The sequence below is a fragment of the Salegentibacter maritimus genome (assembly GCF_016236915.1).
In the GTDB taxonomy this organism is placed as follows: Bacteria; Bacteroidota; Bacteroidia; order Flavobacteriales; family Flavobacteriaceae; genus Salegentibacter; species Salegentibacter maritimus.
In genome coordinates, this window is record NZ_JAEHOK010000016.1 from 57,672 (window position 1) to 98,977 (window position 41,306).

The window sequence follows — 41,306 nt, forward strand, 5'->3', positions numbered from 1 at the left end:
AAACGACTATTATTCTGTGATCACCCCTATTTCAGCAATTCCAAGAACTTCTGAATCATCGGCACTTCTTTTTCCTATAAACTTAAAATAACGAGCCTTTGTAGTTTTAAATTCAATAAGCTGCTCTATAGGATTGTTCTTAATATTAGAAAACTCTCCTTCACTAACTTTTGTCCACTGCTTGCCGTTTTGGCTAACCAAAAATTCATAGTCGGCAATCACACCTTGTGGCCATCTACTTTGATGTGGTAAATAAGTGAATCCTTTTAAGTTATAAGAGGCACCAAGGTCTACTATAATTTCCTGCGGAAGTTTGCCTTCTTTTGTCCAAACCGAATTGATATTGGCGTCTATAATTTTATCTGCTTCATCTTTCTCATCTATTACTTTCCAATTCTTTTTAGGTACATCCAGTCTTTTAGTTGAAATTTCACTATAGGAATTGGTTGTGGGGTTATACGCAACCGCCATTACCTGGGTAGGATCTTGCAAAACAAAAGCTTCAGAATAGTGTTCAGAATCTTTGTTGGGTTTCTCTCCGTTTAAGGTATAGTATATTTCCAGACCATTATCGTAGCTCTCCAGGTTAATTTCGCCACTTTTGTTTTGAACAATTTGTGGAGCTTCCATTACTAATGGTGCCCTGTAGACTTCAATATTTGAAATTAGTGGTCTTGCTTTAGCATCCAAAATGCTTAAACGCAGGGCATCAACCTTTACTACATCAAATCTTAATATTCGTTTATAACCTATAGTAGTACCCGAACTTATATTTTTCCATTCACCATCAATCAAGCCTTCCAATTCAAAAGATTTCACTCTTTGTCCCAGAGCTATATATTCCTGCGCCACAAAACGATTAACTTCCTGAGGTTCATCAAATTGAATTGACATGTAGGATTTTATGCTTTCTTTTTCGGGCATCCAATATGCTTCAGTATCACCATTAGTCGTATTTTGAGCAGTATAATCTGATCCTGCTTCTGAAGAAGCCGTGACATTGGCATTGGTCGCCAAATTCTCGGCAAAATCTTTATCAAGCTGTTTGCGCAACTTCATTAATTGCTCAATATCTTTTTCGTGCACAAGACCGCGGGTATCAACCGGTAAATTCAATAAAAGCGTAGCGTTTCTACCCACCGATTTATAATAGATATCCAACAAATGTGGTAAAGTTTTTACCTGGTGGTCTTCCCTGGCATGGTAGTACCATCCCGGTCTTATAGAAACATCAGCTTCAGCAGGGACCCAGTGTGTTCCATCTATGTGCCCATAAGGTAATTCACCATGATTTCCAGAACCTGCATAAACTTCATCTTTTCTAATAGGAGACCAATTGGTTTCTCCGGCTATACCATCTTCATTTCCTACCCAACGCACATCGGGGCCGTTATCACCAAAAATAACCGCATCGGGTTGATGTTCGCGAATAATTGAGATTACCTTATCCCATCCATAATAATCTCTATGATCAATCTTTCTATGCTCGTTAGCACCACCATAGTATCCGGTGCCTCCGTTTGCACCATCAAACCAAACTTCAAAAATAGGCCCATAGTTGGTCATTAACTCCTCCAGTTGTTTATGGAACACATCTACGTAGGCTTCTCTACCATATTCGGGATGATTACGATCCCATGGAGATAAATAAACTCCAAATTTCAATCCGAATTCTTCACAGGCTTCTGCGAGTTCTTTTACCACATCTCCCTCGCCATTTTTCCATGGTGAATTTTTAACCGAATGCTCTGTAGTTTCTGTAGGCCAGAGACAAAACCCGTCGTGATGCTTAGCCGTTATGATAATTCCTTTCATTCCGGCTTCTTTGGCTGTTTTTGCCCACTGCCGGGTATCGAGGTTTGTAGGGTTAAAATTCTTTGGAGATTCGCCACCTTCACCCCATTCCATATCGGTGAACGTATTCATATTAAAATGAATAAAAGCATAATATTCCAGGTCTTGCCAGGCCAATTGCCTTTGTGATGGAATAGGCCCCACAGGTTCAGGTTTGGTCACTTTCTCTTTACAGGAAACTAAACTGATAACCAGTACCAGTAGAATGATTAAGGTTTTTTTATTCATTTTCTAAAATTTTTATAGGTAATTCTACTTTTTTATTGGTTCGTTTGTCCAAAGGCATTTGCGCATTCACCTCTTCTAAATGAGCGCTTAAAATTTTGGCAAGCTCCTTTGTTTTTTTAGCATTTGATTTGGCAACATTTGCGGTTTCCCCAATATCCTTCTTGATATTAAAAAGCTCAAAACCACGATCTTTATGGTAATAAATAAGTTTATAATCTCCTTTTCTAACTGAACTAAAAGGAGCTATTCCTGGACCACTGCCTCCCCATTTATTAGGATAATGCCAAAATAAGGGACGTTGATTACGAGACTGTTTATTTTCTTCCAATAAAGGCACAAAACTTTGGCCGTCTACTTTTTGCTTTAATTCAGGAATTGAGCTTTTGGTCATAGCCAAAATAGAAGGAAAGAAATCTTCAATTATAATATAGTCTTCAACCTTGGAACCAGGAATAGTTTTTTTGGGCCAATAAACCAACATAGGAACCCTAATTCCTCCTTCGTAAGCAGATCCCTTACCGCTATTCAAAGGTGCATTGTGCGTATGTGGTTCTCCACCACGGGCGTGGGCACTTAATCCTCCATTGTCTGACATAAAAAGGATAATAGTATTTTCTTCTAAGTCATTTTCTTCCAGGTAATCCATAATGTCGCCCAAACTTTTATCCATTCCTTCTAGCATAGAAGCATATTTAGCTTCGGTTATATCTAAACCGGCATCAATATATTTTTGGTAAAAACGTTTATCGGCCATAATTGGAGCATGTACTGCATAATGAGCCATATGTAAAAAGAAAGGTTTCTTCCCAGCCAACTTATCAAGGCTTTGTAATGCTTCACGGGTAATAGCTTCGGTTAAAAAAATATCTTCGCCGTGGTATTTTTCTAATCCGGGGACAGCCCATTCCTCTTTACCGGGTTTTCCATTCCCAAAATTTTCTGTCCCTAAAAAGCTCTCCGGTGCTCCGGCAGCGTGACCGGCAATATTCTCGTCAAAACCTAAATTTAAAGGATCTTCACCCGGTGTATTTTTAGCTCCTAAATGTGCTTTTCCGGCATGAATGGTATGATACCCATTTTGTTGTAATATTTGAGGCAAAGTATTTGCCACAAAGGAGTTGGGTACTGTACTACTACTGGAGATCCCATTCATATTCCATTGTGGGAACTCAAGTTTATCATCGGAAGCATCTTGAGATACATTTCTCTTTAAGGTCCAATTAGTAACCTTATGTCGCGCGGCATTTGCTCCTGTTAAAATACTAACTCTTGAGGGGGAACAAATAGGAGTGGCATAGGCCTGTGTGAATTTAGTTCCTTTATTGGCCAAACGCTCCATATTTGGTGTATGGTAACGTTTATTAAAAGGCGTTTCTTTTGTCCAAAATGGGACCGAAGTATCCTGCCACCCCATATCATCGACAAAAAACAAAACCACATTTGGTTTTTTTTCCTGAGCATTTAAACTAAAGCAAATTAGAAAAACGAGGTAGAATAATTTCACTTGATTTTTTTTCATAAGGTTTAGGTTCTATTTAATTCAGCATCTAATATCACTTCCTGATTATCTCCGGGAAGTTCAATTAGTATTTCTTTCTTTTCATACTTTAGTTTAACTTGCTGTTTCTTATTGGCTTTTAAAGTAAGTTGCTTTAATCTTCCCAATTCCCAACTTATATCCACGCTTATATTCCCTCTTGCCTTTAGTCCTTTTATACCACCTTTTTTCCAGGTATCGGGTAATGCCGGTAAAATACGTAAAAAGCCTTCGTGAGACTGCAACAGCATTTCGGCAATACCTGCTGTATAGCCAAAATTTCCGTCAATTTGAAATGGTGGGTGCAAATCGAAAAGATTATCGGCCAGGGAAATTTCAAAAAACTTATGTATATTTTCTTTTGCTGCTTTAGCATCCAGTAAACGAGCATTAAAATTTATCATCCAGGCCCTACTCCAACCGGTTCCCGCACCTCCGTGTTCCAAACGATAATTTATAGATTTTTGTGCTCCTTCGAACAAGCTGGAATCAGCTTCTGTAATCTCTGAACCCGGATGAAGGGCATACAAATGGGAAAGGTGCCTATGCCCCTTTTCAGGTTCCTCATAGGCTTTGGTCCATTCTAAAATACGGCCATCAGCCCCTAACTTCACACCCGGGGTTAAGTTATTTCGTTTATTTTCAATTTCTTTTAAAATACCATCTTCTATATTCAGGATCTCTGCTGCTTTTAAGGTATTGTCAAAAACTTCAGCTATTATTTGATGGCCCATAGCACTACCGTGAGAAAGAGCTACCCTTTCCCCCTCTTCATTTATATAAGAATTCTCGGGGGACGTTTCAGGGAAAGAAACATATTTCCCGGTATTTTCATCTTTCACCAACCACCCGGAATAAAATGTTGCAAACTCCTTTAGCACAGGATAAGCGGTAGTTTTAAGAAACTCTTTATCCTGAGTGAACAGGTAATGTTGCCAAAAGTGATGGGCAAGCCAACCACCACCGTGCACCCAACTGCCCCAATAAGCCTTACGTGCCTGCATAGAAGGAGAAGCCCATAAATCGGAAGCATTATGTAGCACCGCTCCTTCCAAACCATATTGTTCTCTGGCAGTATTTTTCCCTCTTTTCACCAAACGCTTTGTATAATCAAATAAAGGCTTATGAAGTTCACTTAGGTTGGTAACTTCTGTAGGCCAGTAATTCATTTGTAAGTTTACGTTTAAATGATAATCGGCATTCCAGGGTGCGGCAATATGTTGATTCCATAAACCCTGTAAATTGGCAGGATTGGTACCTGGTCTTGAAGAAGAAATTAATAAATACCTACCATATTGAAACAAATCGGTGATTAACCCCCGGTCTTCCTTTCCTTTCTTGAAAGCCGCCAGTCTTTTATCGGTTGGGATACTGTCTTTAACAGCTTCGCCAAGCGAAAAATCTACTCTTGCAAACAATTCCTGATAATCCTTTTTGTGTGCTTCTAATAATTCTTCAAAAGTTTTTTGACCAAGGTTTTCTAAGGTCAGCCTATTCTTTTCTTGAAAATCTTCAGAATAAAAAGAAGTATTAGCTACGAGGTATAAAGTTACTTCTTTAGAACCTTCTATTTTTAAGCCGGAAGCATCTGAATAAATTTTCCCGGAATCTGTTTCAGCCTGGAGTAAAGTTTCAAATTTCACCCCATAATCCAATGGTTTAGGTTTTGAATTTTTTACGGCACCCATCTGGGTAATTTCACCTAACATAGAAATTTGGTTCTCGCCAGGGTTGCTTACTTCTACTGTTTTATGCCCTTCATCTTCCGGACGGTCTAAGTTTACATTAAAATTTAGTCCAGCTTGCGCCGTGGTACTTAATTGAATTATGATGGCATCATCTGCAGCAGTAGCAAAAATTTTACGATGATATTCCTCGTCATCTATGGTATAGCTCACTTCTGCCAAAGCATCGTTCAGGCTAAGGCTTCGCCTATAATCTTTAACTTTTCCAGTATGGTCAAAATCCAGGTAAAGATCTCCCATAGTTTGATGGGATTTCACGATATCTTTATTTGAAAAGCGTTCAATAATTTCGTTATCGGCCTTGCTTGTTTTTCCATTCAGAATTAATTGTCTGATATAATCTAAATCTTCTGGACTTCCTTTTGAATCGCCCCAATCAGGGCCGCCGGGCCAAAGCGAATCTTCATTTAATTGAATTCGCTCATTAATTGTGTCTCCAAAAATCATGGCTCCCAACCTTCCGTTTCCGATGGGCAAAGCTTCCATCCATTTTGAAGCAGGTTGTGCATACCAAAGCACGTGCTTGTTTAAGTCTTTTTCGGTTTCTTTTTTCCTATCGGAGGGAGCCGAACATCCAAGTCCTATTAAGAAAACTAAAAACAGTAATTTTTTAATCATAATTGGTAGAAATTTATTGCGTTAAGTCCCATAATTTTTTCGATAACGATTTCGTTTTTAGTCCTTAAAGAAGATTCAATTATTGCTACAGTATCAGCATAATTACCAGCTGCCAAAGAAACCGGCCAATCAGATCCAAACATTAATCTATCGGGTCCAAAAACTTCCAAGGCAAAATCGATAAAAACTCGAAAATCTTCGGTCTTCCAGTTAAAATTCTCAGTTTCGGTTAATAGACCGGAAAGCTTACAGCACACATTCTTTTTATCTGCCAGTTTTGTAATTAATTCTTTCCAGTTTTTAGAAATTCCTTTTGAAACATTGGGTTTGGCGAGGTGATTTAAAACAAACTTTTGGTTTGGAAAATTAGAAACCAATTCAATGGTATTGGCCAATTGATTTTCTAACACCAAAAGATCGTAGGTTAGGTTGAAGTTTCCAAAAGCTTCCATTCCCTTTAAAAATTCGGGTTGAAGCATATAACTAGCCGGTTTAGCCTGTAATAAATGCCGAACTCCTTTAAATTTAGGGTCTTTTGAAAAATGTGTGAGGCGTTCCTCAAGATTATCGCCGGTAAAATCAACCCAACCTACAACTCCTTTTATAAACTCATATTCTTTAGCCAGATTCAGCAAAAATTTGGTCTCATTTTCAGTGGGAGCGGCTTGCACTGCCACACAACCATCCACCTTATTCTTTTCCAGAACAGGCTTTAGGTTTTCAGGAAAAAAATCTTTCCTAATTACCGACATCTCATCGGGAATCCAGGCGTCTTTCTCCTTCTCAAACTTCCAAAAATGCTGATGGCTATCTATTCTCATTGCCTATTCTTTATAAGCTTTTGCCACTTGTTTAGAAGTCCCAAGGCCTTCTATACCCAATTCAACTACATCCCCTGGTTTAAGGTAGCGCTGCGGATTTAAGCCCATACCTACCCCAAATGGAGTTCCGGTAGAAATAATATCTCCGGGCAATAAACTCATAAACTGACTTACATAGCTTATTACCTGAGGTATGTTAAAAACAAAATCTGAAGTGTTGCTTTGCTGCTTAATCTCACCATTTAGTTTTAACCATAAATCAAGGTTATGCGGATTTGGAATTTCATCTTTAGTAGCCAAAAATGGTCCTAAGGGTGCAAACGTATCACAGCTTTTTCCCTTAACCCATTGCCCTAAACGCTCTAATTGAAATTCACGCTCGCTATAATCATTATGCAACACATAGCCGGCCACATAATCCATGGCTTCCTCTTCAGAAACATAACTGGCCTTTTTACCAATCACAACTCCCAATTCTACTTCCCAGTCGGTCTTTTGGCTGCCTTTAGGAATAATTACATCGTCGTTAGGCCCTACAATGGCGCTACTTGCTTTAAAAAATATAACGGGTTCTGATGGCACCTCCATACCGCTTTCTTCTGCGTGTTTTGCATAGTTTAAACCAATACAAACCAATTTGGAAGGACGATTAACCGGTGCTCCCAAACGTTCTTCTGAATCTATTTCGGGGCAATTATCTTTATTTTCTGAAAGCCAGTTTTTAAGATCTTCCAGACCGTTTTCGGCAAAAAAATCTTCGGTATAATCTTTTCCAAATGCCGAAACATCTATTCTTTTTCCTGTTTCTAATTCAATTCCCGGTTTTTCCTGTCCGGGAGCTCCAAATCGTATTAATTTCATAATCTATTTTTTACTGAATTTTAAAAGTCCAGGCATCGTGACCGGGTAACTCCCCATATTTAATACCTGATGTATCTATAATTAATGTATTGTTACTGTATGTCCAGGGTAATTCCCTATCCAAGCCCAACAAATGAACTTTTGTATCCTTAGCAGGTTTGTCTATTTCCAATGCTAACTCATCATCTGGCCATTCATAACTTATAGCGTATAAAGCATCGTTATTCTTTGTATAACTTAAATAGGTTTTTAAAGAAGTGAATTGCGCTTGTAAACCTTTCTCCTCCCCATTTTTATCAATAAAAAATGCCTGTGAAGGAACTAGTTCCTTTTCAGAGTTAGCCGTGCTCCAAAACAATTTAATCTTGGCGTTTTGCTTTTTCTCGCGGTAATTAATTTTAATTGGAGTGCGCTCGTTGGCCTTTAAACGAATTGTGCCTTTATCTGAAGTCCCGGTATTGGCTCCCATAACCTCAGCTTCATTATCGGGTGCTGTATAATTACTATTAATAATGGTTTTGCCATCAATTTGCACCATAGCTTCGTCATCTACCTCAATTTCAAAAGTATATTTCCCTGTTTTTGGCGCTACAATAAAGCCTTCCCAGGTTGCCTGGAAATCGTCTTCGCGTATTCCTTTTATAGGTGAATTTCTTACCCAGTTAAAGTTAATTACACTATCTACCCTTTGTAAACTAACTTCTTTTTCTTCTCCCGTTTTTGAATAGGCTTCAGCACCATAAATAGCTTCTCCATTAATATCCAACCAGGTTCCCAACTGTTTTAAACGTTCCTGTTGAATCATAGGAATTTGCCCATCGGCCCTTGGGCCAACATTCAAGATCATTCCGCCACCATTGGCAACGGTTTGTACAAACCTTTCAATGAGTTCCTTTCCGGTTCCGTAGGCCTCTAAATTTTCATTTCGGTTTAAGCCAAAACTACGGCCAATTCCTCTTACCTCTGCCCAGGGTCTTTCGGTTTCTACAATTCCTGAACTATATTCCGGGGTTAAAAAACCAACATCAAGGCCATGGCCCCAACGATTATTCACTATAGCATCTTTTCCTACTGTTTCGTAATACCAATTTATTAGCTGTGGAGCTTGCCATTGTTCGGCTGTATTATACCATTCGCCATCAGAAAAAATCAAAGTAGGTTTATATTCCTTTACCAATTCTTTAAACTGCGGCACCATATATTCTTCAACATATCGTCCAATACTATCGTGCGGATCTGTATACCAGCGGTGTAAAGGATGGTTCCATTCGGCTAGAGAATAATATAATCCCATTTTAAGGTCCTCGTCCCTAACGGCTTCTGTTAATTCTCCTACAATATCACGTTTTGGGCCGGTATCTACACTATTCCAGTTTCGGTTAAATTTACTTGGCCATAAGGTATAGCCATCGTGATGTTTAGAAACCAATACCACATATTTAGCACCGGCCTCTTTAAAAATTTCAGCCCATTCTTCGGGATCAAAGAGTTCTGCTTTAAATTCTCCGGCAAAATCTTTATAAGTGAAATTAGTTCCGTAATGCTCATCTACAAAAGCGTTACGTAAACTATCGTTGGTTTGCATTCCTCTTAAAAACCATTCGGCATAAGATTCTTTACCTCCATAAGCCGGTACTGAATACAAGCCCCAATGAATAAAAATACCCAGTTTTGCTTCCTTAAACCATTCTGGATAGCCATGCTCTTTTATAGCTTTTTCTTCGGGAGATTGTGCATATCCCTGCAAGCCTATTAAAATACTAAGAGCTATTATTACTTTTTTCATATCTATTATTTATTATCCTTGTAATTTTATAAAACCTCCGTCTATTGGAAAATTGGTTCCTGTTGTAAATGCTGCATCGTCTGAAGCCAGGTAAAGGGCAAGCTTTGCCACCTCTTTAGTACTTCCCATACGGCCTATAGGTTGTGTTTTGGAGAGTTTTTCAAACATCTCTTCCTCTTGCCCGGGGTAGTTTTTGGCAATAAAACCATCTACAAACGGGGTATGTACCCTGGCTGGTGCAATACTATTACAGCGTATACCATAGTCTATATAATCTTTGGCAATAGAATAGGTCATGGTAAGTACCGCGCCTTTAGACATGGAATAGGCAAAACGGTCCTGAATACCAACTACAGAAGCAATACTCGCCATATTAATTATACATCCATTTTTTGCCGACTTCATATAGGGGATAACCGACTTTAAACAGTTAAAAACACCCTTGATATTAACTTCGTAAATTCTATCTAAATCCTCTTCATTTGTATTCTCTACATTACCCACGTGGGCAATCCCCGCATTGTTTACCAAAATATCAATTGAAGATTCACCGGTAATCTCAGTAATTATTTTATCAACTTGTTCTTTTTTGGTTACATCACAAGCAAAAAACCTTGCCTTACCTCCGGCTGAAGTAATTTCTTCTACCGTATTTTTTGCCGTCTCTTCATTATAATCCAGGATAAACACATTAGCACCGGCATTCGCAAATTCCATTGAAATTGCCTTGCCTATACCGCTTCCTCCACCTGTAATTATACTCGACTTTCCTTTTAAACTATGACCCATATTATTTTACTTATTCATTTTGTATTTTATAACTCACCAATGTTGCTATGTTATTTTTCTTAGCCTCCGGGATCTCTATAAAAGTTCCGAATTTTGTCTTTTCAAAATTTATTGTAGATCCGTCCTTCCAATGAACCATTTTTTTTGTTTTTGGAAAAAAGCCTTCAATAAAATAGGTATCCTTATCGCCCAAAAGCCATAAAAACACTTCATTATCTTTAAGGGTAGATACCACATTCTCCCGGGGGGCTAACGGCCCCTGCCTGGTTCCATAAATTGCTTCGCCGTAAGTTTGGAGCCAATCTCCAATTTCTAAAAACGACTCCTGATGTTCTTTTTGAATCTCGCCATTAGGCATAGGCCCAACATTGAGTAAAAGGTTACTACCAAAACCTGCCGATTTGATTAAATAACGAACCAGTTCTTTTTTAGACTTATGCTTAGAATCCTGCAGGTTAAATCCCCAGGAACCATTAATTGTTTCACAAATTTCCTTAGGTAGTTCCCCTATATTTTCTTTAGCTGTTCCAAAACCCGTGGTATTATAACCAGGCAAATCCCTTTCAAACATTTGAAAATCCTCACCTTTTAAAGGTGCTATATGATGATTGTTTCCTATTAAAGCTTGAGGTTGTAGTTTATGGATTAATTCATAAATTTCCTGATAATGCCAGTTGGCATCTTTCTTGTCCCAATGCCCATCAAACCAAATCCCTCCAATTTCACCATAATTTGTAAGCAACTCGGTTAATTGCTGTTTCATAAACGCTATATACTGGTCCCAATTACCGCTGGTATTTTTATCTGCAATTCCATTGCCTGTTCTTCCTAATGGGTAATAATCTTTATGATGCCAGTCTAACAGGGAATAATAGAAAAAAAGTTTTATATCGTTGGCCCTACAAGCTTCTGCAAGCTCTTTTATTACATCCCGGCCAAATGGCGTAGCCTCTACAATATTATAAGGTGAGGCCCCGGTGTTAAACATAGAAAAGCCATCGTGATGGCGCGTGGTTACTGTAATGTATTTCACACCTGAATTCTTAGCCATCTCCACCCATTTTTTGGCATCAAAATCTATAGGGTTGAAAAAACCAGGCAACTTCTCATAATTTTCTTTCGAAATATTCTGATTGTTCATTACCCATTCTCCATCTCCTAGAACACTATATACCCCCCAGTGAATAAACATCCCAAATTTGGCATCCTGAAACCATTGTCGGGCTTCTAAATTTTCTTTTGCGGGAATATAGTCTTCATCTCCCTGTGAAAACACTGCAAAATGTATTAACATTAAAATAACCAAAGTTGCTTTTTTCATAGGTATAGATTAAGTGTTATAATGAAACCCCTCTTTTCCAGGGAATAAAATCGTCCTGTCCCAACTTGTGGGCACAGGTTAATGTTTTTCCACTGGCTATTTCAATAATTAGATTTAAGAGATCTTCTGATAAATTTTCTAAATCTGCTTCTTCTGAAATTAACTTCCCCGCATCAAAATCAATAATATCCTTCATCTTCTTTGGCAAAGCAGAGTTTGAAGATATTTTAACAACAGGACAAACTGGGTTTCCTGTAGGGGTACCCAACCCAGTTGAAAATAGGATTAAATTTGCTCCAGATCCGGCTAACCCCGTGGTAGATTCTACATCGTTCCCGGGAGTACACAGTAAATGTAAACCGCTTTTTACGGGATATTCTGTATAATCAAGGATTCCACTTATTGGCGATCTACCTGCCTTGGTCGCTGCACCTGCCGATTTAATTGCATCGGTTATTAAGCCATCTTTTATATTACCAGGGGAAGGATTCATATCGAAGCCCGACCCTACTTTTTGCGCCTGGGTATTATAAGTTTCCATTAAATTTATAAACTTATCTGCCATTTCCCTATTTTGGCAACGATCTATCAAATCTTGCTCTACCCCACATAATTCCGGAAACTCAGAGAGCATAGCGCGGCCGCCTACAGCCGTAATTTTATCGGCTATATAACCAATTAATGGATTGGCGGTAATGCCTGAAAATCCATCAGATCCGCCACATTCCAAACCGATATTGAGTTTATCCAAACCTGCAGATTTTCTCTCCATGCTGTTAGCTTTTTCCAGCTCGGGATAGGTTTTGGAAACTATTTCCTGTAACATATCTTTTTCTGAAGAAAACTGCTGTTGTTCAAAATAAAGAACCGGCTTCTGTGGGTTCAGTTTAACCAGTGCTTCTTCCAGTAAACTCATTTGGGCGTGTTGGCAACCTAAACTCAATACCGTTGCACCTGCTACATTGGGGTTTTTAATATAGCCTGCAAGTAAATTCACCAATGCCTGGGCATCATCCCGTGTACCCCCACAACCACCTTCGTGAGCAAGGAATTTAATTCCGTCTACATTCTTAAAGACTTGCTCATTAATGACTTCAGCATTAGCTACTGCATCAGAGTCTCCAGAGAGCATTTGCCTCAATTGCAATTTATATGGGTTTTCCTGCTTATAACCCAACTCGGTTTCAAAGGCCTCTTTTAATACCTTTAAATTCCTATTTTGACAAAAAACCAGCGGTACAAATAACCAGTAATTAGCAGTGCCAACCTGGCCATCCTCTCTATGGTAGCCCATAAAAGTTTTGTTCTTAAGGGAGGTGATATCTGGCGAATTATAATTGTAAGTTGTGCCCTCATATTTATAATCGGCTGCACGGTGTTTTATATTTTCAATAGTTAAAGCATCTCCACGGCCAATTGGCAAAACCACTTCTCCTACAGGAACACCATACATAACAATAATATCTCCGGGACTAAACTGCTGCAGGGCAATTTTATGTTTAATCTCTATATTTTGTGATACTTCAATTTGTGCTCCCGAAAGCTCTATAATTTCACCAGAAACTAAATTGCACAAGGCTACACCAACATTATCCTGTTCGCTTATTTTTAAAATTTTATTCAAGTTCTTAGCTTTTGCGTTGTTTTATAAGTAATTACTTTAATGGTTGGTTTACTCGTTCCATATCACATCGTCTACTTCAATACGCCAGGAATTATCAAAAAAGCCGGCAGCTTTTATCCCGGGAAGTCCTTCATGCATCATCGTATCTTTAAAAATCATAAAGTCCGGATAAAACGTACCATTTAACAAATAATCGTTGCCCCAGGCAGCTTTCATTCCTTGCTCGCCGGTAGCGGTAATTACCCCTATACTTGCCAAATCACTATCTTTTCTGGGGTATATAAAATATGCTCCCAGATCTTTTCCTTTCAAAGTTTTTCCATCTACAGTCATTTCCCCTTTAGAAACCTGAATAGGTGAATCTTTGAGCATAGATTTCCAACTTGCATGGTTAACGCTGTTTCCATATAAGATTATATTTTGATCTGGGTAATCTTCCGGATTGAATTCTGTATCGGCTACCAAAGTTAGGTCTCCATTGGCACGGTAATAAAATTTCTCGGCATCAAATTTTGCACGGTGATAATACCATTTATTTTCCCTGTCACTTCCCTGGGTTGCATAAACCAAAACAGGCTTATTTTTAAAGGCATCTTTAAAGCCGCCATACCTATGCGGGCCTTTTTCCTGGTAACCAGGCTTTTTAGTCACTTCCCAGTTAGATTTCATTTTTTTCATCACCAAAGACTTCAGCTCTTTATTTACGGCAATACGAACCTTATCTATAACTATAGAATCTGGTTTTACAGAAAACTCTGAAAAGTCAACTTCAATAGTTTTTACGTTTTCCGTAAAAATCTGAAGTAAAGTACTATCCTTTTCTACTGAAATATTACTAATTTCAAAAGGACGCTCTTGTTGAAGGATTTTTATGTAATGTGCTTTTTCTGAAACCCCAGGAGAAGCCGTTTTAAATGAAAAATCATTTTGGTTCTCATCGGTTTTTTTATCGTGCGCCTTAAAAAAGTCAAATATTAACGGCCAATCCATACTGTGGTTACCATACCAATGAGTACCGTTGGGATATTCATAATAAACAAAGTCATTATGAAAAGTACCTAAACGCTCGCGCATATCTCTCGCTATAAATGTTGGAACAACTGAATCTACCTCGCCGTGCAGCACATAGATACCAAAGTTTAGATAATTCTCTATTAATTTTAAAGTACGGCTGGTGTTTCCGGCCCTTTTAATCATTGCACTTAGGTCTTCCTCTTTTTTTGAATTTAATTGAACGGCCGTTCTTTTATTAAATTCCTCTACTCCCATTTTAAACCTTTCCTGAAGCAGCTGTGGATTATCGGTAATTCGCCGTTTAAAGCTTTCACGATACAACAATAGATCAGGATAGCCTGCTGCCGGCGCAATGGCCGCAAATTTATCGGGATAAGTTGCACCTAAATACCATGTACCGTGCCCCCCCATGGAGTGACCGGTTAAATAAGTATGCGTGGCATCGGTTTTCCATTCATTTTCTGAATGCGCAAGAACTTCAAGAGCATCTAAACGCCCCCAATCTTCCCAGGCAAAACCAAACGGCCTTCTATTGGTAGGTGCCACAATATGCCCCCAATCTTTTTGCTGATAAGCATTAGCCTGATTAACAGCTTCTACCGAAGCTCCATGCAAAGAAAAGAACATAGCCTGGTTTTCACTAACAGTATCTAAAGAAGGTGCCATACTATAATACTGTACACTACCATCAATGTTGCTCACAAAGGTTTTTTTATGATGTTCGTATTTTGATTTTACCGGAAGTGATAAAGTATGTACATCTAATATTTTCCTGTTAGCATTTACAAGCTCTAACACTACTTGCACTTCTTTTTTTCCTTTAGGGATATTGGCAGAAGGAATTTCAAAAGGTACTTTTCTAACATGTAATGCCGGTAGTGCTGAAATAGCTGTTTCAGCAACAGCATTGGCTACACGGGCTACTACCTTTACATTTTCTATATTTTTCTCACTTGTATTTGCTATCCTAATTGCTGCAGGGAAATTTTCTTTTTGCTGTATTAAGATTTCGGGCAAAGTCATATCCCGCTGCGTAAATTGAAGCTCTTTTTTGGGTTTTATAAGCCTTGCACGCATTCGGGAAAAACGACCTGAAGAAAGGATAAACTCATTCTTCCCCTTCTTTAATTTAAGAGGAATTAAATTCCAACCAAAATCATAATAATCCCCCTCATGAGGAAACCCATTAACCAACACACTGGTATGTCCAGATGCATCTAATAAAACTATCTCCTCTGCATCTGCATCGTACTCTAAATACAAATAACCGTCTCTTAAACCGGGATCCTGAAATTCACTATTTTCATTTACTTGAACTTCTTCCCATCTTATGGGTTCTCCGCGATAATTTTTACCGGTAGACTTTCCCTCTTTTATTCCGCTTTTGGCTTTACCTATAAATTTTGCGAAAAGAGGATCATACTCTACAGCCTCGGTGTCTTTTGGAAGTTGTTGTTCTTTATAAATAAGAGCTTCTGTAAAAATATGAAGCACTTCTCCTTCGTGCACATCTTCAACCTTTTCTTTTCCAAAATACTCTACAATGTTCCCCTCCCGCTCCTGGGCAGTAAGGCTTACAAAGACAAAAAACAAAAACAATGATAGAATTCTATTCATAACAAATTTTAAATAAGATAATAACAATCGTATTTCTTCAAATTTTCAGACTGCTTTTAATTAACATCACTTCCCAACTAAAGAATTAAAGACCAAGGGCTTTTAAAAAATTTTTACTAAAAAAAGCACTAAGTTTGATAAGGGTTAAAGCACTTTTACTAAAACTTTAAGCAACTTTGCCCTAAACAAAAAGAAACACCCTACCAAAATTATACTTATTCCTGCTTATTTCTTTCACATTAATTTGCATTCTATTGTACAATATTTGCTCATTTGAAGCATTTATTTAATAAATTTGAAAATTACCGTATAGTCTTGTCTTAAACTTTTAAAAAATGAAACTTCATTTTCTTCATAAAAATTTAAAAAGTAACTTCGAGTTTAGCCATCATAAAGAGCGACAGTTTCTACGCTTATGGCATTATCATCCCGAAATTGAACTGGTATACATAAAACAAGGAAAGGGTACCCTCTTTGCGGGGGATTTTATTGGAACCTTTGAGGAAGGGAATCTGTTTTTAATAGGAAAGAATATTCCACATATGTTTCAAAGTTCTTCTAAAAATTTTTCTGAAGCCTATGTTCTTCATTTAAATCAGTCGTTTTTTGAGGCTATTGAAAGCAATAAAGAAGAATTTCAATATATAAGGCTTATTCACAACTTAAGCGAAAGAGGGGCCACCTTTCACAGTTTTAAAAAGAATAAAATTGAAAACCTACTTTTTCAATTGCGAGAGCTGCCTGTGCCATTACAAGCAATAAACATACTTCAGGTTTTTTATTCGCTTTCTGTTCATTCTAATAATACTTATTTAGGAAGTGTAAACTGGTTAAATCATCATCAAGTATCAGATCAACGATTAAGCGAGGTCATGGAGTTTTTAATGTTGAATTTTAAAGAGGATATTAGTCTTGAAAAAATTGCAGGCATAGCCGGTATGAATAAAACAGCATTTTGCAGATTTTTTAAACAACATACCGGAAAATCTTTTATCACCTATCTTAACGAGCTACGTATAAATTATTCCTGTAAATTATTAAAAGAAGTACATAGCAACTATTCAATTTCCAAATCTTGTTTTGCATCGGGGTTTAATAGTTTATCTTATTACAATAGAATTTTTAAAAAAACTATTGGCTTAACCCCTTCAGAATACTTAAAGCGTAGTATTTAAACATTTTTAGAAAAAATAATTGCTAAATTTAAAAGCACTAGCCTTCTTTAAGAAAAACCAGTGCCTTACTACATTCAAATCCTTAAAAATTAACAGCTATTAAACCTGGTAATCATCCCAGTTCATCACTTCGTTTCTGGTGCTAGGATCCATAGCATGTTTCAATAAGTCTAGATCGTACTGCATCCCGTGTTTTTTAAGAACGTGCTCGGGAACACCGTCCCAAACATTAGGGGTATTCCCACGATAATCAAGGTATTTAAAGCCCGGCTCACTGGTAAAGTAGCCGGTAACCACTAAGTTTTTAATTCTTCGGAAGAAAGTTGGCCCCGGTGATGTCTTTTCAAAATCCTGAGGATATGCAATTTGATCGATAATTTTTAACTGATTCTCTTTTGAAACTTCAACAAAAGACCTATCAAACTGCTTACTGCTTTCCCGGTTAAGCCACATTAAACCTCCTCGCATGGGTAACTGGTGCTCTGGGATATCTTTTACAATAAATTCTATAAACTCCGGCACTCCCGCTTCAGTAGCAGAGACCGATTCTTCATCTTCAGGTATAATTATATCTGCCAGGCTTGCAATCATTGCCATTTCTTCCTTTGTAAAAAAAGTTTCAGACATTAATTCTTCATCCCTTTCTATTTCTTCGGGTGTTCTCCCGTAGTTTTCCCTTTCCTCTAGTACATCACCTTCTTCAACAGGTGATTTTTTATCGCTCACACAGCTGGTAAGAAAAAGGCCTGAAGCCATTCCTCCCATTACCAATGTCCTTAAAGATTCCCTTCTATCCATAATTTATCTCTTTAAACATTTCCTTTTTTAAGTTCTTCAATCAAATAATCTGTAGCACGCCAGGCCAGGGCCAGGATAGTCCATGTGGGGTTTTTATCGGCCTGGGAAACAAAGGGCCCGCCATCCATAATAAACAAATTGGGAACATCATGAGCCTGGTTAAATTTATTTACAACCGAACTTCCCGGATCGTCGCCCATTCTGGTAGTTCCTACTTCATGAATAATTTTACCGGGTTTTTCCAGCCCGTAATTTGAGTCTTTTCCGGGCTTGTCACCCAAAGGAATGGCCCCCATATTATGCATCACCTCTTCAAAAGTATCTTGCATGTGTGCAGCCTGTTTTATTTCTTCATCAGACCAATTATAGTTGAATTTTAAAACAGGGATTCCAAATTTATCTACCGTATTTACATCTATTTCACAATAATTGTCTTTTCTGGGAATACTTTCACCTCTTCCTGCCATTCCAAAGGTGGCTCCATAAAACTTTTTCACATCTCTTTTTAATCCGGTGCCATAAGCGTTTCGTGAAGTATCTCCAATCACTTCTTGTAAAGCTTGTGTGTTAAACCCAAATCCATAGGCCGGCATACTCATTCCTCCCCAATATTCTATATGATAGCCACGGGTAAAACCAAGATGCTTACTGTCATTAAGCCACCAGGGAGTATAAAGGTGCATACCCCCCACTCCATCTTCGTTATAGCGTTCCCGGTCCATTAATTTAGGAATAAAACCTCCTCGTGAAGAACCTGTAGAATCATGCAAATATTTCCCTACTACTTCACTGGAGTTAGCAAGACCATTAGGATGTTGAGAAGATTTGGAATTAAGTAGAATTCGGGCAGAGCTACAAGCACTGGCAGCTAATATTACCACTTTAGCTTTAATTTCGTAATCTTTTAAATCTTCTTTATTTATATAAGAAACCCCGGTAGCTTCCCCCTCGCCGTTGGTCAATACTTCTCGTACCATAGCATTAACATACAAATCTACATTTCCTGTCTCTGTAGCCGGTTTTACAAGCACTGATGATGATGAAAAATCGGCGTATGCCATACAGGATCTTGAACATTGGTTACAAAAAAAACAGGCTCCTCTTTCCTTATTCACAGGCTTGGTAAGTATAGACAAACGTGAGGGAATCATAGGGATACCGGCTTTTGTAGCACCTTTTTTAATATACAACTCGTGAAGTCTTGGTTTTGGAGGGGGTAAAAAGAACCCGTCTGGTTCGTTTGGAAGGTTTTCTTTAGTACCAAATACTCCTATTAACTTATCAACTTTATCATAATAAGGTTTCACATCTTCATAACCTATGGGCCAATTATCGCCTTTGCCATCAAAATCTTTTCTTTTAAAATCTAAAGGACCAAAACGCAAGGAAATACGCCCCCAATGGTTGGTTCTCCCACCTAGCATCCTGGAGCGAAACCAGGAAAATTCGGTGTTATTATTTTGGGTATAGGGTTCGCCTTCTAATTCCCAACCACCATAAGCCATATCAAAATCACCAAAAGGCCTGGTACTACCAGCTCCTCTTCGGGGCGACTCCCAGGGCCATCTAAGTTGGGTACGTTGTTCGTTATTGGCAGGGTCAAAATCTGGGCCGGCTTCCAGCAATGCTATTTTAAAACCTGCATCTGCCAGTAGTTTTGCAGCCATACCACCACCAGCTCCCGATCCTACTATACAAACATCATATTGTTTTGGTTGCTTTTTTATTTGAAACGACATTTTATTCAAGTTAAGATTTGTTATTTATTAGATAATCGAATTTACATACTTCGAGTTGGCTAGCCTCTCCGTGAGTTTCCCTAAGGTAATTTACCAGGCACCCCCATTCAATTCCTAAGTTATTAGTGTTGAATTTTAGAGATATACTTGTAATTACCAACTAATCCTATTGAAGTATTGCGAGTTGAAGCAAAACTTTCAACTTTCCACGCTGAAAATATTAATTTTTTATTGTATTCATTTAGGTTTTCGTAATATTTTTTATTTATAACCTAAAAAAATCACTCAAACTAGACATTCCAGTAATATACACATGCATTGACTAAAGAATAAAGGCACAACAAAAACTATGTAAAACAAGAAGGGGTGTCGATTAACATCGACACCCCTTCTACACTTTACTTATTTCTAGAATTTAGAAAAGTAAGAATTAATTAAAGCATTTTAATTATTCTGATTGTGCCCACCATAGCGGTGTAAACACATCATCACCTCCATTTAAGAAATTCACTGCCTGCTGATAACCTTCACTATCGCTATTACGCAATCCAGAAGGGTACTTTAAACGTTGTGGGAAGAAATCCTGATGAACTTCCATATAATTACTCTGATTTAAATTTGGATGATCTGGAAGTGGGTTTTCTACTGCGGGATTCGGAAAGAATGGTAATCCCAACCTTCTGTGATCGCTCCATGCCTCTAATGGTAAATATGGAAAGTGAGCAATATATTTTTGTGTTATAATCTTAGTTAGATGATCGTTTTTAACCTGACCGTCTTTATATAGATGATTATTAGGATACTTAATATCAACAGTAGATTCTGCTCCGGTATAACCATTTTTATATCGCATTTTATGAGTTTGTGGCGGTTCTGAAGTATGATCCCAACTTACAGAAGTACCGGCGTTATTATACTCCTCAGATGAAAGATACTCATTAACCATACTAGAGAGCCCCCAATATACAAAATTAGCTTTTATTCCTTCTTCATAGGCTGTTTTACCGTCCATTGGAGTATTCCAACCTTTTTCAGCAGCTTCAGCTACCAGAAAATAAGATTCCCAGGGAGCAAAGAAAATTCTTTTCTTACTTCCATCTCTAAAAGGCAATTTCATTCTTGGAATAGTGCCTATATAAGAGTACAAAAAGTTTTTGGCTCCTTTTTTACCCCAACTTCCCGGAACAGATGCATTCCAGGTAAAAGAAGCATCTATTGAGTCTAATACTTCTCCAGCATCATCTACTAAAGGTCTTTTAGTATTTCTGGCATCACTTGTCCAGGTTGGATAAAATGTAAATTCTGAATCATCAAAATCACCTGGAATCCCGAAGGCTTTATAAGCTCTCGGATCTATCTCTTTATACAATCCGTCAAACCAAAAGCCAGCCTTTGGGGCATTGGTTTTTGTTGCAAAATGTTCATCATAAAGCAAACCTGCATAGTCTTTATCCTTTACATAAGGAGCAAAAGACTCTCCCAAAACCGAGGTACTTTCTATTCCACCAAGCCCAATAAATAAATCATTTAAAGTTGCTGAAAGATATTGTGCGTTCCACTGTCTGGACATCGGTGCGGTAAAGTCGTCCCATCCACCTTTTTCCTGAACAGCAAATGCTTCATCCATATTTAGAATAAACTCATTTGAAGCAGCTTCTTCAAATTCCTTTTGAGCCATGCTAGGGTCTACTTCAGATAAACGCATAGCTAAACGCATACGCATGGAATTCGCATATTTATTCCACTTATCATAATCGAATCCAAAAGCAGGATCCAAGCCATCATCTGGTTTTTCAGACAACTCTGTATCTAATTTTGCCGTTGCATCCTTCAATTCTGCAAGCATATAATAATATACATCTTTAGTACTTGCAAATTCTGGATTTACCTCTTGAAAAGCTTCAATTGGAATAGGCCCAAAATTATCGCTCATCTCACTCATAAGATATACTCGCCAAATTCTGGAAATTTGCAAAACATTCTCGCTATATTCCTTAATATTTCCTTCCTCAATTTGCTTATGAGCAATATCAATACCAGTATTCACATGGTTTAACCAACCAGATACCGCATTAAAATAATCGTTAGACCACCCATCACTAGCACTACCTACCGGCAAAGTGTTAGTTCTATCCTGTCTTGAAGCAGCTTTCCAATACAAAACAAATGCGCGTTCTGCCACGTGAGGATTTTGCTGAGCTCCAGTTATAGCATTATTCAAAAAATACGCTACCTGCACCTGCTCTTCATTGGCTGCAAAAGGATCTTCATTAATCTCTTCAAAATCTGAACAAGAACTTAGTCCTGCTGCTAATCCGATTGCTAGTAATGTCTTATTTATATAATTTTTCATATCTATTTTTTTAGAAACTTAATGATACATTAAAGAAATAGCTTCTTGATGTTGGTGAAGAACCATTTTCAAAACCTGTTGCATTTGTACCTGTTGCAAAAACAGATTCTGGATCAATTCCATTCATATTACTATCTATCATCCAAACATTGTTAGCACTTAAACCAACTTTAGCTTTTGTAAGGGCCAGAACATCAACCCATTTTTCCGGTAAATCATAGCTTAAGTTAATATTTCGTAACCTAATATTAGTAGCATCATAAATATTAGCTTCGGTTATCCCAAGGTTTCCAACTCCAGCTACCGCCTCCCAGTAATTTTGGTGACTTACAACTGCCTGGTTTTCCTTATATACATTTTCACTTGCTCCCTCTGGAGTAACATCTATAACCCCATCTACCACAAAATCTTCTCTTTGTCCGTTCACTACCGTTTTTGCTGCAGTTCCCTGCAATTGCATTGCAGCATTTGTACCAGAGAAAATCTCACCACCAAACCTACCATCAATTAGGAAGCTAAAATTAAAACGCTTCCATTTAAAAGAGTTATTCCATCCCACTAAAGCATCGGGCTGCTGGTTTCCTAAGTAAACCAGGTCTCCGTCAGACTCCAATGGCAAACCGCTCTCATTTAAAATAAGCTTACCAAAGTAAGGACTATTTTGGTCTTCCACCCTTCTAAATTTAGTACCATAAATATTACCATAGCCAGAACCAGCTTCTGCAATAATCTCTACATTGTCATATCCGCCTAAACTATAACGATCTAAATCTGGTGTCAGCTCATTAAGTGTATTTTCATTCTTAGAGAAGTTTACATTTGTACTCCAAGATAAACCTTCAGGGTTATCTAAAATAGTTGCATTAAGCATTACTTCTATACCCTGATTCTGAATATCCCCTGCGTTAACTTTCTTCTTAGAATAACCACTTAGAGGGTTTAGGTCTATTTCAATTAATTGTCTGGTAGCATTTGTTTTATACCAGGAGAAATCTAAACCTATTCTGTTATCTAAAAATCTAAGGTCAAAACCTGCTTCCCATGATTTAATCAACTCACTTTGCAAATCTGGGTTATACAAAACATTATTTCTTCCCGCCAGGGTTTTGTCATTAGAGTTTTTACCTAAATAATAAGAGTTATACAATTGGTAAGGGTCCAAATCGTTACCTACCTCTGCATAAGATGCACGAAGTTTACTAAATGTTATCCAGCCAGGCATTTCACCACCAGTATCTTTTATAAGATCGTTTAGCACTACCGAAGTACTTACAGAAGGGTAAAAGAAAGAACGATTTTCTTTACTTAAGGAAGAAGACCAATCGTTTCTACCGGTAAGATCTAGAAATAAATATCCGTCATAATTAAGCTGGAAAGTACCGTAAATAGAGTTTATTTTATATTCGGTAGAACCTTCTTCAACTGTAGCTCTTTCTACCCCATTATTAATAGAAAAGAAATCCGGTACTTCTAACTCCCCAACATAAGCTTCTAATCTACTGGATTTTCGATGCATTAGGTTCCCCCCTAAAGAACCACTTACCCCAAAGTTACCTAGAATATCATCCTTTCTGGCAGTAAAAAGAGCACTGAAGTTATTCTCCATAAAAGTCCTTTTACCCAGACTATATATTCCATTATCTACAATAGGGCTACCATCGTAAACCTTCTTCTCGGTGCTGGTAGTATACATATCACTACCTCCTTTAATTTCACCGGTCAACCAGTCTGCAAACTCATATTTTAAAGATCCATTTAATAGAAAACGATCTCTAGAGTCTGTATTGGTATTATATTTTGCATTCCAATAAGGATTTACCTGATCTGCATTGAACCAGGTCATTTTCCCAAATTCATCCTTAGGGTTCTTAAAATCTCTAATATCTACTGAACTTGGTAATTTATACATGGTGAAAAAAGCATTCGATCTATTATCTCCACTTAAAGGACGGTTTGTAGCTTTGTTATTCATATACTGTACCTTAACATCGGTAGTCCATCTTTCATTGGGACCAAAAGTTGTTGTTGCCCTTGTTAAAAGATTGGTTCGGTTCAATTCTGCACCTGGAATCATACTTTCATTATCGAGATAACTAACCGAAGAGTAAACCGAAGTATTGTTTACCTTTTGTGAAAAAGAGAGACTTTGATTTAAGCTCACTCCAGTGTTAAAGAAATTTCCAACATTATCATAAGCCCTTAATGGCACTTCCTGTCCGTTATAATCTGTAACTAATTGTCCTTCAATTTTTGGCCCCCAACTTAAAGTTGATTCTTCACCATATATATTGTTGGTTCCCTGTGCAAATGAACTCTGCATATCAGGAGTTAAAAATAATTCCTCAAAACCCAAGTTTACATTATATGTAATACCCAATCCTTCTTGCGCTTTACCTGATTTTGTTGTGATCAAAATCACCCCATTACCAGCTCTAGATCCATACAGAGCTGCTGCAGAAGCACCTTTAAGAACCGACATACTTTCAATATTCTCAGGATCAATGTCACCCAAGCCATTTCCTGTATCCCGACTGGGATTAAAATAATCATTATTTTCAGCTCCCGTGAAGTTATCCATAGGCACCCCATCTACCACTATAAGTGGCTGGTTATCTCCTGTCAAGGAGTTATTACCCCTTAAAACAATTTTAGAAGAACTAGCAGGTCCACCGCTACCACGTACAACGTTTAATCCTGCAACCTTACCAGTGAAGGCATTAGCAAGATTACTTTCACGACTTTCCACTAATTCCTCTCCACCTACTTCCTGTAATGCGTAGCCAAGGGATTTCTGCTCTCTCTTAATTCCAAGAGCCGTTACCACCACTTCATCAAGCGCCTGGGTATCGGGGGCTAATTTAATTTGAATTTCCGAACCATCGGGCTTAACTTCCTGGGCTATATACCCCAGCATAGAAAACTGTAGAGTACTTCCCTCATTAATTTCAATACTAAACATTCCATCGAAATCGGAAGAGACCCCATTGCTAGTTCCTTTTTCAATTACGTTAACTCCCGGAAGCGGCATGCCGTTTTCGGCATCTACAATACTACCGCTCACCGTTTGAGTTTGTGCCAGCATCAAATTAATGCTGCACAAGAATAAACAAGCAAACAAGAATAATTTTCTGTTCATTACACTATAAGTTTTAGTTAAATTTAATCACAAGGCAAAACCCTGTTTTCTTAATTTTAACCAAAAATTGATATAAATTTTAAATATCAATAATAATTTCGACTGACAACACATTTCAATCGCTGGACAAACGAAAACGTTATCGTTTAACCTAATTAAAGCTTCATTTATAGCTAAAATGCACGAAGACCATAAAGTTTTATATTCTTTTTATGGGAAATCAAAGCCTTAAACAAAAGTTTTAATTACCAAAAAAATCAATATATCTTAGACTACTAAATTTGATTTTTAACATGCTAGCGGTGCATTAACTGAATACTAAAAAAATCTTAAAAAACGAACAAAACTAAAAGCCTTAGATTAACTCTGTTACCCCAAAAACAGCAATTAAAAACATCTAAAACTCAATTTTATTAAAGCTGAAGTAGGATTCACCACTAAACAAAAAATTAAAATTATACAAGAAAGCGGGACAAACATAGGTTCCCACCTGTTTTGTCCCGCCTTAATTTTTAAAATTGATATATAGATCTACCTATATCTTATTCTTCATAAACAAGATATGCCGTAACCAACCAGTGATTCAGTTTATCTCCGTCTACTGGGGTGGCATCAATATCAATTAACAGCTCATGTTTTCCCGCTTGCAAATCTCCAAGATCTAACTCATAAGGCGCCACTTTTGAACCGGGGCACCAATTAGACCTCGATAAATCTGAAGAAGCCAAACGCTCCTGAACCTCACTAAAAACTTTTTCTCCCTGTCTATTATAAGCTCGAGCTGAATCTTTACGAATCCAAACGCCAGAAGATGGATTAAACCTTCTAAAACTTGCGCAGTCGTCTCGCCATGGAATGGTATCTAAAACGGTATCAGAATTGAATTTCACCGTATTTCTCAACTGTATAAATTCATCACCACCACTATGTCCACCATGACCGGTTGTAATGTAATAAAGCTTAACGTTTTTAGCTTTCTCCGGTAATTCAAACTCTGCTTTTAGCGGACTAAAAGCAAAAAGGTCGGGATGTTTTTGTCCTGCATAATAAACAGTATTTACCAATGGCTTTACAATCTTCTTACTTAACTCACGCCCAGAATACTCAAAATCGACACTAATAGTATAACCCTCAGGCGTCCAGGTATCTATCCAGGCCCCTATAAGTATTTCACCTGTAAGCTCGCTTTCTAACTGAGAAACATCCATCTCCCAGGACACTTCATCTTCCCACCTTGGAACATAAACAGGCCTATTATACTTTATGTTTGGATTCTTTTCTTCATCACTGTAGTATCCCACTCCAAAAGGAGTCATAAACCTTAAAACCTCCAATGCAGGCTCATAATCTCCTCCCAATTTAATTCCCGGGTATTCACCACGTCCTGCCTCTTTCGGGTAAGAAGCATTTCCTTTCGCTACATCAATAAAGTCTAGCTTATCTGGATTTGGAATTACAAATAGAGATCCAGATTTATCCCAACGATCGCCGGCAGATTTCACTGTTACTTTAACCTTTAAATCAGTACCCCTGGGATATTTGGGAACATTGATTTTCTTTAAAATAATACGCCCGGACTGTAGATACTCCACATTGGCAATATTTTTCTTTTCCCCATTAAAATTTACAGGCACTTCATCAAACACACTAATTGTTTTTACCTCCTGCGCCAAAACAGGAGTAATTATAAGTGCAAAAGCTAGGCTCAAACAATTTTTAACTATAGATTTAAGCATTATTGTATACTTTATTTAATATTTATTTTGATTTAAATTTATTCACAAAGTGAAAACTCACAATTATAAAAGTTGGTAAGGTCTTCAATAGTCCTTTACTCTGGACTTATCTTAAAGCTGTAGTTATATTCCTTATTTGTTAACCAGTACTTTTTTAAAGGCAACCTACCCCAACTGTTAATACTTCCAAGCCCCATTTGTGCAGCATCTATAAAAAGATTTGTTAGCTCTCTTTTATTAATCTCGCCAGCGTGTCTTTGTTCACGTTTTTCTCCATCGTCAAGATCTTCCATAAGATAATTTAGGGCTGTAAAATTAAAAGGCTTGTTAGCGGTTATATTCAAATTAATACCACTTCCTTCTAAAATTAACCAACGTACATCGCTTTTATTACCGGTTTCCTGCGGACGAATGTATGGATAATATTGCTCATCTACGCTTTGGTCATAAACTTTAATGAGCGCACTTTCCTTTCTATCAGCATAGCTTTCGTAAGGTCCGCGACCATAATACTTCAAATTATCAAAGCCTGAAGGCATAGCCACCTTCATTCCCACCCTAAAAATCATAGGAACCTCCTGATCTTCATCAATATTCAATTTAAAATCTACCAGAATTTCTCCCGCTGCATTTAGTTTATAGTGAAGTTTTAAATCGGCATGCACTTCTTCTAACCTATAGCTGGCCATTACGTTAAGAATGCCGTTTTCATGATTTTGCTTCAAACTTTTAAGTTCCAAATTTTCGGCAGCTTCTTTCCAGGGCCTTAGTTTTGCTTGCAATCCTGCCCCGTAATCGTTATCTACAGGAGCCCTCCAAAAGTTAGGTCGAAGCGCAAAATCTTCTTTGATTATATTTTTCCCATTAACTTTATATTCTTTTAAAAAGCCTGTTTCTTTATCAAAAACAAAACTTACTTCTTCTGAAGTAAAGCTTAATTCTGTATTGCTATTTTCAGCCTTTAAACCTTCAACGGGAACTATATCCAACACTGAAGTTTTCCTTTCCTCCAATGTTAATTGTTCCTCTGCAATTATATGACCTCTCTTTAAAAGTTCAGTTTTTTCTTTAAGGGTATAAAAAATGTTTAAAAAAGCTTCTTTAAACTCTTTCCCTTCTATATTTACCGGTATTTCAAATTCTTTAGTTTCCTGTGGGGCAACATTAAACTCCGCTATTTCGCCAGATGCTACTATTTCTCCGTCTAAGGCAACTTCCCAATTAAGCTTCACATTTGAAAGATCGCGGAAAAACTGCTCGTTATAAACGCTAATTTTCCCAGATTTATCTTTCAATTTTGTGTGAATTTCCTGCTGCACCTTTTTAACCTGCCAGGCATGTGGATTTGGATCCCTTTCCGGACTAAATACCCCATTATTCAAAAAGTTATTGGCACTTGGGGTTCCTTCCGGACCAAAATCTCCACCATACGCCAGGATTTTGGTACCATCATCTAATGTTTTATAAATAGACTGGTCTACCATATCCCAAATAAACCCTCCCTGAAAGTTCTTATGGTTTCTAATAAAATCCCAATACTCTACAAAGTTCCCAATACTATTCCCCATAGCATGTGCGTATTCACACATAATATACGGCCTATCCATATTCGGGTTACTTTCGGCATATTGCTTCATATCGTCTATAGAAGGATACATAGGCGGAATAATATCGGTGTTCCATTCTACATTCATTTGCCCTTTTGGCTGCCCGGGAACAATAGCACGCTCATGCTGTACCGGCCTGCTTGAATCTAATTCTTTAATCAGGTCGTAACCCGCATAAAAGTTATATCCATTCCCGGCTTCATTTCCCATACTCCAAATTATGATTGAGGGATGGTTTTTATCTCTTTCTACCATTCGCTCCAATCGTTCTAGATGTGCTTCTTTCCAATCGGGATTATTTGCAAGTGTCCTGGTAAGCGCATACCCCATTCCGTGAGATTCTATGTTCGCTTCATCTACTACATAAAGTCCGTACTTATCACAAAGCTCATAAAAATAGGGGTCGTTAGGATAATGCGAAGTTCTAACTGCATTAAAATTAAATTCCTTAAGAACCTTAACATCCTGAAGCATACGTTCACGAGAAACCACCTGCCCCGTGGTAGGGTCTGTATCGTGCCTGTTAACCCCTTTTAAAAGAACAGGTTTCCCATTCACCAATAACTGTCCGTTTTTGATTTCAACTTCCCTAAAACCTACTTGTTGTTCAATTACCTCCTGTAGTTTTCCTTTTTTATCTTTTAGTTTAAAACTAAGTTTATAAAGGCTAGGGGTTTCGGCGGTCCATTTATCGGGATTTTGAACATTTATTTCAATTTTTCCCAATTCCTGCCACTCGCTTATACTTTTTTCTGAGCTGTAGATTTTCTCGTTTTCACCTTCAAGGACAATTTCCAATTTATGCTTATCGCGCTTAGGGATTTCGGTGAATTCAGGGATAATACTTAAGCTTGCATCTTTATAATTTGCATCCAGGTTAGTGTTGATGGTGAAATCCTGCAACCTTACTTTTTTTCTTGCAAAAAGGTAAGTATCACGGGTAATACCGCTCATTCTCCAGTAATCCTGTCCTTCCAGGTAAGAGCCGTCACTCCAGCGCATAACCTTCATAACAACTACATTTTCGCCGGTTTTAACATAGGGGGTGATATCAAACTCCTGAGATAATTTAGAGTCTTCTCCATAACCAACATACTCTCCATTTACCCATACCTGAAGATTTGATTTTGCCGCGCCTACGTGCAAAAACACATCTTTGCCGCCCCAATGTTCACCAATTTCAATGCTGCGACGATAAATTCCGGTTGGATTATGATCTAAAGGAATTTTCGGAGGATCAACCTCTATAAGATTATCAAATTCGTAGGTGGCGTTTACATAAATAGGAATACCATAACCATGTACTTCCCAATTTGCCGGTATTTGAAACTTTTCCCAGGATATCTCGTTAATCCCGGAAGCATAAAAATTATCTGGCACTTGTTTAGGGCTTTTATACCATTTAAAATCCCACTGGCCATTCAAGTTGATATAATTCTCTGAGGCCTTCCAGTTTTTTGTTTCTGCTAAAGCTTCATTTTCAAAAACCATATAATAAGCCCGCATAGGCTCCCTATTTTCCTGATTTTTTTCAGGATTAAGGTAATATGCATCCTGACTGTGCGTATTTTGGTTTATCATTAGCACTGCCAGAAGACTTAAATAAGCTAAAATCCGGTTTCTTTTTAATTTAAACATTCTTATTTATTTCGATTAATTCTTTTATTTCAAGTAAGGTGTTTTAAAAAAGATATTTACTCATACTAAATCAGCAGCTTTTGGCAAGCTAAAAAAATTATCAACCTGAGTCTAAATATTGCTAAATTCAGTAGTACAAAAAAGAAATTTAGACCAATAACCTGCCATTAGGGCTGAATCGATCGACAAGTGTTAATGCTAAGTATTTTTTCAATTAACTATTTTCAATAATAATCGACCATAAGCCTCGGCATACTTTTTCATTCCGGCGTCATTAGGATGAACCCCATCTATAAAATCATCCTGATCTAAACCAAGATCTTCATTTTCCAAAAGATAAACATTTCTATAGCCTTTTCTTTCCAGGAATTCAAAAGCTTCCCTATTTGCATTGTTTAGCAATTGATATTTCTTTTTTTCGGGATTATATACTTCACCATAGGGGTAGCCTGCATGATCGGTGAGTACTATTGGTGTTTCAGGATTTAATTTCCGAAGGGCCTCCACACTTTTTATAAGTCGCTTTTTAGCTTCTTCGGCATCCAAACCCTGGCCGGGATTAAAGTTTGCGAGACAATCTAAAACAAAAATTTCTGCCTCTAGTTGTGAAAGGTAGTTAATAACTTCTTTCTCCAGTTTCCCATTCCCAGAAAAACCATAGTTAAAAACCGGAATATCAATTTTTTGTGACAAAAAAGTAGTCCAGGTAGTACCAGGTCTTCCCGAGCACGCCCCCTGGGTAATGGATGTTCCGTATATCACAATGGGTGCCTGATTATTAACCGGCACATTTCTAAAAAATGAATCTTTATCCACACCAATCTCCATATAGGAAACAGTATTATAAAGCGGCAGATATAAACGTAGATTATGCTTTATGCCATTTACAGTATCTTTTAACCGGTAATGATATGAAATGGTATCCTGAAATTGGTAACGGCCCTTAAGCCATTTCCAGGTATTATCTTGAGAGAGATACAAATCTACCCCACTAACGCCGGTAGCAGGCATATGCGGAAATTGTAATGGCCCATTCACCACATATTTAACAATAACCCGAGAAGCATCGGTCTCAAAATCAACATAAACGCCGGAAGGGTTCTTAGATAACTCCCAAACTCTTTTTCTTACCAGGTTTTGCATAGAATCGGGAAAGCGTTGATAAGGATTAGATGTAGAAGCCTTTACTTTTCCACCCAGCTCCATTTCTGCTGTATTATACCAATCTAATTCTACCTCATTCTGCCCTATTGAAATGCCAAAGCATAACAATAAAACCAAGCTTAGAAAACTTTTCATTTCTATAATTAATTTTGATTTAAGTGCTTATGATAAACCAGGTCTTTAGAATTATTATTGTTTTCAACCTTAAATATCAAACTAGCCAAATAGCCCCCTATTACACAAACCGGAATGGCGATAAGCGGATAAATATAAAAATTAATAGGCGTATAATATTTAACGAGCACTAAAGAAGCTACACTAAGTACAGCCCCAATCAAGGTACCCACCCAATTGGCTTTTTTAAAGAAAATTCCCAACATAAACACTCCCGCCAGAGCACTTCCAAAAAGACCTACTATTTCCTGAAAAAAGAAAAATAGCGAAGCAATTGGATAAGCTGCCATAAACGCAGCAACCGAAGTTCCCAGTACACCAACCGTAATGGTTACCCACCTGGCAACTTTCATAGTGGTAACTTCTGTATGATTCTTATTAAATCGTTTATAAAAGTCTACTGTAATTACGGTAGAAACACTGTGCATACTACTATCAAGGCTAGACATAGCTGCAGAGTAAATTCCGGCAATCACCAAACCGGCTACTCCCGGAGGAAGATGGTCTGCAATAAATAAAGGGAATATTCCGTCGTTTTGCATTCCTACCTGTAAAAACTCGGGATTATCCCTAAAATAAACATATAGGAAAGTCCCCATTAGGAAAATAAGCAATCCTGCCGGAATAGAGACAATTCCGTTCATCCAGATACTTTTTCTGGCTTCTTTTTCATTTGAAGTTGTTAAATAACGCTGTACTACCGCCTGATCTGTGGTGTACGGAGCAAAATTAAGGGCAAAAGTCCCTAAAAATAAAGACCAGGTTACCACTTCGGTATAGCTCCATCTAAAGTCGAAAAGTTGAAATTTACTATCTTCATAAGCCGTAGAGAAAATATAGCTCACATCTCCTATATCTACCGCTATATAAATAAGGCCAAGAATAAGACCACCAATAAGTACGATTACCTGAATAACATCGGTCCAAATAACCGCTTCTATACCTCCCATTACAGTATAAACAATAGCTAATATCCCCATAATAATAATGGCCGAATAAATATCTATGCCAACTACAGTAGATAGAGCAAGTGCAGGTAAGTAAACAACAATTCCCATTCTGGCCAATTGAAACAGCACAAAAGAACCACTTCCAAACATCCTGATTACAATATTAAAGCGTTTTTCAAGATATTCGTAGGCAGTTGTAATATTCAACTTTCTAAAAAATGGCAGATAAAAGGTTATAATAAGGGGCACGATAAGTAAAATGGTAAAGTAACCGAGATAAGCTTGCCAATCGTAACTAAATGCCAGTGCCGGTTGGGAAAGATAGGTAATAGCACTTAGCATCGTAGCATAAATACTCAAACCGGCCGCCCACCATGGTATTCTACCTCCTGCTAAAAAATAATCGGAAGTACTTTTATTTCTTCTTGAAAAATACCACCCAATTCCAATCATTAAAGCCAAATATGCAATTAAGGTTGTATAATTAATCCATCCAAAATCTGTTTCACGAGGAGTCACATTAATTTTATGGATAGCTGATGTACGTACTCCGGGGCTAAGCTCCCCTAACGGAATAATAATATCGTCTTCCCACTGTAGGGCTTTTGCCACTACTTGAGTTTTACCCGGAATTTCACCTCTTTTGGTCCAGGTATCGGTAATCGTGTGATAGGCCCAAATAGTTTTTGAAAAAGAAGTGTTTTGAAAGTTCTCTGAAATTGCCTGGGATAGCGAATCGATTTTACTGGCCACAATGGAAGAATCAAGGTTTTGCTGTTGAAGCGCTTTTAGTTGATTTTGTAGCTGAAGTCTATCTTTGTATAGTTGATTTTCACCTCCTGCTCCTCCAAAGATCAAAATATGCGCATCTCCTAGCTTGGTTGCCGGAGCAGCCCCGATATAACCGCCGTCTAACCCGGGGGTTTCATTTGAAGGGACATCGCCCTTGGCTATCCATTTTTTTGACAAGGGATTGTATTGCCATACATCTGACAAAAACTCGTTTGGATCTTCGGCACCGGGGTTGTAATGGGTACCACTAAAAACATAAACCACATTGGTCTTTCCATTGTTTTGAGCTATTACCACCGGTTGAATACGTCCTTTCCCCGGAATATCTTCCAGCTGTTTCCAACCCTGGAGATCTGAATACGAGTAAAAAGCTTTTGTAGACTTACCTCCCGGCTCTTTTTGACCTCCGGCAACATAAATTTTGTCGCCAATTAGGCTTGCTTCCATATTTGCCAATGGGACGGGTAAAGAAGGTTTTTCTTCTACCAAAAGCTGTTTAGCTTTTGCATCCCATTTTAAAAGAAAAACATCTTTGTAAACCCCCTCTTTGTTCATCCCCCCAATACACCATAAACCTTCACTGGTTGTTACTGAAGCGCCATAAGCCATTGGCTTAGAAAGACTTTTATCTACATTTATCCAGTTAAATTCGCTTTTATCCTTTTCAAGTACATAAATATTATTGTAATAAACCTTATCACCACCATCCCAAACAGAACGATCCGGAAAATTAGCTCCGCCCGCAATTATCAATGCATCATTATGAATCCCGGTAAAACTTCCGTTCACCCCTTTCTCTAAAGGTAAATTAGGTAAGGAATCCCAGCTAAATTCTATTTTTTCATCGGTTTGTGCATTTAATGAAGGGGCCGTAAGCACAAAAAATAAACTTAAAACCCAAAAAAGACGAATATACATATACTATATTTTTTGGCCTAAGATACTAATTTTGTATTATGTTATACATATAAACCAAATATTTTCTTTAATAAGTCTTAAATTTTAGCGAAGATAAACGAACTCAGGGTCCAGATACAGCTTATTAATAAAATTAAAAGAGTCCAAAATGAATAATCTCTAATCTTAAACTTTATCTTTTTCCAATTTTTAAAACTAATAATAAGTAAGATGAATTGCGCCAGGGCAAAAGGAATGGTAATCATCTCCATAACTACCCCTATTAAGATGTAATCGAGTTTAAATATGTGATAGTTCAGGTATAAAAAGCCAAAGTAGCCTGCGATAAAAAGACTTACCCAAAATAAGCGCTTCGAGGAATAAGCTTTTTTCACGGACTTTATTTAAATTCAATTAATCACTTCGCACAACCTCTATCTTAAATGTAGATGCCGGTAATCCTTCAGAGTTTCCCAGGTTGCCAATTGTATAGGCCTGCCAATTGTAGTAAATATACTCAGGTTTTTCTGCACTGGGAAATATTATTTTTTTGTCTTTAATTTCTCCCGTTAGTTCCGTTTTGCCATCAATAGAAAACCCACGAACAGCTTTCTCATCTAAAGTTTGTAAACCTTTCGCGGTATATTTAAATTCAACAATAATGTTCCCATTTTTATATTCCGCTTTTTGAGGAAGCGGGCCAGAAACTATAATATCTTTTCCATATTCATTTTTTAAAGCCCATCGAGCAAGCCTTTTTCCAACGGCTTTTTTGTTACGGGGGTGGATATCATTCCTGTTCCCAACATCACTACTCACCGCCATTCCAACATGTTCCAGCTCGTTTAGAAGTTCTCTTTGACCGTTCCTAAATTCAGGCCAAAAATGGGAATCGTAATTGGTAGTATCTATAGAAGATAATTGTACCCAGTAAAAAGGTAAATTCTTATCTTTCCATTGCTTTCTATAATCCTTAATCATTAGTTTTTGAAGTTCGGGATATTCATTTACTCTTGCCATTTCCTGGGCATTGCTTTCACCCTGATACCACAAAATACCCTTTATAGGCATTTTTAAAATAGGTTTTACCCCCGTTTTAAATGCGAAACCGGGCTTGTAAGCATGGTTATTTATAGCCTGGCTATGTCCAACATTCTGCATTCCGCGTTCTCGTATCCAAACCGGAAGCGCATCATTTTTCAACCAGTTTCCCTTTGTTTTAGCAACAAATTGTTTATTCTTTTTTAGCGCCTGTATATCAATAAAAGTTTCAATGGGTGCACCACCAATAGCTAAATTTATTAATCCTATAGGGGTATTTTCGGCGTTTACTATTTCCCGACCAAAATAATAACATACCGCACTCATATCCTTAAAAGAAGAACTATCGCTTTCCTCCCATTTTGATTCCTGAAAAAGAATGTTATTGCTCAGGCTATTTAATTGGTCTTTATCATAGGGGGTTCCATAAATATTCTTGCCAATAAAAGTTGGGTTAAAAAAGCGTAGATTAGGATTTTTAGCTTCTTTTTTAGCTTCCTCATAATGCATTTCTGCCTGCATGGGCCACTCCATATTAGATTGACCTATAAGGAGCCATACATCGCCTACAAGAATATTGTTAAGGATTATCTTTTCTTCTGAAGACTTAACCACAAGAGTTTGGGGTTTTGTGGTGGCTTGTTGTTTTTTAAAGACGATTTGCCAGGTAGAATCGGCTCTTACCGAAGTTTGTGCGGTTTCATTTAAAAAATTGACCTGCAATTTATCACCGGGCACGCCCTTACCCCATATTTTTATTGGTTTATCCCGCTGAAGCACCATATTATTAGTGAATATTTCCGATAACATTGTTTGGGAACATACTTGTTTAATAGATAAAAGCAATACAATAAAAAAAATCTGTTTCATAATCTTATTCTTTTGATGTTAAAAACCTGATTCCTTCCTGCTCCAGGGGAGCAAAAGTAAACATCCAGTTTTGGTAATTACTGCTTCCCGGTACCCGAATTAAAATTTCGTTATAGCTTTTTTTTAAAGAAATTTTTGTGGGTTCACGGGTCCAGTACAATTCTTCGTCCTTCCAGGATACTTCCTGGTCTTTTTTACTTCCCCACCCGCTGGTTCTTTCCGGTTTCCATCCAGAATTTTCCCAGTTGGGAGCAGGAACTTCCATGTTATTTACCCATAGGCTTCCTCCACTAACATCCCATTTTCCTTTTTTAGGAATTCCCGTATAAGCGCGATTGCTACGAAAAGGAGTCTCAAAACCAATCCAAACCGGTATTTCTTTAGGTTCTTCTGCATAAATATAGGTATGTGCAAAATAAGTTTCTCCTGGTTTTGCATTTGGGTAATAGCCGCCCTGCTTAAACCTATCTTTAATAAAAACCGAGTTTCCGGTGGCATTTTTCCAATAAATGACGCTATCTCCAACCGAATAGGATTTTTTAATTTCATGGAGGTTTTCTTTATCTTTAAAAGGCCCTATCAACTTCCATTCTGTATTGGCCTGGCGCAAATATTGAAAAGGCACTTCATTAAAATAGGTTTCTTTATGATATAGCAGATAGTCTTCGAAAGCAGAGAAATAGGTATGAGCTTTTGTATTTTTTTCAGGAACCCTGGTTATATATTTAGAAGAAGCTTTCTTGATATCGGCAGTCCAGGTAACCCAGGCATAGGTTAAAATAGAAGAGTATAGCGGGTTTTGCCTTACGGCATCAAAATGCTCATCAATATTAACATCGGGCCAAAGTGCCACAATCCCACCAAGCATTTTATGATTGCTATCCCTGCCTATAGGTTTAAATAACAATCTTGGGATTTGAAGCATAGGTTCGCTATTATTTATATAAGAATTTTGAGAATCAATTCCCGTGAGGCCAGATTGTGAGCTTTTATCAACTTTATTTTCTGGCTTCCAGGATTGCCGAATTACCTTATTGTTTGCAGGTAAACCGGGATCCCATATAATAGCTTTCCTATTATTAGCTTTCACCAATCCAAGCATGCGTTCCATAAAAACTTCAGGTTGAGGGATATCGATTTCATCTGATCCCAGGTGAACTATAGGTGCCATTTCCCTGGGAATTTCTTTAAAAAACTCATTTAAAACCACTTCTAAAATTTCCATGCCCTTTTCAGATTCCATCCTATGACCAGTGGCTTTTGTAAAAGAATCGCTATGGCCCGGCATATCGATTTCCGGAATAACCTGTATCTGCAATCTATTGGCATAATTTATTAACTCCCTAATTTCGTTATAAGTATAGTATTTCCCGGGATCGCGGGTAGGCCTATGATTTTCAGCGGCATTAAGTTCGGGGTATTTTTTACTTTCAATACGCCAGGCAGGATAATCGGTTAAATGCCAATGAAAAGTGTTTAGTTTATATTGAGCCAGTATATCCAATTGCTTTTTTAAGGCATTCAGGGGTTGAAAATTCCGACCTACATCAATCATATAGCCCCGCAATTTAAAAGCAGGTTCATCTATAATATTTACAATGTAAAAGCCTTGATTAGCATCTGCTATCTGCTTAAGAGTTTGAATAGCATAGAAGAAACCAGCCTCTGAAGCTGCTTCTATATTTATACCTTCATTTGTAATTTTAAGTCGGTAGGCTTCACGCGACAGGCTTTGGTCTTTTTTGAAATATACTTTCTGTTTTGCCGTATTCTTTAATTCAATCCCTTTTTTAACAAGTAGTTCCTTTAAGCTATTTTTTATCTCTGGAGATAAAATTTTATGATTGCTCAATTGAAGTTTATCGAAATCTATTGTTTCCTTCCCCCACTCTACCTGCTTAGGATATGGTATTAATTTTACGGGAGCTTCCTTTAATTCTTCAGGACTTAGGCTAGCTGTAAAATCATCCTGAGCAGTACTTTTAAATGTACATAAGATTAAAAGAAGTATTAGTAGGATCTTGTTTTTTATAAATTTCATATTAGCTGGTTTTAATAATGTATTATGTATCATATATAAAATTAAAAAAATAACTGCTTAAAATTTTAAACAGCCATTTTTATAATTCAAAAGTTTAGATTACCCTTGTTTTTCCGGGTGTAGGAATTGTATAATGCCCATCGGAATTTGGTGTTACGGGTGGCGTTGAATTCCAGGATAAATCTTCAGGCACCAGTTGTAAATTAGATTTTATCGCTTCCTCATATTTAATAAACTGCCCAGAGTAGGTTGCCATACGTCCCATAATTGCAGCCATAGTACTTTTAGCCCCGTTTTCGGCATCACTTATTACTTCGCCATTTCTAATTGACTCAAATAATTTATTATGTTCTTCCTGATAAGGATTTGGATCGTTTCTACTTCTATATCTAAAAATATCATTTCCTTGAAAATCAACTAACTTCGCCACACCGGCATCATTGGTTTCAACAATACCTTTAGTACCCTGGAAGCCTTCTCCTACTTTAGACATGGTACCGGGTTGGTGCCTACATTGACTGGATATTACGGCTCCACCGGGATATTTAAATTCCACAAAATGATGATCGAAAATCTCTCCATGATCGGGTCCTGTTCTTACCTGTCTTCCTCCCATTCCCTGGGCCGATATAGGGTACTCACCAATAAACCAGTTTGCCACATCAATATTATGAATATGTTGTTCTAAAATATGATCTCCACAAAGCCAATTAAAGTAATACCAATTGCGCATTTGGTATTCCATTTCAGATTGGTTTGCCTGTCTTGGTTTTACCCACACCCCACTACTGTTCCAATAAACCTGCCCGGATAAGATTTTACCAATTTCACCCTGTTTAATTTGTTCTGCTGTCTTTATATAGTTTCTCTGATATCTTCTCTGCAGGCCAACTACAACATTTAGTTTATTTTCTTTAGCTATTTTAGCTGCGTCCAGCACCTTTCTTATTCCCGGTACATCTGTAGCTACCGGTTTTTCCATAAACACATGTTTACCGGCATTTACGGCATATTCAAAATGATAAGGTCTAAACCCGGGAGGTGTAGTTAAAATTACAACATCAGCCAGGTCTATGGCCTTTTTATAAGCATCAAAACCGGTAAAACAGTTTTGTTTTTTTACCTTAACTTTATCTGAACCAGAAAATTCTTTTTCCAACTGAGCCAGGCTTCCTGTTAATCTGTCTTCAAAAGCATCTGCCATAGCCACCAATTCAACATTGTCATCTGCTTTTAAAGCCTGGTTTGCAGCTCCGGTACCGCGCCCACCACAACCCACCAGGGCCAATTTTAATTTTTTATCGTTAAACACATTATACATGGCGTTCATTTCCATAGCAGGCATCATCATTCCTGCAGTGAATAAAGCGGTGTTTTTACAAAACGTTCTGCGGGAATTCTTATATAATTGAGAAGTATTTGGTTTATTCTTTTTCATAATTTAATTCTAAAGTGGTGCATTTAATATTCTTTTAAAACTTTAGGGATTTTCATTGCCCCAATATTTAACTTTATCTTCTACAGATGGTGGGTTGGGGTCGCGAACAATCCTAAAACCTACAAAAGCAGCATCTGTATTCCACCACTTACTTTTTGGAAATTGCGGATCGCGCATTTTCCAATTTTCAGAAGAAGCTAATCTTGCTGCACTCCTTAAATATTCGGCATCGTCATAATATGAACCCCCACGAACGCTGTGCGGATATTCTTCATTCGGAATTTCAAAGGGATTTTTTGTTAGTCCAGAGCGATTTTTATAAGTTTCGGAATCATAAGCATCTAATGTCCATTCGGCTACATTCCCATGCATATCATAAAGCCCCCACGAGTTAGGTTTTTTAGTTCCTACAGCGTGATAATGCCCATCGCTATTTTCATAGAACCAGGCATAATCTCCCAAATTTTCGGGAGAATCCCCAAAATGATAGGCCGTTTGGCTCCCTGCCCTTGCGGCATATTCCCATTCAGCTTCCGTGGGAAGCCTGTAAAAGTAACCGGTTTTAGCTGAAAGCCACTTGCAAAATTTTTGCGCAGCCAAATAGGTGATATTCACCACCGGCATCCCATCTCCTGTGCCCATTCCCAAACTCATATCTACATAAGGTATGGTAGCACCCGAAACGGCATCAACTTTTATATCTACATCGTTAGCCTTCTTTGAAAGCATAGTGGCTCCAGATTCCTTTAGACTTGCAAGAGTAAAATTTGTGTAAATTAAGGATTAAAAAAGAGTAGGCTAACTATAACAAGTTCCAGTTAAAAGAGCTATATGCTGATTCAGTACCTACTCTTTCCCTAAATAGTAACTCAAATAGAAATTCGGGATTAAAAGCCCATTATTAAGGAATTGAGTCCTATTTAATTTAATCCATTCATAACTAAAACCAAAATTATGAAAAATTCATTGACTTTTGTAGGTATTGATATCAGTAAAAACACATTGGATATTTGTTCTATAAAAGGTGAGAAGAAACTGGCCAAACGTATTGATAACAACAAAAAAGCTATAAAAGTTTTTTTTAGTGGCTCAAAGCCACAAAGTTTAAAAGTCTGTATTGAGAATACGGGGCGATATGGCCGTAAGATTATTGAAGTCTTAACCTCTTTAAATATCGTTTTTTACGAAGTAAATCCTTTGCATTTACACAAAAGTATTGGACTCACCAGAGGAAAAGATGATATTATAGATGCCTTCCGTATTGCTAAATTCCTGGAAAAAAACCACACAGAACTCGAACCACATCAAAAACCAGAACCGGGAATAGAAAAGCTGAAAGCACTTATATCCCATAGGAACCTGTTAATTAAGCAAAGAGCCCAACTCAAAGCAAAAAACAAAGAAAACCTACTGATTGCAGATCTTGACTTGCCGCAACTGGAAGAGCACGGAGCTGAACTTATTCAATTACTAACTGAAAAAATAAAACAAACCGACAAATCAATAATTGAGGTTATTGAGCACAATAGTGTATTGAAGCACCAATACCATTTAATACGTGCTATTCCTGGAGTAGGTCCTATTTTATCGTGGAATATGTTGATTAAAACAAATGCATTTAAATCGATCACAAATCCTCGTAAATTTGCCTGTTATGCTGGAGTGGCGCCATTTTCAAAAAGTTCAGGAACTTCTGTTTTTGGTAGGGCATCGGTTTCTATCTATGCAGATAAAGGCATTAAGAAAATACTGCATTTAGCAGCCATGAGGGCGATCCAATTGCCTTCTGATTTAAAACAATATTACCATCGAAAGGTAAATGAAGGCAAAAACAAAATGAGCGTCTTAAATGCTGTAAGAAATAAGATCATTCATAGAATTTTTGCCATCATAAAAAATCAAAAAATATATAATAATAACTTGCAAGTGTCATAGAAATCAG

24 protein-coding genes are annotated in these 41,306 nt (G+C 37.5%); 2 read left to right on the plus strand and 22 right to left on the minus strand.

Annotated features, from left to right (window positions below):
- Nucleotides 1–9: 9 nt before the first annotated feature.
- The 10 genes from I6U49_RS12540 to I6U49_RS12585 are packed head-to-tail and all read right to left on the minus strand — an operon-like array spanning nucleotide 10 to nucleotide 15,815.
- Nucleotides 10–2,082 (minus strand): alpha-L-fucosidase, encoded by a 2,073-nt coding sequence (locus tag I6U49_RS12540; protein WP_198629061.1) that lies wholly within the window; start codon nucleotides 2,080–2,082, stop codon nucleotides 10–12.
- Complete coding sequence (locus I6U49_RS12545; protein WP_198629062.1) at nucleotides 2,075–3,601, minus strand: sulfatase; 1,527 nt, start codon at nucleotides 3,599–3,601, stop codon at nucleotides 2,075–2,077. Before I6U49_RS12545 ends, I6U49_RS12540 begins: the two co-directional genes overlap by 8 nt.
- Before the next feature lie 5 nt (nucleotides 3,602–3,606).
- Nucleotides 3,607–5,982 (minus strand): glycosyl hydrolase family 95 catalytic domain-containing protein, encoded by a 2,376-nt coding sequence (locus I6U49_RS12550; protein ID WP_198629063.1) that lies wholly within the window; start codon nucleotides 5,980–5,982, stop codon nucleotides 3,607–3,609.
- Nucleotides 5,979–6,803, minus strand: a complete 825-nt coding sequence (locus I6U49_RS12555) for an amidohydrolase family protein (protein ID WP_198629064.1) — start codon at nucleotides 6,801–6,803, stop codon at nucleotides 5,979–5,981. The genes I6U49_RS12550 and I6U49_RS12555 overlap by 4 nt, the downstream gene beginning before the upstream one ends.
- A 3-nt stretch (nucleotides 6,804–6,806) precedes the next feature.
- Nucleotides 6,807–7,664 carry a fumarylacetoacetate hydrolase family protein gene (locus I6U49_RS12560; RefSeq protein ID WP_193710706.1) on the minus strand — a complete coding sequence of 286 codons (858 nt, stop codon included), beginning with the start codon at nucleotides 7,662–7,664 and terminating at the stop codon, nucleotides 6,807–6,809.
- Between the two features lie 10 nt (nucleotides 7,665–7,674).
- Nucleotides 7,675–9,450: an alpha-L-fucosidase gene (locus I6U49_RS12565; RefSeq protein WP_198629065.1), complete on the minus strand. Its 1,776-nt coding sequence runs from the start codon at nucleotides 9,448–9,450 to the stop codon at nucleotides 7,675–7,677.
- 12 nt (nucleotides 9,451–9,462) lie between these two features.
- Nucleotides 9,463–10,239: an SDR family NAD(P)-dependent oxidoreductase gene (locus I6U49_RS12570; RefSeq protein WP_193710704.1), complete on the minus strand. Its 777-nt coding sequence runs from the start codon at nucleotides 10,237–10,239 to the stop codon at nucleotides 9,463–9,465.
- A 10-nt stretch (nucleotides 10,240–10,249) separates the two neighbouring features.
- Nucleotides 10,250–11,560, minus strand: a complete 1,311-nt coding sequence (locus tag I6U49_RS12575) for an alpha-L-fucosidase (RefSeq protein WP_198629066.1) — start codon at nucleotides 11,558–11,560, stop codon at nucleotides 10,250–10,252.
- Nucleotides 11,561–11,576: 16 nt separating this feature from the next.
- Nucleotides 11,577–13,184, minus strand: a complete 1,608-nt coding sequence (locus tag I6U49_RS12580) for a UxaA family hydrolase (protein ID WP_198629067.1) — start codon at nucleotides 13,182–13,184, stop codon at nucleotides 11,577–11,579.
- A gap of 48 nt (nucleotides 13,185–13,232) precedes the next feature.
- The gene (locus I6U49_RS12585) at nucleotides 13,233–15,815 is read right to left on the minus strand and encodes an alpha/beta hydrolase-fold protein (RefSeq protein WP_198629068.1); all 2,583 of its coding nucleotides are present in this window, start codon (nucleotides 15,813–15,815) and stop codon (nucleotides 13,233–13,235) included.
- A gap of 335 nt (nucleotides 15,816–16,150) precedes the next feature.
- Between I6U49_RS12585 and I6U49_RS12590 the strand changes: the two genes are divergently transcribed.
- A complete protein-coding gene (locus tag I6U49_RS12590; RefSeq protein WP_193710700.1) occupies nucleotides 16,151–16,990 on the plus strand; it encodes an AraC family transcriptional regulator in 840 nt (279 codons plus the stop codon).
- 99 nt (nucleotides 16,991–17,089) lie between these two features.
- Here I6U49_RS12590 and I6U49_RS12595 read toward each other — a convergent pair whose 3' ends face one another.
- The 12 genes from I6U49_RS12595 to I6U49_RS12650 all read right to left on the minus strand — a co-directional run bounded on the left by I6U49_RS12595 (nucleotide 17,090) and on the right by I6U49_RS12650 (nucleotide 40,093).
- The gene (locus I6U49_RS12595) at nucleotides 17,090–17,788 is read right to left on the minus strand and encodes a gluconate 2-dehydrogenase subunit 3 family protein (RefSeq protein ID WP_198629069.1); all 699 of its coding nucleotides are present in this window, start codon (nucleotides 17,786–17,788) and stop codon (nucleotides 17,090–17,092) included.
- 11 nt (nucleotides 17,789–17,799) lie between these two features.
- On the minus strand, nucleotides 17,800–19,527 hold the full coding sequence (locus I6U49_RS12600) for a GMC family oxidoreductase (RefSeq protein WP_198629070.1): 1,728 nt from the start codon (nucleotides 19,525–19,527) through the stop codon (nucleotides 17,800–17,802).
- Between the two features lie 448 nt (nucleotides 19,528–19,975).
- Nucleotides 19,976–21,880 (minus strand): SusD/RagB family nutrient-binding outer membrane lipoprotein, encoded by a 1,905-nt coding sequence (locus tag I6U49_RS12605; RefSeq protein ID WP_198629071.1) that lies wholly within the window; start codon nucleotides 21,878–21,880, stop codon nucleotides 19,976–19,978.
- Between the two features lie 10 nt (nucleotides 21,881–21,890).
- On the minus strand, nucleotides 21,891–25,016 hold the full coding sequence (locus I6U49_RS12610; protein ID WP_198629072.1) for a SusC/RagA family TonB-linked outer membrane protein: 3,126 nt from the start codon (nucleotides 25,014–25,016) through the stop codon (nucleotides 21,891–21,893).
- Nucleotides 25,017–25,558: 542 nt separating this feature from the next.
- Nucleotides 25,559–26,725 carry a PNGase F N-terminal domain-containing protein gene (locus I6U49_RS12615; protein ID WP_232804714.1) on the minus strand — a complete coding sequence of 389 codons (1,167 nt, stop codon included), beginning with the start codon at nucleotides 26,723–26,725 and terminating at the stop codon, nucleotides 25,559–25,561.
- Between the two features lie 122 nt (nucleotides 26,726–26,847).
- Nucleotides 26,848–29,997 carry a glycoside hydrolase family 2 TIM barrel-domain containing protein gene (locus I6U49_RS12620; protein WP_198629074.1) on the minus strand — a complete coding sequence of 1,050 codons (3,150 nt, stop codon included), beginning with the start codon at nucleotides 29,995–29,997 and terminating at the stop codon, nucleotides 26,848–26,850.
- 210 nt (nucleotides 29,998–30,207) lie between these two features.
- A complete protein-coding gene (locus I6U49_RS12625; protein ID WP_198629075.1) occupies nucleotides 30,208–31,296 on the minus strand; it encodes an SGNH/GDSL hydrolase family protein in 1,089 nt (362 codons plus the stop codon).
- Nucleotides 31,297–31,304: 8 nt separating this feature from the next.
- The gene (locus I6U49_RS12630) at nucleotides 31,305–33,995 is read right to left on the minus strand and encodes a sodium:solute symporter family transporter (RefSeq protein ID WP_198629076.1); all 2,691 of its coding nucleotides are present in this window, start codon (nucleotides 33,993–33,995) and stop codon (nucleotides 31,305–31,307) included.
- Between the two features lie 393 nt (nucleotides 33,996–34,388).
- Nucleotides 34,389–35,885 carry a sialate O-acetylesterase gene (locus I6U49_RS12635; protein WP_198629077.1) on the minus strand — a complete coding sequence of 499 codons (1,497 nt, stop codon included), beginning with the start codon at nucleotides 35,883–35,885 and terminating at the stop codon, nucleotides 34,389–34,391.
- A gap of 4 nt (nucleotides 35,886–35,889) precedes the next feature.
- Nucleotides 35,890–37,926 (minus strand): family 20 glycosylhydrolase, encoded by a 2,037-nt coding sequence (locus tag I6U49_RS12640; protein ID WP_232804715.1) that lies wholly within the window; start codon nucleotides 37,924–37,926, stop codon nucleotides 35,890–35,892.
- Between the two features lie 94 nt (nucleotides 37,927–38,020).
- The gene (locus I6U49_RS12645; protein WP_198629078.1) at nucleotides 38,021–39,364 is read right to left on the minus strand and encodes a Gfo/Idh/MocA family protein; all 1,344 of its coding nucleotides are present in this window, start codon (nucleotides 39,362–39,364) and stop codon (nucleotides 38,021–38,023) included.
- Between the two features lie 42 nt (nucleotides 39,365–39,406).
- Nucleotides 39,407–40,093, minus strand: coding sequence for a formylglycine-generating enzyme family protein (locus I6U49_RS12650; protein WP_198629079.1), 687 nt, complete (start codon nucleotides 40,091–40,093; stop codon nucleotides 39,407–39,409).
- Nucleotides 40,094–40,318: 225 nt separating this feature from the next.
- On the opposite strand from I6U49_RS12650, the gene I6U49_RS12655 reads away from it, so the two are divergent.
- Complete coding sequence (locus I6U49_RS12655; RefSeq protein WP_198627550.1) at nucleotides 40,319–41,299, plus strand: IS110 family RNA-guided transposase; 981 nt, start codon at nucleotides 40,319–40,321, stop codon at nucleotides 41,297–41,299.
- Nucleotides 41,300–41,306 lie beyond the last annotated feature (7 nt).

What these genes read in the sequence shown, in the direction of transcription:
- I6U49_RS12625 (WP_198629075.1), bottom strand. Translation starts at nt 31,296, where the DNA reads ATGAAAAGTTTTCTAAGCTTGGTTTTATTGTTATGCTTTGGCATTTCA.
- I6U49_RS12610 (WP_198629072.1), bottom strand. Translation starts at nt 25,016, where the DNA reads ATGAACAGAAAATTATTCTTGTTTGCTTGTTTATTCTTGTGCAGCATT.
- I6U49_RS12560 (WP_193710706.1), bottom strand. Translation starts at nt 7,664, where the DNA reads ATGAAATTAATACGATTTGGAGCTCCCGGACAGGAAAAACCGGGAATT.
- I6U49_RS12545 (WP_198629062.1), bottom strand. Translation starts at nt 3,601, where the DNA reads ATGAAAAAAAATCAAGTGAAATTATTCTACCTCGTTTTTCTAATTTGC.
- I6U49_RS12605 (WP_198629071.1), bottom strand. Translation starts at nt 21,880, where the DNA reads ATGAAAAATTATATAAATAAGACATTACTAGCAATCGGATTAGCAGCA.
- I6U49_RS12655 (WP_198627550.1), top strand. Translation starts at nt 40,319, where the DNA reads ATGAAAAATTCATTGACTTTTGTAGGTATTGATATCAGTAAAAACACA.
- I6U49_RS12540 (WP_198629061.1), bottom strand. Translation starts at nt 2,082, where the DNA reads ATGAATAAAAAAACCTTAATCATTCTACTGGTACTGGTTATCAGTTTA.
- I6U49_RS12555 (WP_198629064.1), bottom strand. Translation starts at nt 6,803, where the DNA reads ATGAGAATAGATAGCCATCAGCATTTTTGGAAGTTTGAGAAGGAGAAA.
- I6U49_RS12600 (WP_198629070.1), bottom strand. Translation starts at nt 19,527, where the DNA reads ATGTCGTTTCAAATAAAAAAGCAACCAAAACAATATGATGTTTGTATA.
- I6U49_RS12635 (WP_198629077.1), bottom strand. Translation starts at nt 35,885, where the DNA reads ATGAAACAGATTTTTTTTATTGTATTGCTTTTATCTATTAAACAAGTA.
- I6U49_RS12645 (WP_198629078.1), bottom strand. Translation starts at nt 39,364, where the DNA reads ATGAAAAAGAATAAACCAAATACTTCTCAATTATATAAGAATTCCCGC.
- I6U49_RS12565 (WP_198629065.1), bottom strand. Translation starts at nt 9,450, where the DNA reads ATGAAAAAAGTAATAATAGCTCTTAGTATTTTAATAGGCTTGCAGGGA.
- I6U49_RS12650 (WP_198629079.1), bottom strand. Translation starts at nt 40,093, where the DNA reads ATGCTTTCAAAGAAGGCTAACGATGTAGATATAAAAGTTGATGCCGTT.
- I6U49_RS12640 (WP_232804715.1), bottom strand. Translation starts at nt 37,926, where the DNA reads ATGAAATTTATAAAAAACAAGATCCTACTAATACTTCTTTTAATCTTA.
- I6U49_RS12550 (WP_198629063.1), bottom strand. Translation starts at nt 5,982, where the DNA reads ATGATTAAAAAATTACTGTTTTTAGTTTTCTTAATAGGACTTGGATGT.
- I6U49_RS12590 (WP_193710700.1), top strand. Translation starts at nt 16,151, where the DNA reads ATGAAACTTCATTTTCTTCATAAAAATTTAAAAAGTAACTTCGAGTTT.
- I6U49_RS12630 (WP_198629076.1), bottom strand. Translation starts at nt 33,995, where the DNA reads ATGTATATTCGTCTTTTTTGGGTTTTAAGTTTATTTTTTGTGCTTACG.
- I6U49_RS12575 (WP_198629066.1), bottom strand. Translation starts at nt 11,560, where the DNA reads ATGAAAAAAGCAACTTTGGTTATTTTAATGTTAATACATTTTGCAGTG.
- I6U49_RS12570 (WP_193710704.1), bottom strand. Translation starts at nt 10,239, where the DNA reads ATGGGTCATAGTTTAAAAGGAAAGTCGAGTATAATTACAGGTGGAGGA.
- I6U49_RS12585 (WP_198629068.1), bottom strand. Translation starts at nt 15,815, where the DNA reads ATGAATAGAATTCTATCATTGTTTTTGTTTTTTGTCTTTGTAAGCCTT.
- I6U49_RS12595 (WP_198629069.1), bottom strand. Translation starts at nt 17,788, where the DNA reads ATGGATAGAAGGGAATCTTTAAGGACATTGGTAATGGGAGGAATGGCT.
- I6U49_RS12620 (WP_198629074.1), bottom strand. Translation starts at nt 29,997, where the DNA reads ATGTTTAAATTAAAAAGAAACCGGATTTTAGCTTATTTAAGTCTTCTG.